The 57,671-nt window shown below is 61.6% G+C and carries 49 protein-coding genes and 1 pseudogene (2 of these 50 cut by a window edge); 8 read left to right on the top strand and 42 right to left on the bottom strand.

Translation table 11 applies throughout. From position 1 onward, the window contains the following. Together Q1A51_RS11455 and Q1A51_RS11450 are read left to right on the top strand one after the other, a co-directional pair. A protein-coding gene (locus Q1A51_RS11455) for an HAD-IC family P-type ATPase (RefSeq protein WP_299605072.1) crosses the window boundary here: on the top strand, positions 1-1,654 show its 3' portion. It extends 953 nt beyond the left edge of the window; 1,654 of the gene's 2,607 nt are visible here — the last part of the coding sequence; the start codon falls outside the window, past its left edge; its stop codon occupies positions 1,652-1,654. A 208-nt stretch (positions 1,655-1,862) separates the two neighbouring features. Then, positions 1,863-2,140: pseudogene (locus Q1A51_RS11450) on the top strand (transposase); the annotation flags it as partial. A 73-nt stretch (positions 2,141-2,213) separates the two neighbouring features. Here the strand turns inward: Q1A51_RS11450 and Q1A51_RS11445 are convergent. From Q1A51_RS11445 to Q1A51_RS11350, 20 genes are read right to left on the bottom strand one after another with little or no spacing between them, the layout of a single operon-like run. Further along, positions 2,214-2,759 (bottom strand): hypothetical protein, encoded by a 546-nt coding sequence (locus Q1A51_RS11445; RefSeq protein ID WP_299605074.1) that lies wholly within the window; start codon positions 2,757-2,759, stop codon positions 2,214-2,216. Positions 2,760-2,775: 16 nt separating this feature from the next. Beyond that, positions 2,776-6,180, bottom strand: coding sequence for a DUF6519 domain-containing protein (locus tag Q1A51_RS11440; RefSeq protein WP_299605077.1), 3,405 nt, complete (start codon positions 6,178-6,180; stop codon positions 2,776-2,778). Positions 6,181-6,198: 18 nt separating this feature from the next. Beyond that, on the bottom strand, positions 6,199-8,334 hold the full coding sequence (locus Q1A51_RS11435; protein ID WP_299605079.1) for a hypothetical protein: 2,136 nt from the start codon (positions 8,332-8,334) through the stop codon (positions 6,199-6,201). Then, positions 8,331-11,144, bottom strand: a complete 2,814-nt coding sequence (locus Q1A51_RS11430; RefSeq protein WP_299605081.1) for a hypothetical protein — start codon at positions 11,142-11,144, stop codon at positions 8,331-8,333. The genes Q1A51_RS11435 and Q1A51_RS11430 overlap by 4 nt, the downstream gene beginning before the upstream one ends. Continuing rightward, on the bottom strand, positions 11,141-13,651 hold the full coding sequence (locus Q1A51_RS11425) for a putative baseplate assembly protein (protein ID WP_299605084.1): 2,511 nt from the start codon (positions 13,649-13,651) through the stop codon (positions 11,141-11,143). The genes Q1A51_RS11430 and Q1A51_RS11425 overlap by 4 nt, the downstream gene beginning before the upstream one ends. Next, positions 13,648-14,013 (bottom strand): GPW/gp25 family protein, encoded by a 366-nt coding sequence (locus Q1A51_RS11420; protein ID WP_299605086.1) that lies wholly within the window; start codon positions 14,011-14,013, stop codon positions 13,648-13,650. The genes Q1A51_RS11425 and Q1A51_RS11420 overlap by 4 nt, the downstream gene beginning before the upstream one ends. Next, complete coding sequence (locus Q1A51_RS11415; RefSeq protein WP_299605088.1) at positions 14,014-14,334, bottom strand: hypothetical protein; 321 nt, start codon at positions 14,332-14,334, stop codon at positions 14,014-14,016. Between the two features lie 23 nt (positions 14,335-14,357). Beyond that, entirely contained in the window at positions 14,358-14,867 is a 510-nt protein-coding gene (locus Q1A51_RS11410) for a phage baseplate assembly protein V (RefSeq protein ID WP_299605090.1), read from the bottom strand. Further along, positions 14,864-15,991, bottom strand: a complete 1,128-nt coding sequence (locus Q1A51_RS11405) for a hypothetical protein (RefSeq protein ID WP_299605092.1) — start codon at positions 15,989-15,991, stop codon at positions 14,864-14,866. The genes Q1A51_RS11410 and Q1A51_RS11405 overlap by 4 nt, the downstream gene beginning before the upstream one ends. Further along, positions 15,988-16,350, bottom strand: coding sequence for a hypothetical protein (locus Q1A51_RS11400; protein ID WP_299605095.1), 363 nt, complete (start codon positions 16,348-16,350; stop codon positions 15,988-15,990). The genes Q1A51_RS11405 and Q1A51_RS11400 overlap by 4 nt, the downstream gene beginning before the upstream one ends. Beyond that, positions 16,347-17,003 carry a hypothetical protein gene (locus Q1A51_RS11395; protein ID WP_299605098.1) on the bottom strand — a complete coding sequence of 219 codons (657 nt, stop codon included), beginning with the start codon at positions 17,001-17,003 and terminating at the stop codon, positions 16,347-16,349. Before Q1A51_RS11395 ends, Q1A51_RS11400 begins: the two co-directional genes overlap by 4 nt. A 10-nt stretch (positions 17,004-17,013) precedes the next feature. Then, entirely contained in the window at positions 17,014-19,107 is a 2,094-nt protein-coding gene (locus Q1A51_RS11390) for a DUF4157 domain-containing protein (protein ID WP_299605101.1), read from the bottom strand. A gap of 33 nt (positions 19,108-19,140) precedes the next feature. Then, positions 19,141-20,487: a DUF4157 domain-containing protein gene (locus Q1A51_RS11385; RefSeq protein WP_299605104.1), complete on the bottom strand. Its 1,347-nt coding sequence runs from the start codon at positions 20,485-20,487 to the stop codon at positions 19,141-19,143. Next, complete coding sequence (locus tag Q1A51_RS11380) at positions 20,484-20,720, bottom strand: hypothetical protein (RefSeq protein WP_299605106.1); 237 nt, start codon at positions 20,718-20,720, stop codon at positions 20,484-20,486. Before Q1A51_RS11380 ends, Q1A51_RS11385 begins: the two co-directional genes overlap by 4 nt. Then, positions 20,717-22,597, bottom strand: a complete 1,881-nt coding sequence (locus Q1A51_RS11375) for an ATP-binding protein (RefSeq protein ID WP_299605108.1) — start codon at positions 22,595-22,597, stop codon at positions 20,717-20,719. The genes Q1A51_RS11380 and Q1A51_RS11375 overlap by 4 nt, the downstream gene beginning before the upstream one ends. Beyond that, positions 22,594-23,931 (bottom strand): DUF4255 domain-containing protein, encoded by a 1,338-nt coding sequence (locus tag Q1A51_RS11370; RefSeq protein WP_299605110.1) that lies wholly within the window; start codon positions 23,929-23,931, stop codon positions 22,594-22,596. Before Q1A51_RS11370 ends, Q1A51_RS11375 begins: the two co-directional genes overlap by 4 nt. Then, entirely contained in the window at positions 23,928-24,665 is a 738-nt protein-coding gene (locus Q1A51_RS11365; RefSeq protein ID WP_299605112.1) for a hypothetical protein, read from the bottom strand. Before Q1A51_RS11365 ends, Q1A51_RS11370 begins: the two co-directional genes overlap by 4 nt. Further along, entirely contained in the window at positions 24,662-25,354 is a 693-nt protein-coding gene (locus Q1A51_RS11360) for a hypothetical protein (protein WP_299605114.1), read from the bottom strand. The genes Q1A51_RS11365 and Q1A51_RS11360 overlap by 4 nt, the downstream gene beginning before the upstream one ends. 17 nt (positions 25,355-25,371) lie before the next feature. Further along, the gene (locus Q1A51_RS11355) at positions 25,372-25,887 is read right to left on the bottom strand and encodes a phage tail protein (protein WP_299210381.1); all 516 of its coding nucleotides are present in this window, start codon (positions 25,885-25,887) and stop codon (positions 25,372-25,374) included. A gap of 18 nt (positions 25,888-25,905) precedes the next feature. Continuing rightward, entirely contained in the window at positions 25,906-28,158 is a 2,253-nt protein-coding gene (locus Q1A51_RS11350; protein ID WP_299605118.1) for a phage tail sheath C-terminal domain-containing protein, read from the bottom strand. 509 nt (positions 28,159-28,667) lie between these two features. On the opposite strand from Q1A51_RS11350, the gene Q1A51_RS11345 reads away from it, so the two are divergent. Next, positions 28,668-30,224: a DUF4157 domain-containing protein gene (locus Q1A51_RS11345; protein ID WP_299605120.1), complete on the top strand. Its 1,557-nt coding sequence runs from the start codon at positions 28,668-28,670 to the stop codon at positions 30,222-30,224. A 359-nt stretch (positions 30,225-30,583) separates the two neighbouring features. Here the strand turns inward: Q1A51_RS11345 and Q1A51_RS11340 are convergent, their stop codons facing one another. From Q1A51_RS11340 to Q1A51_RS11305, 8 genes are all read right to left on the bottom strand, one after another. Beyond that, positions 30,584-31,627 (bottom strand): glycosyltransferase family 4 protein, encoded by a 1,044-nt coding sequence (locus Q1A51_RS11340; protein WP_299605122.1) that lies wholly within the window; start codon positions 31,625-31,627, stop codon positions 30,584-30,586. Continuing rightward, positions 31,624-33,159, bottom strand: coding sequence for an ABC transporter permease subunit (locus Q1A51_RS11335; RefSeq protein ID WP_299605124.1), 1,536 nt, complete (start codon positions 33,157-33,159; stop codon positions 31,624-31,626). The genes Q1A51_RS11340 and Q1A51_RS11335 overlap by 4 nt, the downstream gene beginning before the upstream one ends. Next, a complete protein-coding gene (locus tag Q1A51_RS11330) occupies positions 33,156-33,899 on the bottom strand; it encodes an ABC transporter ATP-binding protein (RefSeq protein ID WP_299605126.1) in 744 nt (247 codons plus the stop codon). Before Q1A51_RS11330 ends, Q1A51_RS11335 begins: the two co-directional genes overlap by 4 nt. Positions 33,900-33,923: 24 nt before the next feature. After that, a complete protein-coding gene (locus Q1A51_RS11325; RefSeq protein WP_299605128.1) occupies positions 33,924-34,913 on the bottom strand; it encodes an ABC transporter substrate-binding protein in 990 nt (329 codons plus the stop codon). Next, on the bottom strand, positions 34,910-35,815 hold the full coding sequence (locus Q1A51_RS11320; protein ID WP_299605130.1) for a lysylphosphatidylglycerol synthase transmembrane domain-containing protein: 906 nt from the start codon (positions 35,813-35,815) through the stop codon (positions 34,910-34,912). The genes Q1A51_RS11325 and Q1A51_RS11320 overlap by 4 nt, the downstream gene beginning before the upstream one ends. Next, positions 35,812-37,425 (bottom strand): sulfatase-like hydrolase/transferase, encoded by a 1,614-nt coding sequence (locus Q1A51_RS11315; RefSeq protein ID WP_299605133.1) that lies wholly within the window; start codon positions 37,423-37,425, stop codon positions 35,812-35,814. The genes Q1A51_RS11320 and Q1A51_RS11315 overlap by 4 nt, the downstream gene beginning before the upstream one ends. Beyond that, the gene (locus Q1A51_RS11310) at positions 37,422-38,144 is read right to left on the bottom strand and encodes a CDP-alcohol phosphatidyltransferase family protein (protein WP_299605135.1); all 723 of its coding nucleotides are present in this window, start codon (positions 38,142-38,144) and stop codon (positions 37,422-37,424) included. Before Q1A51_RS11310 ends, Q1A51_RS11315 begins: the two co-directional genes overlap by 4 nt. A gap of 93 nt (positions 38,145-38,237) precedes the next feature. After that, positions 38,238-38,969: an endonuclease/exonuclease/phosphatase family protein gene (locus tag Q1A51_RS11305; RefSeq protein ID WP_299605137.1), complete on the bottom strand. Its 732-nt coding sequence runs from the start codon at positions 38,967-38,969 to the stop codon at positions 38,238-38,240. Between the two features lie 132 nt (positions 38,970-39,101). Between Q1A51_RS11305 and Q1A51_RS11300 the strand changes: the two genes are divergently transcribed. The 5 genes from Q1A51_RS11300 to Q1A51_RS11280 all read left to right on the top strand — a co-directional run bounded on the left by Q1A51_RS11300 (position 39,102) and on the right by Q1A51_RS11280 (position 41,696). Beyond that, positions 39,102-39,680: a YceI family protein gene (locus Q1A51_RS11300; RefSeq protein WP_299605139.1), complete on the top strand. Its 579-nt coding sequence runs from the start codon at positions 39,102-39,104 to the stop codon at positions 39,678-39,680. A gap of 233 nt (positions 39,681-39,913) precedes the next feature. Beyond that, positions 39,914-40,174 (top strand): hypothetical protein, encoded by a 261-nt coding sequence (locus Q1A51_RS11295; protein WP_299605142.1) that lies wholly within the window; start codon positions 39,914-39,916, stop codon positions 40,172-40,174. A gap of 488 nt (positions 40,175-40,662) precedes the next feature. Beyond that, the gene (locus Q1A51_RS11290) at positions 40,663-41,097 is read left to right on the top strand and encodes a hypothetical protein (RefSeq protein WP_299605145.1); all 435 of its coding nucleotides are present in this window, start codon (positions 40,663-40,665) and stop codon (positions 41,095-41,097) included. A 21-nt stretch (positions 41,098-41,118) separates the two neighbouring features. Next, positions 41,119-41,310: a hypothetical protein gene (locus tag Q1A51_RS11285; RefSeq protein WP_299605148.1), complete on the top strand. Its 192-nt coding sequence runs from the start codon at positions 41,119-41,121 to the stop codon at positions 41,308-41,310. 104 nt (positions 41,311-41,414) lie between these two features. After that, on the top strand, positions 41,415-41,696 hold the full coding sequence (locus Q1A51_RS11280; protein ID WP_299605151.1) for a hypothetical protein: 282 nt from the start codon (positions 41,415-41,417) through the stop codon (positions 41,694-41,696). 678 nt (positions 41,697-42,374) lie between these two features. On the opposite strand, the gene Q1A51_RS11275 is transcribed toward Q1A51_RS11280, so the two are convergent. The 14 genes in view from Q1A51_RS11275 to Q1A51_RS11210 are tightly spaced (at most 24 nt apart) and all read right to left on the bottom strand, a layout consistent with a single transcriptional unit that may run on beyond the window. Continuing rightward, the gene (locus Q1A51_RS11275; protein ID WP_299605153.1) at positions 42,375-43,940 is read right to left on the bottom strand and encodes an isochorismatase family protein; all 1,566 of its coding nucleotides are present in this window, start codon (positions 43,938-43,940) and stop codon (positions 42,375-42,377) included. Between the two features lie 12 nt (positions 43,941-43,952). Beyond that, positions 43,953-44,804, bottom strand: a complete 852-nt coding sequence (locus Q1A51_RS11270) for an N-acyl homoserine lactonase family protein (protein WP_299605154.1) — start codon at positions 44,802-44,804, stop codon at positions 43,953-43,955. A gap of 17 nt (positions 44,805-44,821) precedes the next feature. Further along, on the bottom strand, positions 44,822-45,706 hold the full coding sequence (locus Q1A51_RS11265) for an amidohydrolase family protein (RefSeq protein WP_299605156.1): 885 nt from the start codon (positions 45,704-45,706) through the stop codon (positions 44,822-44,824). Next, positions 45,703-46,800, bottom strand: coding sequence for a VWA domain-containing protein (locus Q1A51_RS11260; protein WP_299605160.1), 1,098 nt, complete (start codon positions 46,798-46,800; stop codon positions 45,703-45,705). The genes Q1A51_RS11265 and Q1A51_RS11260 overlap by 4 nt, the downstream gene beginning before the upstream one ends. After that, positions 46,797-47,678, bottom strand: a complete 882-nt coding sequence (locus Q1A51_RS11255; protein ID WP_299605162.1) for a MoxR family ATPase — start codon at positions 47,676-47,678, stop codon at positions 46,797-46,799. Before Q1A51_RS11255 ends, Q1A51_RS11260 begins: the two co-directional genes overlap by 4 nt. Continuing rightward, entirely contained in the window at positions 47,678-48,700 is a 1,023-nt protein-coding gene (locus Q1A51_RS11250; RefSeq protein WP_299605165.1) for a molybdopterin cofactor-binding domain-containing protein, read from the bottom strand. Before Q1A51_RS11250 ends, Q1A51_RS11255 begins: the two co-directional genes overlap by 1 nt. Further along, positions 48,700-50,400: a molybdopterin cofactor-binding domain-containing protein gene (locus Q1A51_RS11245; RefSeq protein ID WP_299605168.1), complete on the bottom strand. Its 1,701-nt coding sequence runs from the start codon at positions 50,398-50,400 to the stop codon at positions 48,700-48,702. Before Q1A51_RS11245 ends, Q1A51_RS11250 begins: the two co-directional genes overlap by 1 nt. After that, a complete protein-coding gene (locus Q1A51_RS11240) occupies positions 50,397-50,873 on the bottom strand; it encodes a (2Fe-2S)-binding protein (protein ID WP_299605171.1) in 477 nt (158 codons plus the stop codon). Before Q1A51_RS11240 ends, Q1A51_RS11245 begins: the two co-directional genes overlap by 4 nt. Next, positions 50,873-51,673, bottom strand: coding sequence for an FAD binding domain-containing protein (locus Q1A51_RS11235; RefSeq protein WP_299605174.1), 801 nt, complete (start codon positions 51,671-51,673; stop codon positions 50,873-50,875). Before Q1A51_RS11235 ends, Q1A51_RS11240 begins: the two co-directional genes overlap by 1 nt. Next, positions 51,670-52,116 carry an SRPBCC family protein gene (locus Q1A51_RS11230; RefSeq protein ID WP_299605176.1) on the bottom strand — a complete coding sequence of 149 codons (447 nt, stop codon included), beginning with the start codon at positions 52,114-52,116 and terminating at the stop codon, positions 51,670-51,672. Before Q1A51_RS11230 ends, Q1A51_RS11235 begins: the two co-directional genes overlap by 4 nt. Positions 52,117-52,119: 3 nt before the next feature. After that, positions 52,120-52,557: an SRPBCC family protein gene (locus Q1A51_RS11225; RefSeq protein ID WP_299210431.1), complete on the bottom strand. Its 438-nt coding sequence runs from the start codon at positions 52,555-52,557 to the stop codon at positions 52,120-52,122. Beyond that, a complete protein-coding gene (locus tag Q1A51_RS11220) occupies positions 52,558-55,467 on the bottom strand; it encodes a flotillin family protein (protein WP_299605178.1) in 2,910 nt (969 codons plus the stop codon). It lies immediately after the preceding gene. 24 nt (positions 55,468-55,491) lie between these two features. Beyond that, positions 55,492-56,319: a phosphoenolpyruvate hydrolase family protein gene (locus Q1A51_RS11215; protein ID WP_299605180.1), complete on the bottom strand. Its 828-nt coding sequence runs from the start codon at positions 56,317-56,319 to the stop codon at positions 55,492-55,494. Beyond that, positions 56,316-57,671, bottom strand: the 3' portion of a protein-coding gene (locus Q1A51_RS11210) for an ABC transporter permease (protein ID WP_299605182.1). It continues 846 nt past the right edge of the window; the window shows 1,356 of its 2,202 coding nt (coding positions 847-2,202); its start codon lies off the right edge, out of view; it ends in the stop codon at positions 56,316-56,318. The genes Q1A51_RS11215 and Q1A51_RS11210 overlap by 4 nt, the downstream gene beginning before the upstream one ends.

The raw sequence follows: 57,671 nt of genomic DNA, 5'->3' as shown, positions 1-57,671 counted from the left end.
GATGACAGCGACGCAGATCTGGACCCACGACCGCACGTATGATGTCACCGGTGAAGGTTATGATCCCAAGGGTCACATCGAAACCGGTGGAAAATCCGTCCGAGCGAGCGACGACCTGACGCTCGCCCTAATCCTGAAAACGGCGCTGACCTGCACCCACGCGTCTCTCCACCGCGAGGGGGAGCATTGGACGATGATCGGCGCACCCACCGAAGGGGCGCTTGTCACCCTCGCCCACAAGGGGTGGGCGCCCCCGGTGTCGCAAGCCGACCTAATCTCGGAAACGCCCTTCAGCAGCGAACGCAAACGCATGAGCGTGCTGGCAAACGATGCAGGCCGGACCCGCCTCTTCGTCAAGGGCGCGCCCGAAGTCGTGGTTGAGCGATGCGATCGCATCCTGACCCACGGCACACAGCACCCGCTTGACCCATCCACACGACAACGCATTGCGGACGCCTATCAATCCATGGCCGCCCAGGGCCTGCGCGTCCTCGCACTGGCCATACGCGACACTGACGGCAAAGACACATCAGAGACAAACCTCACCTTTTTGGGCCTCGTCGGTATGATTGACCCACCACGGGCAGAGATCGAGTCAGCCCTGCGCCTTGCCGGTAACGCAGGCATCCGGGTGATCATGATCACCGGCGACGGCGCAATCACTGCTGCTGCCGTGGCGGACAAGATCGGATTGGGAACACCTTATCTGATTGAAGGGCATGAAATTGACACCATGGATGACGGTGCACTGGCTGAAAGGCTCCAAGACGATGTGCTTTTTGCCCGCACCCGGCCCGAACACAAACTGCGCATCGTCAAAGCCCTTCAAAGCAAAGATCAGATTGTTGCCATGACGGGCGACGGAGTAAATGATGCGCCCGCCCTGAAGCAAGCAAATATCGGCGTCGCCATGGGCATTCGGGGCACCGAGGTGTCCAAGAGTGCAGCCGATCTGATCCTGCTGGATGATGACTTTTCCACCATTGTGAATGCCGTCGCCGAAGGCCGAAGGCAGTTCGAAAACGTGCGCAAGTTCGTGCGTTACCTCATGTCCTCCAACGCGGGCGAGGTGCTGGCGATCATGGTCAACCTCATTATCGGCGGGCCGCTGATCTTCCTGGCTACACAGATCCTGTGGATGAACCTGATCACCGACAGTATCACCGCCGTGGCCCTGGGGTTGGAGAAGGAAGAACCCGACCAGATGCAGCGCCCGCCACGCGAACCAAGCGAGGCCATTCTCGGGCGGGCAGGCTTTGCACTGATTGCCACCTTCGGACTCTACACGGCCACTGCAAGCCTCTGGATTTTTTACACGTTTTTGCCCTACGGCGTGGATATCGCCCGTACCACGGCCTTTACCGCCATGCTGATCTTCGAAAAGGTCAGTGTGTTCGCATTCCGCTCTCTCACGCGGCCCACGACCACAATTGGATGGTTCTCAAACCCGATCCTTGTGATCGCATTCACCATCAGCGTCAGCTTGCAACTGGCGGCAGTCTACTGGCCACCCCTACAAACGCTTCTGCGCACCGTCCCGCTCGGGATTGAACACTGGTCAATCATCTGCCTGCTTGCCGCCCCGCTCATCATCGTGCCGGAACTCGCCAAAGCAGTGCGCATACACCGCACACCAAAAACAGAAGGTGATTGACCACTACCGGCCGCCGCCGCTGCACAACCACACCCCGACCGAGTCGCACTCCACATTGCCCAAATCATGCGACCATGTCTCGCCCCAGCCGAACTCGGTCCCAACCCTGAAACGAATTTTCATCGCTAGCCCTCCGGTCGCTTTCCCAGAAGGTTACCTCGCGGTCCGGTCAATCCCCACGTTCTTTCCACTCCCCCAAATGAGCGGCTTGCCAGAAGCTGAATGGCTGCTTGCTGATAGAGAATACGACGCTGACTGGTGCCGCGAGGCCTTTATAGACAGGGCACAAAGCCTTGCACTCCAGAGCGCAAGTCGCTCAAGAAAACCGTCAAGTATGATAAGCGCCGCCATAAAAGACGTAACCGGATTGAAAGAATGCTGCGCAGGATCAAGGACTGGAGGTGTGTCACGACGCGGTACGACAGATCCCCAACCGTCTTCCTCTCCGCAATCGCACGCGCTGCAGCTTTCATATTTTGGTTATGAATCCTGAGCCTAGCCGCATGACAAGCAATGTCGTCACGGAAAAACTACGACGCAACCACGCCAGCCGACTAGCTTAGCTGTTCTGCTCCTGCTCGGCCAGATCTTGCAGCGCTTGCACTGCATCCAAAGCCTGCTCGATCCCGGCCTGAAACGCTGCACTGCGCTCCCGGTTCGTGGCCTGTTCCTCCTCCAGCCGTGCATTCGCCGCCTCCGCGAGGGGCAGCGCTTCGGGCAAAGCCTCCTTCACCTCTTGGCGAAACGCTCTGCTGGAAAGCTGTGCCCGCAACGCTTTCGATCGTTGCTCTGAAAGTGCAAAGCGTGATGTGATTACGGCGCTCCCTGTCTGCAATCGCAGCCGCGCTTCCTCCGTCAGTCCGCGCGCATCCGCCCGCGCCATTGATACGGCCTCTGTCGGCCTCAACCCTGCTACAGTTGGCACGACAATAGAGGCGCCAGGGCGAAACCCCGCCTCCGTCGCCAACTGCGGATTGGCCCGCAACAGCGCCATTTCCGCGCGGCGCTGCGCCTCTCCCCGTGGCCGTCCTTCTATATCGAACACCCGCCGCGCGAGCGTCGCGATCCGGCGTTCCCGCCCCAATGTCGCTATTCGTGTCGGCATCGCCTCTCTCCCTTCTCTAAGCTTGCAGATTCAGCGCCGAAAACGGTGCCGGAAGACCGCCACCGTTCAACTGAATGCCCGCAGTCGTGATATTGCCGATCGGCGTCGCCGCGCCCGCGGCCCCTGTGGCCAGCCGCATGGAAAGCGCATCTGTCTGATGCGTCACCGTGTTGGAACCTGCAGAAAGCCGCTGCGAACCGATCAGGACGACCTCAGAAAGTCCACCTCCGCTTTGCAGATCGCACTGGTTCTGGCTGAAATCGAGGCTGCGCGCGCCCGGATCAACAAGCGAGACCAAAGGACCCAGCAATTGCCGGTTGCTCCGCACTTGATTGCCCTTCACCGAAATCTGGCTCGGCAGGTTGCGCGAAGCGACCGTAAATCGCGCCGCCGAGGCGCGAAACATCGTTCCTTCGACAGCCACAAAAGCCAGCGCCTCACGTGCTACCGTTGGCGCGACGGCCACGAACCCCGTGGCAAGCGTCCCGATCTCAGCACCGATATCCGCGTCGAACCGCCCGACTTGGATAGCCCGCCAGTTGACGATGTCGTTCGGCCCCAAATCATCCTCGATCTCGACGATCCGGTTGTCCGAAATCGTCAGACCAAAGAATGGCGACGCAGCAAGTATCCCGAACGTCCGCGGTCCCGGATCGCGTGGCCCGATCTCCGAGATGGAGTTGTGCGCGATGTCCACGCTCCCGCTCCCTTGGATAGCGATCCCGGCGAAGCTCTCTTGGCCAGCACCCGTCTGGCCCACAGCCCGCACCGAATTGCCGATAATCTGGCCGGACGCCGCGGCCGTCAGCAGAATGCCCGCAGCGCCAAACTGTGCACCCGTCCCGCTCACATCTTCGATCATGTTATTGTCGATAGCGACATGTCGGATCTCGGCCTCTGCCGTCGTCGCAATCCCGGCTTCGGCGCACTCTCGGATGATATTGCGCTTGATCAGCAGCGTATCATGCAGCCCGGCGATGCGAATGCCCGCCCCCGAAAGCTCAAAGATCGTGTTGCCGATGATCTGTGCGTCCGTTGTTGCCTCGGGCACAAGATTGGGCAACAGCCTGATACCGTCTCCTGCCTCATCCCCGCCTGAAATCTCGCAATCCTGCACCCGCGTCGTATTGGCACCCAGTACCATTGCCGCAGCATCAGAGACGACGGTGCTTGTCTCTATCGAAAGGCTTGCTGCCGGGATTTCCGCCCAGTTGATCCGCACACCTTCTCCATTAGAGAACACCAGATTGCGCGACAGAAGCGCAGCCGAGATGTTGATCGCCGCCCGGTCGATCTGGATGCCAAAGCGGCCTCCAAAGAGAATGCTGTCAAGCACGCGCAGCTCTGCAAAGGCTGCAAACTGCAGGTCGCCATCCTCGTCGAGCCCGAACGAGGAGCGCGAGCCAAACGCCACTGGCGCAACCACAACGCACTCCTCTACCTTTGCGCCCAACTGGGTGCCGTCAAAAGCGATCCCGTGATCCACTCGCTCTTCCGGGTCGTCGCTGAACACCAGCACCGCCAACCGCCGCAGCGCAACAAGGCCTGCATTGATCGCGGTCACCCCATGTGTGATGGGGATATTGCCCAAGTTGTCTTCCTCTGGCGCCACCAGCAGCGAAAAGCGCTCCAACTGGATGTCGTTGGCCGTGTCGATCTGAATGGCACCGCCCGCCCCCTGATAGACAAGGATCGTACCGATCCCTTGGCCCGTCAGCTTCACTGCGTTGCGGTTGGTTATGACAATGGGATCGCCAAGAAGATAATTGCCAGCCTCAAGGCATACCGTGCCCCCTGCCGCCTCCACCTGATTGATCGCATCCTGAATGGTCAATGAACCAGAATTGTGTTCTTCGGCCGTCACGCAGACGGTGCAAAAGCATCCCTCAACTTCCGTATCGCCCCCCTCGAATTCCGGCGGCCAGAATACTCGGCAGTCGAGCACCAACCCGCCCGCCGCCGCTGTCGGAAAGCGCACGACGGCCAGTCGGCAGTAGTGTCGCTGGATGCCCTCGGGAGGTGCTGTCCGCAGCTCATTGATCTGCGTGCCAGCCGTCCGAGCCTCGAAGCGCCAATAGTCCATCTCGCGAAACCGGCCCGTTGCATCCGCAGTCGAAAACTCCACCGTAATTCCCGATTCCAGCACCAAGACTGTACCCGCAGGCGGCACCGGGATCAGCCCATCGGAACCCGGCGCATCGAGATCGACCCATTCCGCCCCGTCCGTCTCTCGGATCACCCCCCTCTGATCCCAGCGGACCAGCCGCGTGCGGCGCACAGCGACCGTATCATCGCCCGCGCCTGAGGGCACCAAATCCGCATTCTCCACATCCGCGTCGATGGCTGCCTCGAATTCGATCTCTCGCGTTTCGGCATTCACCACCGCAACCCTTAGCATCACGCCGGAACGGTGGGTGAACTCCCTGTGATCGTCTGTCAGCTCCACCCAATCGCCTTCGCGAAACCGCAAGATCTCATCCCGTCCGATCCGATTCAACACGACGCTCTCATTTGTGCTGCCGATGCTCTCGACAGCGCTCACGACCGAGGCGTTCTCCCGACTGAACTTGAACCGCGCATCCTCCTGATCTGGCGGATTCCCGTTTTCATCCACCTCGCCAACAGAGTGCAACTCGACACGGTAAAGCTGGTTCTCGATCCCCGAATACCCCTCGGTCGGCGGCACCAGGCACGGATCCTCAGGATCTTCCACATCCACTGTCCCGGTCGTCAGCCGCGCGGTCGAGGGCGCGATCTCTGCCTCCCACCCGGGGATATCTTCGTCTGGAGTCTGGCAGTTGGTCGCCCGCGGCACATCGAACGTGCGCACCTGCCAGACCGTCTGCCATCGCGTTGTGGTATCGACACCTCCCAGAGCGGGCTCCAATAGATCTGGCCGCTCGATCGGTGTCACCTCCCGCTGCCAGGCCACAACGTAAGCCAGTGCTGTGCCGCCGATGGGCAAGTCTACTGGCGTCGGCCAGTAGGGCTGGTTGAGGTAATTGACGAAATCCCCTTCTTCGGGCGAGATCAACTCGTCCAGCACTCCTTCGGGGTCGCCAAGATCGTCATTGGTCGTGTTGGGCCTGCTTCGATCAAATACAGGATCGGGCGACGCGGGCGCCTCGTCCGTAAAATTCGCAACCCCGTGGCACTCGAGCAGCAGCCCATGCAGATACTTTCGCCCTCGTCCGATTTCCAACCCACCTTCGTCCGTCAGCCGGATCTCGAAACCCGTCATCGTCTCCCGCGGCACCACGGCACGTCCAATGGTATCTACGGTGCCCGCCCGGATCCGCCGCTCGAACATCTCGACCATCTCGTTCCAGTCGCTGTCCAGAACCGCACGACCTTGCTGAAGGAACACCCCGGCATAATCCCGCAGGGCATCGAAACTGTCTCTGCTGTAGTCACCACTCATCGGCGTGTTCCTCCAAAATCAAGTTTCATAGAAAATCCCGGCCTCCAGTCCGAAGCGCAGATATTCGTCAAGACGAATACGCAGGTTCGTTTCGCGCTGTGGAGCAAAGAGAAGATGGTAAACGCCCATCTCACTCTCATCCGAAGCGCCGGTGCGAACCTCCAACGGTGCCGCTTGTCGGAGTTGGCAATAGGCAGGGTGGCTGGCGCTCAGTGCGGTAAAACTTGGCACAAGCCACCGTGTGATCCGCCGGATGATGAGCTGCCGTACCATCTGGCTCACCGGCCCACTCTCCTCGGCCACCGCAATCGCCTGATCGATGCTTAGTTGCGGTTGGCAACGATAGCGCCTTGGCGTGATCGCATCTTGCGGAATCCAGGAAAACCGCATGCATCCCGCTTGTCGCTGGAGCGCGCGGATCGGCGCCCCTGGCCCCGGGCTCCGCGCAAAAAGAATGGAATTCGAAACCAGCGGAAACGCTCGTGCCGTTATTCGTCCGATCACGGTGCTCGCGATGATCGTCAATGCACCGGCTGGTTGGTTTACCCCGCCCGTCCCCCGAATGGCCCGCGCCTCGGCGCTGTCCCCTGAATCGGCGGCAGCGGCATCGACAATACTATCCCGTATCTCCGCATTTGTCGTTTCGTCCATCAGGATCGGCCCGGTGACGCTGTGCGTCAGAAACAGTTCCAGCCCGACCGTGTTCACTGTGAGGCTCGAAGCATTCGGGCTTTGTGGGGCACCCGTATCGGTGAAACGCCGCCCCGGGATCAGCGTGCAATGGCGGAGCGTCACCTCTTTCAGTGACACGTCACCCACTTCCCGAATATTCACCCGTTGCCCTTCGACGACAAGCCCGTCGAGGATCACACGGCCGTCTACCCCGCCCTCAATCTGCATCGGGTTGGCTGGGCGCAGGATCGGGCGGAACCCGTCGGCCGCCCGCAGCACGATCTCCCCGCCGTCTGCCACGGAGATCACAACATTGCCTGTGAACACGTCGTTGGAGGCAATTTCAACGATGCCGCCCGCATCCGTCAGTGCATCGATCGCGGCCTGGATCGTAGCGTGCTGGCTTGGTACTTCGCGCACCTCCGCCTCTGGCAATCCTGCCAGGCCCTCCGCACGATTGTACTCTCCTCCACCGATCCGCGCCGGAAAGCCAGTGTGATAGCTCACCCGCACCTCACCCGCTGGCGCTTCCGGAAAGGCGAGCCGCCCAAGCTCCGGATCCACGCGCACGCCCGCCACCTCACCCTCCGGGGGGTTGGGCGGCACATGGTTCCAGCCAACGCCATCATCCGAAAGATCACAGGCTTCGATCTCCTCCAACGGCACTCCGACGCCATCAACGAAGATCTCGAAAGCTCTCGGATACCATTCGGCAACATCCGCATCCAATGCCCGCCGCGTTAGATCTCCTGGCACGTGCCGCGGCGCGGAGATACTTGCAATCGTATCCTCTGGCGCGGGCCGGTTCACCAACTGCCTCGGCGCTCCTAGCGCATCAAAAAGAAAGCGCATCGCGTCGACTTCCCGCACGGGAGCGCGCGTCAGTTGCATGGGGATCAACCGCCAGAGATGCAGCCCGATGTTTTGCAGATTGTGCGTGCCCCCAATACTCTCCCGCCCCGGCGATTGCTGGATAGAGCGTACATCCACGGTTTGCGAAACCCGATCAAACGCCTTGTTTAATGGCTCAAGATCCAAAGGATCATGCAGATCCGGCCCTAGGTGATGCGCGGGCCGGATATGGTTCGTATGCTGGCACGTCGCGACCACCTGAAAATACTCAACCACATGCGCTGGCCACCCCGTGACATCCCGCGCCAGTTGCTCGAGCACCGCCGCCGTACCCTTCCTGCGCCGGTAGCCGATGGTATTCGCCACCTCCGCCCGGTTGCCGACATCCGTGCCTTCGATCTGGTGAAGCGTCCGGTAGCCAATCGTGCCGCCGATGTAAGGTGAAGCCCAGTCCGCACAGGTCTCGATAAAGAGATTGTCGAGCAACTGCTCGATATTCTCCTCAACCACAGCACCCTCGCGCGCCAGCACTGCCATCAACGCGCGCAGCGGCTCGCCCTGATCCGCATCGCGAAGCCGGTGCACAGCTGGCAGCAGCTCGTACAAAGCTTCTGATGTGATCCGGTTCATGACATCACCTCCAGCTTATCAAGCGCACCTGGCGCAAGTGTCAGGATTTCTGCAGGCAGAAGTTCACCGTCGGTTCCTTGCCGCCCCTGCTGCGAAATCAGCCGGGCATGGGCGATCTGTACTGTCTGAGGCGCCTCCTCCCGGTAGAGCAGATCCACATCAATCGCCGCCACTCCCGGCACCCGATGCGCCGCCACGGCCACTTCGCTCAATGCCAGTAACTGCCCGAAGTCCCGCGCCTCAAAGGAAAACGCCTCGCGCAGCGCAGCCTCGGTGGCAGGCAACACGAGGTCTGCATCATATGCGGTGTCTACGGCGACACGTAGTCCCAGCCGGAAGAACGCAGGCGCGTAAGACAGCAAATCCACTCCCACCAGCGGGTCCCCAAGAGAACGGAACGCCGCCAAGAGATTGGCAAACGTCGTGGAGCCCTCAGGAATTTCCACGCCACCGGGTCCTGCCACAGTCACCACGATCCGCCGCGTCTCTCCCTGCCAAACCCAGCGCGCCTCCGCCTTTGCAATCCCCGGAAAACCGAGCGCAAAGTCGCGATAGTCAGTGAGCGAGACCACACGCCCCAGCGTCAGCGGGTAAATCGGAGCATTCCGCCGCGCATCCTCCTGCCGCTCGGGGTCATCCCCGCCCGTCGCGGGCAGCGGGTTGGTCGTTTCTTTCAATCCCAGGGGTCTGTCCAAAGGCAGTTTCAGCTGCCCGGCACGCACGTTCCCGGCAAGCCCGATCCCCTTGGAGTAATCGGCCACGATATTGTCACGCCCGGCCAGGGGCCGCGCCCCGGAAATCCCGTCACCAAACTCCACAACCGTCTCGCCCGCATCCGTCAGCGATGTCTTGAACACCCGCGCGGACGCGCCCCGCTGGTAAAGATCCGGCACCTCATCCCATTCCGCACCATCCACGCGCAGCGTCAGCGTGCTTTCTATCCCTGTTTCTGTCGGCGCCACCCGATGTGTCACAGGCGCCTCTTTCAGCAGAAACTTCTGAAAGGGTTGCGCAGGATCGCCCGAGCCCAGAATGTCTGTCACCCCTTCTCCATTAGCCGCGCGCGCTATGTTGGCGTGGATGCGCAGGCTCTCCCGGTCGAAGGCCACGGGAAGCGCTTCTTTCAGCGTCAGAACAGTGGGGCCGCCCCCTACCGTCTCGGCACCTTTGAGCACCGCAACGACGGCGGTTTCCGGCGCCGTCTCGTCCGCTGCCACGGTCTCGAGGACCGCATCGACATCTCCGAACACTGTAACGGACCCCTCGTCTCCGGCCTCCGTCCGCACCCGGAAAATCGAGATCGTCACGCCGAAGATGAAGATGGAAATTGGATCGGCCAACAGCGTCAGTAACGCGCCTTTCTCCACCTCCAGCGGGTCGGCATCAGGCCGCGCCACATTCACCGATTGCGTCACAACCCGCAGGCGCGCTGGCTTGCCGCGGAAAATCAGCTTCCGCCCCTCCGGCAGGCCGTCCACCGCATTATTCAGCGTCACGTCGCTACCCGCAACGATGCGCGTCACCGGCGTGTCCGCGAATTGAAGCTCCTCGCTGCCACCGTTCACCGAGAACCGGCGATAGACGGTCTCAAGCCCTACGATTACCGGCAGTAGATCGAACGTTAGCCGGGTCACGTTGCCGCTCAGAGCATATCGCGCTTCCGTATCTGCGCTCGCCGTCTCGATCCGGTGCAGAGTGCTCAAACCTGCGGGCGTCGTGATGACCACCCAGCCACCTTCCACAAAACTCTTGTAAACGAGATCGAGCGAGATCGAGCCGTCTTCAGCGAAGGTAAAAAGCCAATCACCGGACTCCGCATCTGTGCCCGAGATGGTGGAGGGCGAGTTTGGCTGCGGATCATCAGAATAACCGTAGGCATCCCGGTTTCGTTCCCCGATCGAAAGCGGATGCGGCGCGTTGTAGCCGAAGAGTGAAGCCCGGTCGCGTAGCACAAACAAACGCAGACCAGCTGTCGGTCCTGAGGGGCCGGAATTCACACTGTTGAGCGGCCGATCCCAAGTGATCCGCGTGCGGTCGAGCTCCGCAAAGAGCTCCACTCGTACGATGCGCCGTCTGTCCCAAAACGGAGAGTTCGTGCTGAAATCGACAAAATCCTCATCATCGCGTTCCCGGCTGACAAAAAGGATCGTATCGCCCACTTGTAAGGCGGGGCTCCCCGCGAGCCAGGTGGACCTATCCCCGTTCCGTGGCAGCGCCCCCTCGAAAAGCTGCGGCCGCAGCGCATTCCACGCCACCCGCGTCTCAAGGTCTTCGATCGTTTCGAACACCTGTGGCATCTCGCCCGGTCCCGGCTGGCTCTGCACCCGCGTGCCTTCGGGCACGAGAAGCTCTGCCACATCCGCCTCCGCCGCCGGGGGGTCTTCCATCAGGATCACCAGATCGGTCTCAGCAGCAGCACCCGGATGCAGGCGATACCCGATCAACCGCGCCAACTCCCCGATGGAAAGCCGCTCTGTCGCCGTGCCCATATAGGCTTCGTTGGCAAGCCGCTCCTGATAAAAAGTCAGCACATCGCAGGCCGACGCCCAGGCATCAATGAGCGCAATCGAGAAATCGTCATCTTCCCGCGTCCCCAGCCCCCGCAATGCCGGATAGGTGGAAGACGCCAGCCGGGTCAGCATCGACGCCTTGAACTGCCCGTGATCCCCCGCCCGGAATGCTATCGCGGAAAGGTTGGGCCGGTTCTCTGTTGGTCGGAGCGTTGCCAGCTCGGTCCCGTCACAGCAGCCACAAACATCTGGCGCAAAGCCCTCATCCGGGTGGCCAATCCTGATCGGCGCGTCACTCATTTGCCGCCTCCCATCTCGATCTGCAAAGCACCCCGCTCGGGGAAGTTCGGATCATTCTCCAGCTGCGCAATCTCCAGCCGCCCAAACTCCAGCACACCATCCAGCAAAGGCGCCGGGTCGGTCCGCCCCCGCCGCCGGAAATGCAATGCCTCGACAGACTCCACACCCTCGATCTCCATCACCCGTGCGTAGATCGCCGATAGGTAAAGGGGCTGCCCGAAGGTGAAGTTATCGGGATGAAAGAAGCCGATGCTGCCATCGGGTAACCGCTCAGCCGAAAGGGCAGCCAGGACATCGGCGCGGACCTGGGAACGAAAGTGTTCGCGACCGGCACAAACGAAAAGCGCGACCTCAAGGGCCGCAAAACGCGGCGCGTCGATCTCAAGATCGTATCCAGCCATACGAAACCGGTCGAGATAGGTGCGTAACTCCGCCTCGAAATCCGCCGTTACAGGGCGTCCGGCAAAGCGATCCACGGTCACGAACACCGTGTGCCCGTGCCCGTTCCACCGAAATGTTGCCGCCGCCCGCTGCACATCGCGGAACGTCTCGGCCCGCCGCGCGTAATCCTCAGGTGTAACTGCCCGCTCCTGCCGCCGATAGGCGTAGGGCGCAGCCTGCCGCACCTCCTCCATTCCCTCGGGATCGACGCCACCCGTCGCCGGTAGCGGATTCCTCACAACCGTTATGTTCGCCACACCCGTAATCGCGTGGGCTATTGCCTCGGCGCCGACATTGCCCACACGCCCATTCCCAACGCGATATGTCGCTTCGAATGCCGTGCCGGAATTCGGGCGCCGCCCGTTCTGGTCATCCCCGAAGCGCAACCGCGCAACACCGTCGCGCTCCGTCTCCACGACGAAATGCCTGTCTTCCGGGAAGGAACCAAGCAGATCATTCCGCGCGTCCCACTCCACCGTGCCTGTATCAAGCGTCACATCCGGTCGCCGACCCGCCAGCCCCACGGCGGTTGAAGCAAATGCCGAAGGCGCATCTTCGTCAAACTCGGCGATCTGGCTCACCGGCCCCTCCAACAGTACAGGGCGGAAACGGGGTGGCACCGCTTTCGGCTCCGGGTGGTCACACGGATCGTTCGAGCGCTCAAGTACCAGCCGCAAATGGGGTTCGGGCACTTCGCCGAGTTCTTCCGCCACAATGGTCTGCCCGTGATCGGCCAGCAGTATGTTTCCCAAGGCGCGAGACACTCCCACCGCCAGCCCGCCGCCAACAGCATCGTCAAGCCGCGACGAGATACAGAACGGAAAGGGCAGCGCATCCTCTTCTGCCCACCGTATCTCGGTTATGGGCGTGTTCGTCACCAGATCCGTCAGACCCGCCTCGACAGCACACAGCCGCACGGCATGGCGCACCGTCGGGTCCGCATCTGCCTCCAGCCCCGTGCGCGGTCCCACCCGCTCCTCAAAGATCAACACGTCTCCAACGGCGAGGTTTTCGAGATCTCCCTCCAGCGTCGCGCGGGTTGCTCCCTTCGGGAGGCAGCACTCCGCATCCCCCCATTCGTAGAAGTCCATCGTGTTGTGGAGTACGAACAGCTCCTTCTCCGAAAAACTCTGGAACACCAGCGGTCCGGTGTTTAGCGCGTCATCCTCCTCATCGCCGGGGGAGACAACCGGATCAAACCCCGGCACCCGGCTCAAAAATCGCGTGCCGGCCGCAACCGTGGTTCCGTCTGTATCCGTCGCAGCATGAATCCAGACGCGCGCATTCGCCCCGTCATGCATCCGGTAATCGACCAACCGCGCGTGACGCCGGATCGAGGAACGAAGACGCGCCGTCGCCAGATAGCTCTCGGTCCCCACCGCATCTTGCGCATAGCTCAGCCGATCGGCCGTATACGCCAGCGCTTCCACAAGCGTGATCCCCAGATCCGCCGGGTTCCGCTCCTGCCAGTCCGGCATGATCTGCGCCATCCGCCCCAGCATCAGGCGGCGGAAGGTTTGGTAGTCCTTGGCAAGGTAAGACAGCGATGGCTGCTCCGGCGCGTCTTCGGGGCAGACATGGGCTGGCGCGCAATCAAAATCGGTGGGGCATTCTACCTTGAAGGAAAAGTTTACCTCCGAAAGCACACGATCTATGCCCGGCGGCGGCGTCAATGCATTTGGGCCGGCGACAAGGCGCAGCGTATAGCCAGCATAATCTCCGGCGGAATCCGTCCTTAGCACAAGGACGTTCGCAGGCTCCGGCAGCGTTCCAAGATATGTAAGCAATCCGGGCTCGGCCAAGTTCATATCCGGCGCATCGGCGGCCATCACCCACTCGATTGCAACGCCGGTGATCCGTTCCCCGCCGACCAGCTCGAAATTCTGCACTGTCAGTGCTGGCGCCGTTCCCAAAAACCGCAGGAGCAGCGTTTGTTGTGGGGCCACATCATCCGGCGCCTCGTTGTCCAACACCTCAAGAAAATCGATACCATTGATGGCCGCACCGCCATCAATAGCTTCCAGGACAAGCTCCCGCCGCCTGGGATCGCAGCAATGATAGATCATATGCCTTCTCCCAATCGGAACGTCGTCGTGCTCAAGCTGTCGGAGCGCAAAATCCGATACACGATCGTTATCTCAATCGCGGCTTCGACCGCCTCTGCTGTGATCTCCTCAACCGAAATTCGCTGCCCAAGGTACTGCTGCAACGCCCCGCGGATCATGAACTCCGCTGTCGCTGCCGCTTCTGGTGTTGCGGTACCAAACACAAGCTGCAGTACACCTGCGCCAAATTCTGGCCGGTTCACACGCTCGCCCGGATTGGTGAACAGAACCTGCTCAATGAGATCGCGGATATGTTCCTCCTCGGACGTCTCCGCCGTTCGGTCCCGCCCATCGAAGCCATATGGAAACTCAAGCTGCATCATTTAGCTCCCAACCACACGTGTTTGGCTCTGTACCGGGATCAAAGGCGTTCCAGTTGGCGCGCAAACACTGGCACTATCGAGTAGAACCGCAGGTGCGCCTGCAATGAACACCCGTGTCGCTGCCACGACGTAGGTGGCCGTCACACACGGCCCGTTGCCAGCAAGCGGCACAAATCCGCAACCCGCAACCGTCCAAACCGATGTCTGCGCCACAGCGGGCTGACCGGACACCAGCACCCGTGGATTGGGTGCCACAGGAAAAGCCTGCCCACCGTGTGAACATGTCACGGTCGCCCCGAGATGCAGCATTGGTCCTGGCATGATCTCCCTCTCAAATTCCCTGTTTAAATGACTGTCAGCGCTCCATTGTTTACCGTCACTGTTGGCCCTACCAACGTGATCGAGGCCCCGCGCCCGTTCTGGATGTAGATGCCGGTATCATTCACGATCAAAGAAGCCCCGGCGGTGGTTTTCAGCACGATCCCACCCGTGGGTCCCGGCAGGTCCGTCACCGTCACCCCATTCTGCAGGGTCGTCTGCATCGTCAAAGACGACACACCGGGCGGCGTGATGTTCGCAAGTGCAGGCACCTCTGCAGCAGAACCAAAGAAGCCGCCTGTCCAGATGGGATAATCCGGATCGCCTTTCTCGAACTCGATCCACACGCCCGCGCCAATTGGCGGCACCGCTAAACTTCCGGTCTGAATGCCTGCCATTGGAAAACACGGCATCGCCCAGCTGGACAACGCCACGCCCGACACATCCGGCACAATCGCCTGGATCCGGCCCGTCAGCAGGGGATCGACGTTGTTCACGACCGTCCCCCGATACTTTCCGTAGTACGTCTCCGTCATACCGGCACCGACGCACGGGTCGGCAACAGCCCGCTCCTCTTCAGGGTGAAAGACTGCTTGTACGAACCGCGCGAAAGATCGTGGGTCACGCTGTCGACGTAATGCACGCCGTCAAACGCCCGCCCGGCACCCCGCACACCCACAAGGCTCCGTGCCCGCAAGATCCGACCATAGCGCAACACGTCGATCCGCCCGCGCCCGCGCACCGGGTCGCTTCGCTGGGCCGCCGCCGCGAACCCCCGCACCACAGCCTCGTAAGGGTTCAACCGCGCTGTGTTCTTCAAGCGGTTGATCTTGGGTGGGGGCGGTACGATCGCTCCATGCGGCAGATGAAACGGATGCGCGCTCGGAATGGGGATCGGGATAGGCGCTTTGGTATTGCGCTCCTGAATGTAAACCACAGGAACCTCGAACTCATCCTTCCCGAAACTGAAAGAAAGCTCTTCTGTATTGGTCGAAAACCCGCTCTCTGCTGTCAACGCAGGCTGCACGTCGCCCAGTCGGATCTCCGGCCCCCAATAGGCAACCGATGTCGCAGGCGCCGGTCCCGGCTTCAGAAAGAACGTGTATCCAGCCTCCCTCGCCAGGGCGCGAACGTAGGCCAGATCACTGTCCTGATGCCTGGGGATGCGGTCTGTCGGCAGCGGCGGACTCTCCAACGAGGGAATGATCTGAGGGATCACGCCCAGCCAGGCATACTTCGCCAACACCAACCCAACCCGCGCAAAGGGCGGCATAGCGGGATATGGAATGCCGGAGAAATCGAAGTAGTCCATCGCCGCTGTCACATCCTTGCCTTTAACCGAAAGCATCGACGGCTCACTGCCTGATCCGGGTTGCAAATCCGTCTTCTCAACAACGCCGTTGATCAGGCTCACTGCCTGCCCATTGATCGTTGCCAACAAAGCCACCCGCAGGATCGGCAACGCCGCCCCACCTGCCAGCAGGAAGATCGTGTTCAGGGGCGAGTCCTTCTCAAGCGCGAACATCATCTCGAAGCCGCTCGCTGTCTCTCCCGAATTCTCCATCACCTTCACAGATTGCAACGCATCGACGACCGCGCGCGGGGCCGCCACCGGTACACCCGGCCCGAAGAGCACCGAAAGATTGATCCCCTTGATCACAACTCTTCCTCCGCGCCCGGCACGCCCTGGGGCAGCGTCAAACGCACCTCGCGCCCCGGCACCTCAAGTTCCTCGGCAAACACCGCGCCGTTGGCGTCGCACAAATGCCAAAAGCCCTCCGGGTTGCCGATATCGGTGGCGGCGATCTGATCGAGCCGTTCGCCTTGCGTCACCACCCGGTAGGCCTGCGTCGCAAAAGCGTCGGGCTGCGCCACGAACCGGCGCGTCACATACGTGATCACCCGCCCATCAAGGCCCTTGATCGTCTTCGTCGGCAGACCCGAATACCGGCTTTCGGGTGGAAAATCCGTGGCCTCCACGATCCCCGCCTCAAACATCGCCTGAATTGGATTCGTCATGGCAAGCCCCCCACGCCCAAGCCGCTCAGAACACCGCCCCGCGCGCGTCCTGCAAGCTGTTCCTTGTTCTGCAAATAGGCCATGAAAAGGCCGGAGCCGCGATGTGTGAACCCCAGGTCATCCACGGAAAGGACCCGCAAAGAGAGCGAGACCTTCGCGCGGATGGGATTGAGATTTGCGTCGAAGAACTCCTCCGTAATCGACAGAGATGTTACCCGCACTGGCACGATCCGCTTGGCCGACCAGACGAAAAGCGCCAGCGGCGTCTCGGCCGGAGTAATCTCGAACGATCCCGCCGCACCCTGCGCATTCTGCCGCTCCAACTGCGCCGTGGTGGGGTGCAGCATCGTCTCAAGTGCAGAAAGCGCCGGAAAAATTCCGGCTTCCACCGCATCCGGGTTTTCCCGTGGAAACTCCAGCTGATCGGTCGCATCAAGCTCGGCCTCCAGCGTGATAGTCTCCACCGCCGGGCCCGTCAGCCTGAGCGGCTGCGAACGATCCGGCTCGTCCGCGATGCTCTGGACTTCCAGCGAGCGCGAGAGCGTTTCGGACGCATATTGCAAAGTGATGATCCGCTCCACCGCCCCGCTCTCAGGCGAGATCAGCACCAGCCCGGCGCGCGTGAGTTTCGGAGAGCGTGGGAAACCTGTCATTATGAACACCTCATCCCGTCACCACCAGTTTCCACGCTATTGCGGAGTAGGCGTCTGCCATTGTCATCGTTTGATCGGTTGTGAGTTTGTGCCAATCGTCCCCGTGCAGATACTTTTCCCCCTCCTCCTCACGCCCGATAGCCACTTCACCATGCGGCCCTGCCATATGCGCGAATTCGTGCAAGAGAGCATAGGCTCGGCCGTCTCGTGGGCCGGCCGCATACTTGAATCCCGCTGTGCCCCGCAGCCAAGTGCGGCAAAGCCTCACTGTGTTTCCGGCGTTGCGGCTATCCGCGGTTACATAGGCACCGGTTGTGTCGTCACAGTTCTTTGCGCCGCACCGGAAATTCTCGAACGAAACCGAACCCATGCCATTGCGGGCAAGGTTCAATACATCGACAAAGCGTTGAAGTAGCGCCTTGGTCTCGTCGGCATTTCCTTCACCAACTTCATGGTGGGCGATTTCCATCAGCGCGGCGGTAACAGCGTCCGAAGGTCGTTGCGAAGGTTTCAGGCGGGCAATTGCACCATTGGCAACCTCAATGGCTCTTACTAGTGCAGCCTCGATAAGCTTCTGCTGCTCGAGCGTACAGGCTGTCGCAAGATTCTCGATCTCGGCACGATCTGCTTGCCGGAGAGCTTTGCGCGCCTCATCACTCATGGATTGTTGCGCCCGCTTGGCTCCGGCCTTTCTGGCGTTCCTACGGGCGCACCGCAACGCGTCGCGCTGTTCCTTGTTCTTGGCGCGACGCTCTGCCTTCAGCCGTCGCTTGCGGGTGCGAAGCTCGTCCTTCGTCTGGCGGCGCACTTTTCTCCGGGTGCTCTTGGGCAAGTTGCGCGTATCCCCACGCAGGCTGCGCCGCGCTCTCTTTACTCGTTCCAGTTTCGCGTCGAGCGCCAAAGCCTCAGGGTCAATGATATCTACCCGCTCTGGCAGTTTTGACACCATCAGTTGCACCGTCACCGGCTCCGGCAGGTCGGCACCCGTCGCCTGCAATTTGTAGATTGTTTGCTCTGTCTCGCCTTCTGGCCCAGTCAATACTCGCAAGAGAAACGTACCATCTCCACCAACCTCAGCTATCTCGATGCCCGACGTGGCGGATGCCAGCGAAACATCCTCCATCGCCTCAAGGTCTTCGTCTTCAAAAGCCAGTCGGATCGTGTCGCCCACATGGAAGTCGAACTGGGTGAGATCGGCAGCATTCTCCAGAATTTCGGAGTTTACGTCGCCATCTGGATCGTCCGACACCGTTGCCGCAGCGGTGACTGAAGGCTTGAACTCGACATCATCCCCAGTTTGCTCGACGACCGGCTCGCCCTGCTCAGGGCACTCTAGTCTTTGAACACGCGGTTCTGACGCGTTTGCTTGCTGCAACGTATGTACAAGCTCATGCGCCATGAGCCGCCGCCCCTCTGTCGAGGTGCTGTATTCGCCCGGCGCAAAGGCGATGTGATTGTGCAGGGTATAGGCGCGGGCCTTGATATCCCGGGCGGCACTTTGTGCAGAAGCATCCGTGTGAAGTCGCACGCGTGAGAAGTCATAGCCCAATCGCGGCTCGAAGTAGGCCCGGTCCGCAGATGAAAGCGGTTGCCCGCCCGTGGCCACAGCTGCGGCCGCTGCTCCCGTATGCGCGGCAGGTCCCGATACCGCTGGTTTCATCTGGACGCTTTCTTCCTCTTCGTCTTCCATCCGCTGCAGACGATCCGGCTTCATCTGCACTGCTTCCTCTTCATCCTCCTCCGCCATGCGTTGTATCGACTCGGGCTTCATCTGGACCGCCTCGTCCTCCTCCTCGTCCATCCGCTGCAGCGTCTCGGCTTTCATCTGCAACGCGTCATCCTCCTCGGGCTCCGCCTCCATCCGCTGCACCAACGGCGTCGCGGCGATCGGCGCGCCCGTCAGCCCCGCACCCGAGACGACGCGGTCCGCGACCCGATCGGCCTCCTGCTCATACACATCTCCCGGTGCGCCAAGCGTCAGCTTTGGCTGCACTCCGAGTTGCTCGTCAGCCGCACAAGCTGCGCATGCCCCGCCTCCGCCACAGTCGCAGGCCCGCTGCACCACTGCACCGTCGGCAGCTTCAACGGCAACGCTACGCTCCATGGCAGCCTCCCGCTTTATGTGCCCCTGCCCGGATCATGGGCTCGGTGCCGCTGGCCAGTTGGGCAGCCGCCCCCGCAACGCCGTGCGCAGCCCGGCCTTTTGCGCCGTCGTCCAACCCGTCGTCACTGCATCCATCGTCTGGGTCACCATCGTTTCAACCTCGTTGCATTCGCACTTGCAGCCCAAAGCCTGCAGCGATCCGGGAATGCTCTCGCTGTTGGGATCGAAGGTCGCGATGAAATCGATATTCGCATCGAGGCGCTGATGTGCTGGCCCGCTCGGGCTTGTCTCGGCCTCCGCCGCGTCGAAATGCGTGGGAAACTCAGAGGCCAGCGCCACAATCTCGGAAAGCTCGCCCTGCGTTGCGGCATGGGTGCACGTCGCCGTCGTCACTGACGCCGGCCGCGTCAGCCCGCCACTGATCGTATCCTCAAACCGCGCGTGCTCGCTCTCGTGGACCAGCGCCGCAAGCGCCTCTGCGTGCCACGCATCACGTGTTTCGCCGAAAATCCGCCGCGCACCGCGGTTAAACTTCAGAGCCCCTCGATTGAGCTTCCCAGGCACGAAGATGCAGCGCTTCGTGGCGGCGGCGAACCCGTCCGGATCGGTGTCTCCGGTTGGCAGGCTCTCCCGCGCCCAGCGTCCGCAATCGGCCAACATAGCGGAGCTTCCGTCGGCCAAATCAGCATCGATGAAGATGCCATGCACCAGCGCGACGCGAGAGGCATCATGCGCCGTTAGCACCTGTTCAAGCTGCCGCGCCCTTCCCGCATGGCCGCTGCTGCGCGCCCGCGTTGGCGTCATGCCGCGGCGTCGTGTCCGCGGGTCCGCCTCCTCTGCCTCCTGATCCTCACTAAACCCCTCGGCAGAGCCTGCAACGGGTCCGCCCGAGGACGGGTTGCAAATGCTGTTGGCGGTGCAAAGCCGCTGGATCGTCGGCCCGCCCGATGCTTGCGTATGCGCAATCTCATGCGCCAGAACCTGCCGCCCGCGCGGGCTCTGGGGCGCATAGGCACCGGGCGCAAATGCGATATGCTGACCATGCGCGAAAGCCTCGGCTCCGATCCCCGCTGCGGCCGCGTTGGCCCTCACGCCAGTATGCAGGCGCACCGTGGAAAGATCCCGTCCGAAGCGAGGTTCGAAATAGGCGCGCTCGGCGGCACCCAATGCCCGCCCACCAAGCGACGTCGCCTCCGCCGCCTCTGCACGCGCCCCGGATGAAACAGCTGGCGCGTGAGATGCACCAAGGCGAGACGGCACACCACCAAGCGCCGCGTTGGCAGCCGCGTCCGCCCGGCGCTCGTGCGCATCACCCGGACGGCTCACCGAAACAGCACGCTGCGCACCTGCGCCCCGTCGCCGTGTCACCCGCGCCCTCATGACGTCACCGCCTTTAGTGCGGCAGAGGCAACGCGCACCGGCAAGGCATCCGCTGCCCGAGGCATCTGGGCAGAAGCCGTCGCGCGCGCTCCCCCTACAAATGCAGCTGTGCCACGGTCAGCCAAATGCGTCTCGATCGCCGCGCGCAACGCGCTGTCCAGCGCATCCCGCGTCAACCCGGGCTGATCCACCACAACACTGTCGATCCGAAGTGTAATCCGCTGGCTGCTCATCGAAACGCCCCCATCTCTGCCGACGTGAAGGGCTTCTCAAGTTTGGTGTATTCCCGCCGCGCGGCCCGCAGCACATGCCCCATACGCACCGGTTCACCAACGCCGGCCGCCAGATAAGCAGCGTTGAGCGCGATGGAGCGAATGGCACCCCCGGCAATATTCAGCGCCGCAAGCGCGTCCGGCCTGACCCCGTCAAGCGGCGTCTCGTCCGGGAATATCCGCGCCCAGATCTCCGCCCGCGCCGCCGCATCGGGGAATGGGAAATTCAACACGTAACGGAGCCTTCGCAAAAACGCCGTATCCACCGCGCCTTTCTGGTTTGTGGTCAGGATCGCGAGGCCAGAATAGGCTTCCATCCTCTGCAAGAGGTAGCTTACCTCCACATTCGCATAACGGTCATGGCTGTCCTTCACCTCTGACCGCTTGCCAAAGAGCGCATCCGCTTCGTCGAACAGCAGGATCGCCCCGCCATCCTCCGCCGCCTCAAAAATCCGTGACAGGTTCTTTTCTGTCTCACCGATATATTTGGACACAACCTGCGACAGGTCGATCCGGTAGAGATCAAGCGCCAGTTCGCCCGCCAATACCTCTGCCGCCAGCGTCTTACCGGTGCCCGAAGGCCCGGCAAAAAGAGCCGCCGCACCCAGACCGCGCGGACTTTTGCCTTCCCAGCCCCACTCTTGGTTTACCACCCAAGCATCGCGCAGATGTCCGGCAAGATCCTTGAGAACAGAAAGCTGATCTTCCGGCAGCACAAGGTCACGCCAACCTGCCCGGCTTTCGATCCGGTCGGCCAGCCCATCCAGCGCTCGCCGCCCCTGTAGCCGCGCCGCCTGCCAAAGCCGTCCGGTCAGTGCCTCAGGCGCAATGCCCGGCTCCACCTCTGCCGCAGCCGCGCGAATGGCCGATGGCGGCAATGCGAACTGCGCCGCAACGCGATCAAGCAATGCCGCCTCGCCCCGGGGTCCCAACGCCTTTTGCCAAAGATCCCGCCGTTCGCGCCGGTCCGCCCCGGCCAGATCAAGGCGCAGCACGGGCTGACGCTCCGGCAAGTCCGGGTCGTCCGCTGCCAGGATCGTTGGGCCGGAGATCAGATCCGCAAAAGCCCCCGCCGCACCTTCGATGAGCACCGCGGCGGAGGACAGTGCCAACTCCCGGTCCAGAAAGATCGCCAACGCGTACCGTTGCGCCCAGTCGCCCGGAATATCCACCGCCGCAACCCGATAGAGCCCCATGCCCAACCGCGCCGCCGCCGCCGCCGCAAGTGCCCGCTTCGCGGCCGCATCCCGTCCGCCAAGCAGGATCACCGGTGGGCGCGCCACACCTCGCCAAGCCTGCGTCAACCGCTCGGCCAAGTCACGCTCTCGCGCGCTCACGACCCCGTCGGCCCAAACAGGGCGCACCATTCCTTCCAGCCGCTGATCGAGGTACATCGTACCTAGCAAAGCATGAACGATCCGCTCATCTGCGCGCAAACTTCGCTGCCAGAGCGGCCCTGTCCCGCCAAGTTCCAGCAGCCGCCACCGCCGCAGCGGCGCTTCGGGCACAAGCGCATCCCAAATCGCCGGACCCACGAGGCGCTCCGCGACCGACAGATCGCACACGTCGCGCCCGCCAAGCGCCTGCACCACGGCTCCCGTCGCCCCATCGAGTTCAACCGCCACCGCAAGTATCAGCAATTCCTGCTCGACCTCCGTCAGCCGGAAAATCGACGCGAGCCGAAGCAGCGCACTCTCTTTGGATACTGCGAAAGGCGGCGGCGCCGTACCCTCCGCCAATGCCGAAAGCCGCGCCCTGACAGAGCCAATTGTCGCCTCCAGCCCCTCCCGCAGAAGGGCCAATTCCATCTCGGGCGTTGTCTGCATCGTCACCGTCATGGGATCGTCACCGTTTCAAGGCTCGGAGGCTCTGTTGTCAGGTCGATCACTGGGCTGTCGATGCCATCGACACGCAATCGCACCGGCACCTCAACGCCAGAGGTCAGGCCAGCGAAGGTGGCTGACGCTTCATTCACCGGCGTCACCGGCGTGTCCACTGGTATCGCCGACGCCCCAGCGGCAATCGCCACAGTCTGTCCGGGCCTGATCGGCGGCGCACAGGTCAGCGTCAGTTGCACATCCCCCAACACCGCCGCTGCCGCTGCTGTACTCAACGGCGCCAGCGCCAGTGGCAGCGCGTTGGAAACCATCTCGCGCCCGTCAGCATCCCACACCGAAACATCAATGACGTAGGCGCCAACACGCCAACGCGCCGGATCGAACACCCCGCCCGCCTGCGGCGATCCTGGCAAAAGCGGCACCCCTTCGGGCAGCGGCACCACCAACCGGTTCGGGGCCGCTGGCTCAAGCGGCGGCATGGCCAGCACAACACCCGTGCCGGGTTCGGTAAAGCGCACCGTTACCTCTGCGCCGTCCAGCGCAAACCCCTCCAGCACCACGTTCCCGCCCAGCCGCATCACCGGATGCCCGTCTTCCGGCGTGACCGCCGTCAGCGTCGGTACAGTGTTCGCCAGGTCCGGGCGCACAGTCACACCGGGGTCGCGCTCTGTCTCCGGGTCCACCAGCCCGCCCCGCGACAAAACCGGCAAGCTTGGTCGTACCGGCAATTCCCGCTCAATCAGCACGACAGAGACGTCATAGGCCACCGTCGTCCTGTAGCTCGCCTGAAACGCCGTCCAGAGCTTCGACATATCGTCCATCGAAAGCGTCCGCGGCGTGATCTTGATCATCTCCACCTGATCAGCGAGCTCGGAGGCGCGGATCGGGTCGAAATCCTCGGGCGGCAGTATTTGATCGATGATCGCAAGGTTCAGCGCTTCCCGGATCACCTCGCGCGGAAGCATCGCCTGTTCGTGGAAAAGCTGCATCGCGTAGCCCAGCAGTATCTCCGCGTGCAACTCCTCTGCCGAAACCGCCGTCAGGATGTAGTGCAGATCCAGCGCGAGACGCGGCCGGCACACCAAATCACCCGCCCGGTTCCGTGTCGGCATATCCGAGTTCCGCAACGCCGCATTCGGCGAGACGCGGTACAAGAAAAGGTTCAACTGCGTCGCCTGGTCCGCCGAATTCTCCGAAACCACGCGGTTCGGCGGCAATGCCGTCACGGTGAAATCCGAGCCCAGCACCTGGCTGATATTTCCGTTGATCATCGCATCATTGATGAGGTCCTTCATCAACTGCGTCACCGCGGAGATGGCCAGCACATTGCTCACGACGCACTCCCGCCAAGAAAGTCGGACAGTGAGGACAGCTTCAGGTCCCGCTGCGCCCGTTTCCGCGGCACCGCTTTCTCGGTCTCACCGCGTACCTCGATCCGCCCGATATGGATGGAGATTTCAGGCGGTTGCGTGCCCACTGGGTCCCCCGCCGGTGCCCCTCGCTCAGCACGTTTCGGCGGGATCGGCGCCACAGGCAAAGCCTCCACCTCGCGCTCAGCTGGCTCAGTAAACAATAGCGGCTCAGGGGGTGCATCGCCCTTTGGGGGTGTGCTGGTCGCCGCGGCATCCGCTGCCAACCGTTCCTCGGTAACAACACGTTCCGTCACGCGTTCGACAGCCGTCAAAGGAGGTGCGTGCGGAGCTGAAGTTTCGTCAACCTCATGCCGAAGTTCGGCAAAAGGTGGCCCGTCGTTCTGCCGGTCCTCAGGCGCAGTTTCAGCCCGTCGCTTCTGCGCCGTCCGAGGTGTCAACTCAGGCGAAAAACGCGCTTCCCGGGGATCGGCGCGCACTTCCTCGGTGACACTCTCGGTTGCAGGTGCCTCCCTCGCGGGTGCGGCGGAAATCTCCTCCCGTGAGTTGCGAGGTTCTACTGTGACCTCATCCACTCGCTCGGAAAATCCATCCTCCGTCATACCGCCAGCTTCGAACCGCGCCGGTAGACGCGCCTGCAACCCGGGCTTCTCTGTCCCGGCGGCGCGCGCGACCAGCCGCTGCAACACACCGCTCATCCGCCTCTCGCAATCCGCAGGTATGTCTGCCGTCGCACAGCCGAAAGTGCCAGAATATCCCGCTCGGCCCAGCCGAACGCGGCTGCCAATTCTGCAACCTCACCAAAAAGCCGCAGCGCCGTTGCTTCCACCTCGGCCCAGACAAGCGCGACAACGTCCAGCACCTCTGTCCACACGGCAGAGCAGGCTGTGCAGGATAACCGCGTCGTCAGCTCCCCCTCGGCCTCCCGCGCTTCAAGCCGGGCGTCGATCTCTGCCACCAACGTTGGTGGAATAGATTCACCTCCTGTCGCCCGGGCCCGCAAAGCGTCTGGCAGGTCTGCATCCGGCACGGTTACCACGGCGGCCAAATCGCGGCTCGTCAACGGTCGCAGACAAATCTCTTCGTCGCCGACCCCAACAACCTCTTCGGCCATCTCCGGCAACGCGCCTGCCAAAGCCTCTGCATCCAACGCTAGCCCCAACACCTCACCGCAGTCCGGGCAAACCGCTTGCGCCTCCAAGTCGCGCCCAAACGTCGCTGCCCGCAACAGTAACAGTCCGCGATCCCGCTCAGCCAATGGCAACGCTGCCAAATCTCCGGACACACCAGCCGCCCAAAGCAGCGCCAAACCGCGATCCAGTGGGCGGCGGCCCACCCCGGCCTCCCACGCCTGCAGGATGCTGGTGGATGTCAGATGCTGTGCCATCAGACTCTCATTTCAGATCAGGCGAAGGAGGGCTCGGTCGGCTCCTGCACCTCCACATCGCGGATCCAACCTTCGTTCTCCAGCTTGATGGATTGGATGGCGACGGCGTTCGCGTTGCTGTCCAGTTCCGGCAACGCTTGGAATTCCGATACCCAGCAGCGGAACACTTTATAGGCAATCGCCAACTGTCCCGCCTCATTGTACATCTCTAGGATGATGTCCTTGCGAAAGTCGGAGAGCGAAACTTCCGCCCCCAATCCCGCCTCGACGTTCCACACAAGGTTTGCCCAGCGTTCGAAATCCTCGTCATGGGTCACGCCGCGCTCCAGCATAATCGCCTCGAACTTTGTACGTCCCGGCGATTTTCGCCCCGTCGAACTGTCCCCGCCGACGCGATGCTCGACCACCTCGGTGGACCGCTTGAGCGCCCCTACCTTGGAAATCCCCGCCACAAAGCGCCCGTCCCAGCGCACGCGGAACTTGAAGTTCTTGTAGGGATCGAAGCGCTGCGGATTCACACTGAATTCAGCCATAGTCTTTCTCCTTTGCGCTTACTGGCCCTGCCCAGCGATCTGCTGGAGCGAGATGATGACAAACTCGGCTGGCTTCAGCGGCGCGAAACCAACAAGGACGTTCAGGATGCCGAGATCGATATCCGCCTGCGTCGTCGTCGTGCTGTCGCATCGCACGAAATACGCCTCCTGCGGCGTCGATCCCTGGAACGCACCCTGCCGAAAGAGGTTGTTCATAAAGGATCCAACCGAAAGCCGGATCTCAGCCCACAAAGGCTCGTCATTCGGCTCAAAAACGGCGAATTGCGTGCCACGGTAGAGGCTCTCTTCGATGAAAAGCGCCGTGCGCCGCACCGGGATGTACTTCCATTCGCTCGCCCGCGCGTTCGCCCCGACGAGCGTGCGCGCGCCCCAAGCCACCGTGCCATAGACGGGAAAATTCCGGAGGCAGTTCAGCCCCAACGGGTTCAACACGCCATTCTCCGGATCACTGAGCGCATAGTCGAGCTCTTGAACGCCTCGCAGCCCAGCCTCAATGCCAGCCGGGGCCTTCCAGATGCCGCGCGCATTGTCCGTGCGTGCCATAACCCCCGCCATTGCCCCCGAATTCGGGAAAGGTCGCGGCCGGTTCTGTTGCAACGGGTCCGCCATGCGAATGCGAGGGAAATAAGCCATCGCGTTGTTCGAGGGGAAGGGCCCGCCCTCAATCCATGCCCGCGCCTCCTGAAGAGTGTCGATATTGGGATCGATGTCGATGATGATCATCGAACGCCGCTCCTCCGCATAGGCAACCGCCGCTGTCAGCGCAGGCTCATCCTGAATGCCCGGCAGGCACATGATGTTGAATATGTCGGCATCCTCGAGTGCGAATATCCCCGTTTTCTGAATCCGGTCGCCCACGATCTCGGCAGTCAGCGTTGGTGGGTCCCCATCTGCGCCGGTGATGCCCGACACCTGCGCACCTACAGTCGGGCCAACGCCGGGCTGATAAAAGCCAACATTGGCCAGCACATCCACGCCCGACGAGCCGAGCGCATCACCCACCGCATCCGAGATCAGGATGCCCGTAACCGGGTTCGCCGCGCCCGGCACGATCCGCAACGCTCCGTTCACAATCGTCGCTGTCGCACCCGCCAGCGCCGGTGTCACATCCGCCTGCAGCGCCGCCTCGATCGCGGCGCGCACCTCCTCTTCATCGGCTGGCACCACCGCAAACACAACCGTCACATCCGCGAGCGATGTACCCGGATCCGTCAGATCCACCAGATCGAACTGCAACTCGTCATTGGCCTCGATCGCGCCCGTCAGCGCCGCGAAATCCGCAATCGTCGTATGGGGCAGCGCCGGTCGCAACTCTGCTGCGCCGGACACCTCTACACCACCATTGGCAGCCCCAAAGCCCAGATGCGCCGCTGCATTCTGCTGCGACGCGTTGCGGAACACCACGGCCGAGCGCCGGTCGCTCGTGCCCGAGGTAATCACGATCTGGTCGCCCTCGATCACACTCGATACAGCGGCAACCCCTGGCAGCATCGCCCCGATCTGCGCCACGATCCGCGTCTCAATCGCCGCGCGCGTCACAGGCGGCGCGTCTCCTTCGTCAAAAAGCGTGATCTCTGTTGGCAGGCTCCCATCGACGGACACAACCATGCGCCGCCGATCCGCATTAAGATCATCTATCACCGCCTGAGGAATATCCCGGCTCCGCGCAAAACCGGCGCCACCGCCCGCGCTGTCATCCGTCAGCTCCACCAGATCAGACGCGGCATTCACCGTATCAACGGCATAGGTCGCGGCTCTGTCGTTCATCGAAAGATTGCGATGGACCTCCCGCCGCAACTCAACCGGATTCCCGTTCCGCTCCCCCATTTCAACGATTGTGAGGTTGAACGTGTTCAAGGGATCGGAGGTGTCGTGATCCACCGTGATTTGCAGATTGTTGCCCCAAGCGCCTTCCGAGGACGCCTCCACCGTCAGGCTCGGGTTGCCGTCGAAATCCAGCAGCCCCACCGTGGCCGCTTCCGCATTCGCCGCCACCCGCACGATCCATGCCGTGCCGCCGCCGTTGAGAAAGAAGTGGTTCACCGCATAGCTGAGATCGCTATCTGCATCGAACCCTCCGAACTGCCGCTCGAAATCCGCGTAAGAGAAAATCTGGACAGGCTCACTCACCGGGCCGCGCACTGTATAGCCGATGAACGCTGCTATGGAGGTTGGCACGCCGGCAATGGCGCGGGAACCGCTTGGCACCTCCTGAATATAAACTCCGGGATAGGACACGTTGACAGGCATGGACAACTCCCTTGCTTTAACTATGCGGCAGTTAAATCCAATAAAACTTGGCGCTACTTTTGGTTGTATTATCGTATTAAGGACATCAGAGGCACGCGTGGCCTGCAAAGAAATAAAAGCGCAATAAACAAGTTGCTTCGCGAGCAGCAAAGCATGGATTAACTGTAAGTCTGTCCGTAGCCCCCCGGCTGTGCATCGCTGCACCCCTTTAGGAGGCGGAAATTAACGATTCGAGTCAAGTGCCGCTCTCGGGAATCAGTAAGAGCTGTCAACCCAAAGCGTTTTCAAATCTGCGTAATCATCTCTTTTCACACTGTTTTTGACACGCCGCCAGACGGCCCACGAATGGACGCTGCCGCAGGCTTCTTGAGTGCTCTGCAAGATCCGAGCGTTAATGTGCTCTTTAGTTCTGCCTCGCTTTCTGGCCCCCTCAGTGCTACGATCCCAATCAAACGGGGACTTGTCGGCTAGACTTTGAATGACGCCGCTATCGTTAGGAGATTTTTCCTATGACCCGCTTGTACGCCCCGCCAGAACCGGATGTAACGCCTCGCCAGGCAAGTGTTTTTCAGCGCGCGCCCGGGGAAACGGTGGGTCTTTCGGAGAGAGATGGGCTCGTGGGCGGCGAGGCACAGAAGGCACGCGGCATCAGACCGGAGCTTACCCTCAATACACCCGGAGACCGGTACGAACAGGAGGCCGACCGCGTCGCCGATCAGGCAGTCCAGGACGCAATGGCCGCGAATCCTTCAACCCCTGCCCCTGCGGCCGCGCTTCGACGCCAGGTCGTGGATGACAAGGGCAAAGACGCGGAGGAGATCCGGGCAAAACCGTCTGGGGCTGCCCCGTCAAACGCGGGCAACGTCACGCAAGCGGCGGCAGCGATCTCCTCCGGGGGACGTCCCCTCCCGCGATACGAGCGATCGTATTTCGAGCCGCGCCTGGGCCAGGACTTTTCCAAGATACGCATTCATGACGACACCCGCACCGGCACCGCCGCCCATGGCATCAACGCACGTGCCTACACACTTGGAAATCACATCGGCTTCGCGAATGGCGAGTACCGTCCCGACACGCTGACGGGCAAGCGGCTCATTGCCCACGAACTGGTCCATACCGTTCAGCGCACAGCGCCCGGCCTTGTGCAGTGCGCGCCGCCCACCGGCGAGGCAGAAGCCAGCGAGAGTGACCCCGCGCTTAGTTCCATCCAAAAGAAGGTGCTGGCAGACGGGTATGGGAAAACCAGCGAACTATTGGCGGACATCGAGCCACTTTCCGAGACCTCGAAACGAGACCTCGTCGAGGTCTTCACCGTCGACTATCCCGACGCAAAAGTGGGCCGCAGGAATGTCGGTGAACTGATCTGGGAGACTATGTATGATCGGAAGGTCGACCATGAGCCGATTGGCGATGAGGCGCAGCAGCGCGCCGGGGGAACCGGGCGCTGGGTCGATGAAGCACCCGAGGAAGGTGGCCTGAAGCCGTCACACAAGATGAAGCGGGTCTACAAGCGCTGGGACAAGAAAGCCGCCTCGGGCCGCTTGAGCCGTCTGCAGTGCATGAACGCTGGAAACCAAGGGATGAGCGCATTGATTGAGCCCGAGGTCATGGGTCCTGCCAAGGTGGCCAACGCAAGATCCGAAGACGGGGCCAATGTTACTCGGCTGGCTCACCTCCTGCGACGTCACGGTGCGGTGGGGGAACGGTTGGTTTTCTCCTATCAGGCTAAGGCCGGGCGATGGAACCCCGACTTCGAGGACACCCTGCTGGCCGAGACCTCGAAGGATCCCGAACCAGGAGTGTATTTCTTCCTGGTGTCGCTCCATGCGCATCACATGGTGATGATCATGGTGGACCGTAATGACGTCGCCGCGCCCAAGTTTTATTTTCTGGACCAGTTCGGAGGATTCCTCACGTTTAATAAGGACGGTACGGTCAAGGGTGCAAAAAGGCTAAGTGCCGAGCGTGGGATCACCAAGGAGGCCAAGACATTCAAGGGCATACACAACCCAACGATCATGTGGCCGGTGATGCCCAAACTTCCCGAACCATCGTCCGGACCTTGACTCAAACGGAACAGCCTCCGCGTTGCATCGTGCACAAGGCTGACCGGGTTTGAATAAGCTCTACCAAGGAATTTGAAAAACCCGACGTCGCCGTGGCTCTGCTTGGCTCCGGGGTTCCGTGTCATCTCCACTCCTTGGTGGTTACGATGTGCCAGAAACCCTCCCTTATCAAATCGCCCTAAACTGTTCCAATTGCGCTGACGTCAGACAATCACGTGAACCAGATGTGCCAGACCCTCTCTTGGATCAGGCAGCCATCTGTCCCAAAACATCTGACGACGGACACGCCGCGCACGCAAAGTCTGACACACGTTGGCATCTCCGACCGCAAACGACAGCGCTCGTAGTCGGGCTGAAGGTCACGCGGCTTTCGCCTTCGCAATGACGCCTGCGAATATGCGTGCGGTATGCCCCCATCGCGGAAGAGCATCGGATCTTTGGGTGGACAGGCGGGACAACTCTTCGGCTCTCTTGCGGTCTTGCAGTATCAGTTGCGTTGCGTGTGCGAGGGCTTTCGGATCATCGGGCGGAACCAGAACGCCAGCATCCCAAACAGTATCGGGCACAGCACCGACGCGACACGACACCACCGGAAGCCCGAATTGCATCGCCTCGCTCAAAACCATGCCGTAGCCTTCGTAGCGGGTCGCGAGGACGAAGACGGATGCCGCATTGAACAGCGATGACAGAGCGTTTTGGTCGATCTCTCCCGCGAAGTGCACGCGTTCATCGATCCCGAGATCGCGGGACTGACCGCGAAGCGCGGCTGCATAGGCGGGATCATGGGCCTTGCCCACGATGCTGGCCTGCCATGGCATATCACGCAGGTGACTCAGTGCGGTCAGCAGGACGTCGTGGCCCTTGCGCGGGGCGAGCAGTCCGACCGACAGGACAAGCGGTGGATCCGTCGGGCTTCGGTTGACGACGGGCCTGTCGAAGCCGGGTGGTGCAATTGTGACCCTGTTTGCATCGGCATCGAAGTCACGGCAGAGGACGCGGGCGGTTTCCTCACTTGGAACGATGACATGGTCGACGTGACGCAAGGCCGCTGCCTCGTTCTGCAATAGAAAGGCCGCACGCGCAGCAGGCAGCCCGGTTTCGAGCCCGAGCGGATGGTGCGCCATGGCGATGACCGGCGCGCTTACCTTGGCCAAACCGTCCGGGTCGATGGCGCCAAAGACGAGGCCGTCGAGGATGATGGGGTGGTGATCAGGGACGGCGTACAGGGCCGCGAGGGTGGCGACCATATCGGACGGGGTTGGATCCGGGAAGCTGTCGGGCAATTGCAGATGCTGCGTGGCGCAACCGATGTCGTTCAGCTCTTTCAGCACGCGCGCTTCGTAAATGAACCCGCCGGTGCGGCGATCCTTGTCGCCGGGGATGGCGAAAACAGCCTGTGTCATGTCACCTGCTCGCTTGCATAGGTCCGAAGGACGGCGCGTTCCAGTGCGGCAACAAGCGCATAAAACCCCACCGCGACGACCGCCAGCACCGCAACGCAGGCCCACAGCATGTTATAGTTGGACGTGCTGGCCGTCATGGCCATCAGGACACCGATCCCCTTGCCCGTCGCCAGCCACTCCACCGTCGTGACCGCCAGAAGGGCCGCCGGGACGGCCATGCGGGCAGAGGCGAAAAAGGCAGGAAGCATGGCGGGGATCTGGGCCGCACGCAGCAGATGCCAGCGCCCAGCCCCATAGCTCTTGAACAGATCGACGGTCTGACCCGGTGTCTGGCGCAGCCCCTGGAGGCAAGCGACAAACGTAGGGAAGAAGATCATTACTACAACAACAACGATAGTTCCGACCAAACCGCGTCCGAATGCCAACACCAAGAGTGGCGCCGTGGTGATAATCGGCACGGCGCGCAGGGCGACCGCAACGGGCAGGGCCGCGCGGGACAAGGGCGGCCACAGGACCAGTACAGCCGCCAGCCCGGCCCCCAAGACCAGTCCCGCAAGATAGCCCGGCAGTGCAAAGGACAGGGTTTCGGACAGCGCCGCCAGCAGGGTGTCGCGGTTCTGGGGGTCCGTCAGGAATGCCCACACATCGCCGGGCCGTTTTGCGAAGAAGCGGTTGAGGCCGAACGCGTCCATCGACAATTGCCACAGGGCAAGGACCAGGGCCAAGATGAGTGCCACTTCAGCAAAGCGCGCCCAGGGTGGTTTGGGCATGGACGCGGCGGGCGCAGACAAAAGAATGACCGGTTTGTAGCCGACCATCCGTTCGCCCAGTTTTCCGATCAGCGCGTAGGCGGCCAGCGCGATAAGCGCCGCGAGCAGCGCGAGCGTCCACGTCGCGTCGGTATCCAGCCCGCGCATGGCACGCAGCGTCAGCACGCCGAGCCCACGTTCGGCCCCGGTGAACTCCCCGATCATCGCGCCGAGGAAAGCGGCGGGTGCGCTGATCTGAAGTCCGACAAACAGGTAAGGTAGGCTTGCACGGGCGCGCACCCGAACGAGCGTTGAGACCGCACCGTGCCCGTAGACCTGCATGAGGTCAGTCCAATTCTGCGAAACAGCACGCAAACCAACGAGCAGCGCCAGCAGCGTTGTGTAGTACACGGCGAGCGCGGCCAGCGTGATCTGGGGCCCCTGCCCCGGCCCGAACAGCACCCGCAGGATCGGGCCACTGGCAATCAGCGGTACGCAAAAGACCAGCAGGGCCAGCGCGGACAGCGCGCGTTCGCTGCGCGGCACCAACATGATCGCAGCGGCCAGCACCATCGCGCCAAGATTGCCCCAAAGAAAGCCCCACGCCGCGTTGATCGACGTCTCGGCCATGGCACGGGCAAGCAGCGCGGCATTGTCGACCATGTAACGTGCAATCGCTGTTGGACCGCTGACGAGAAAGCCACCTGAACTGATGCGAGCAATACCCTCCCAAATCGCCAGGGCGAGGAGGATTGACGCGGTATGGCGCAGCGCGGCGGTCATGGCTGCTCCAACGCGGAAAAGACTGCGCGGGACAGGGCCAGAAACGCAGGCGTATCGAACAACTCGCTGTCACGTGCGCCCGTTAGGTCGATTGGAATGTCTGCGACGAGCCGCGCAGGCCGTGGCGACAAGACCAGCACACGGTCGGACAACAGGACCGCCTCTTGAACGGAGTGGGTGACCAGCACCACCGTAGCCCCGCGCGACCGCCAGAGCGGCGGGAGCTCTGCGTTCAACCGCCTGCGCGTCATCGCGTCGACCGCGCCAAAGGGTTCATCGAGCAGCAGAACCTCCGGTGTCGAGACGAGGCTGCGCGCAATTGCGGCGCGCTGGCGCATCCCACCTGACAGCTCTGCCGGACGGTGGTTGGCAAATCCCTTCAATCCAACAAGGTCGATCAGCGCATCAATGTCGCCAGCAGGTTTGCGCGCCAGTTCCGCGCCCAATGCAACGTTGGCGCGCACGGTGCGCCAAGGCAAAAGCGTCGGGTCCTGAAAGGCCATTGCCACCCCGCCCCGCCGGGCCACGGCGCGGGGTATTTCCGCGCCGAGCAGGATGGTGCCGGTGTCCGGAGCCTCGAGCCCCGCGATCATCCGCAGGATCGTCGACTTGCCACAGCCCGAAGGGCCCACAAGCGCCGTGGTCTGCCCGGCAGCAAGTGTGACAGAGAATGGCGCGACCGCGGCCGTCGCGCCAAAGCTCTTGCTGACGTCATTGCAATGGATGTCGACGCTGGCCATGCCCGAACAGACCTTGGTTTTCAGTCAGCCGTGCACCTCTTCGAGCAGGGACCGATCCCACAGGTCTGCCGGCACATCCTGCCCCAGTAAGGCCAGCGTCTCGATATTTGAAGCGACGGTGTGGTCGGTAAACCAGCCGAACCCGCTCTCTTCGGTCAGGTCGCTGAACATAAGGGGCACCTGACGCGCGGCCTGTAGCTTTTGCGCTTCGAGATCGAGGCCCGCATCGGGGAACATCTCGACCGTCAGTGCGGCGGCGGCGTCGGTGTCGGTAAGGTAGTCATTCCACCCCGTGACCTCGCCCTTGAGCAGGGCCACGAGATCGGCGCGTCGGTTGGCCAATGTGTCTTCGGTCGTGATGTACGTCTGCGAATGCAGGGCGTAGCCGTGGTCGGCCATCAGCATGGTGGTATTGTCGACGCCCTGCACGGTCATTGCCACGGGCAGGTCCGTCTCCCAGCACAGCAGACAGTCGACCTGACCAATGACAAGTGGGGCCGGGTCATACTGGGTCGGGACAATTTCGATGTCGTTGATGTCCACGTTATTCAGCGTGCACAGCGCCTGTAGTACAGGTGTATTGGCCACGGCCATGCCGATCCGCTTGCCGACCAGATCATCGGGCGTGTTCACCGGATTGCTCGCCAGTGACGCGATGGCGAAGGGGTTCTTCTGCATGGCCACGGCGATGATCTTGAAAGGCGCACCCTGGGCCACCGCTGCAGCGGTGTAGTCGGCAGCCGAGATGCCAACCAGTGCCGCGCCTGAGACCACGGGCGGCTCGACCGGCGCGTTGGGTCCGCCTTGGCTGAGCGAGACATTGAGGCCGAGATCGCTCCAATATCCCTTGTTGGCGGCGATGTAGCTGCCGCCGAATTGGACGGAATGGAGCCACGACAGCTGGAAATTGACGTCACGCGCCGCAAAGGCGGGCACGCCCGCGGCGGCGGTGGCGACGCCTGCGGCACTGGTTTGCAGAAAGAAGCGGCGGGTGAGATGAGCGGGTTGTGTCATGGTAGGTCAGGTTTCCCTTTGGATGAGGCAGTGTCGAGAAGGGGCTGTGCGACGAGTATAACCGCTGCGGGCAGTGCTGCGGCAAGCAGGACAACGCCGTAGGTGATGCCGGTCGCGACACCTGCGCTGGCAGGGGCCCCGATGATCGGAAAAAGAGCGGCGGCCGCCCCTTCACGCCATCCCCAACCGCCGACCGATAGAGGGATCAGCATCGCGCAGAGGATCAGCGGGATCAAGGTTGCCAGTGCTTCGGCTGGCATGATGACGCCGGTTGCGCGCGCGCAGGCGTAAAAGCCAAAGACGAGACAAAGCGTCGTGATCAGGCCATGCAGGATCACCACAGGGCGGCGCGTCAGCTGAAAGGTCATGCGGAGAAATCGGCCGGTTGCGTTTTGCAATCTCGACACCGCTACGGCAACGATGATGCAACCTGCGAGGGCGGTCATCACCACCCACCCCAGTTGGCCAAATTCAAGGCCACCCGTCACCAAAAGCGCCACGGCAAAGCCAACGAACATAAACGCGAGGAACGCAATCTGGCCCAGCAGGCGCTCGGCCATGACCGATTGTGCGGCGCGGTTCAGGTCCGCCGTGTGCCGCACGCGGACGGCTCGCGTGACGTCGCCTGCGACGCCGCCAGGAAGCACCGTGTTGATGAGTTGAGCGAGATAATATTCGCGCACGGCGACCGGATAGGTGATCTGGACGCCGATTTCGCTTGCGGCGATTTTCCAACGGCTTGCCATTGCGAACGTGGACGCCGTGATTGCCAGCAGTCCCAACGTGATCCACATCATGTCGGCGTTTTGCAACCGTTCCACCACCGCTGCAGCATCGGTCCACCACAGCAGCGCGGCAAGGCAGGCTGTGGAGACGGCAAGCTTGAGCCAGCGGACCGTCACCGCGACACGACCTTTGAAACGATATTTCTGGAAAACGCGGAAAGAAAGTCGTTTCTGAAACTGTCCATCCGCCGCACTGGCCCATCCGCTGCGGGGATCAGGCCGTCGGTCCAGTTCCAATCGGCTATGAGGTCCAGAACCGCAGGTGGACCGATCATGTGAACCGCAACGTCCATATTGTCGCTGCCCGCCACAAACCCTGCGGCCTGATGATCGCCCGCGACGATCACGAGTGGCGCGGCTTCGCCAAGACGGGCCACATGCGAAAACGTCGTTTGCAGCACATAGTTGACGGACCGGCGATAGGCGTCGCGCACGGCATCCCGGTCGCGCCACAACTCTTTGGGTGCGGGACCGCGCGCCGCCATGTCGTTGAAGATCGTTCCGTCTCCGATCGCCTCCCACGGCACGATGTCCGGGATCGGGGTCCACGGGGCGTGAGAGGAGATCAGGGCGATCTGAATGAAATCCGGGCCCGGGTCGCCGGGCAAGAGGTCCGGATATGCGGCCAGTGTGAACTGGTCGGGCATCGTCACCCAGCGAAACTTGTCCCCCTTGTAGGGAATGTCGGCTGCGGGAAAGACCTGATCAAACCCCATGACAAGGCTTTCGGGCCACCCCACCGTGATTGCGGGCATGATGGCGGACGTGCGGTAGCCTGCGTCCTGTGCGAAGTGAAAGAGCCACTTGTGACCGCTGGCGAGCATCGCGTTGTAGCGCCCGTTGTCTGACGTCCAGAGCCCGCTGGCGAGTGCACCGTGGGCAAGCCAGCTTTGACCGCCAGACGTGGGCGAGGTCAGCCAGCTGCTTTTCATGGCCATGCCGGTCTGGGCGATTTCGGCCTGTGCCGCGCGCAGCGTTGCAAGATGCGTCGGTGCGTAAAGCGGGTTGTCAAAGCTCGCGCGGCCATAGCTTTCGATCCAGATCAGGATGACATCGCGGCCCTCGAGCCGATCAAGAATCCCGGTTGCATCGGCATAGGCGTCAACGCGCGCGTCTTGCGCAAAGCGGGCCAGTTCGACGGCGGTTTGCTGCACTTCGATCCCGCGTTTAAGGGTGAGACGCGTCGTCCACGCCGTGCCCGGGGGGCTTTTGTCGAACCGCCAATATTCAAGGTGGTGGCCCGCATCCGCCGCCGCCCAACTTGCACCAAAGAGTGCAAGCACCGCCGCCGAAATCCGCAACGGTCGGGCGGGTGACAGACCGGCCCAGATACGCAGGCTTCGTTCGAGCGCGACAAAAAGCAGGATCAGCAACAGGACAACGCCGATCACGGCCAGCACGGTCAGCACGCCACCGACACTGTCCCGCAGCAGCGATAGCCCTGCCCAGATCAGGAATGTGTCGAGGATCGGGTTGAACGTTCTGTTGAAGGCGCTGAACATCGCATAATCGGCGACCTTGATCACAACCGAGACCACGAGAAGCAGTGCCAGAAAATACGTCGCCCCAAAGCGCCGTCCGAAAGCAACCGTCGCCAGCAGCAGGACGGGCAATTCCAGCGGCCAGCGGTTCAGCGCGCTCCACTTCATCGTGCCGGGGTGGTTCGGCAAGACCAGAACGGCGAAGATGACCGCCGCCGCAAGTGCAAGCGCCGCCACCCGTATCATGCAGCACGTCTCGCCAGCCAGAGGATGTCAACGAGGAAGGACCAGCCCAGCAGCAGCACGGCGCACACTGTGACGGGCAGCACAAGCATCTGCGGCGTGAGTGGAAAGATCAAAACGATCAAAGCCGTGATTTGAACCACGCAGATCGCCTTCCGTCGGAACGCGTCGGGCAAAGGGGCTTGGAGCGCCGGCCAGATAAAGCTTGCACCGAGAAATGCGTAGCGCATGAACCCGAGGAGCAGTATCTCGGGGCCCGTCGTGCCGCTCGCGAGCAACCACAGGGAGATGACTGCGCCCAGCCCCGCATCCGTTTCCATGTCAAACCGCGCGCCGAAGTCGGACACAAGGCCCGCGCGGCGCGCCAACCAGCCGTCAATCCCGTCGAGCGCGAAGGCGGCGACGGCCAAACCGAACACCCCCCACACGGACACCCCGGGGACAAGCACGGCGCCAATCAGAAAGGCCACCATCGCAGCCCGCAGCAAAGTGACAACATTGCACAGGCCCAGCACCGGGTGCGGGTAGTTTTGGATCAGACCGTAGGTTGCGATCATGACAATCGCCGCGAAGACCAGAACCGGCCCGGTCAGCGTGCCAAATGTGTAGAACGCCGCCAGCGCCAGCGCCGCGCTGACAAGGGCGGATACGGCAAGGAACGTGCTGACGGGCGCCTGCCCTTCGATCCGCTGCGCAACGATTTGTGGGGTGCTAAGAAACATTTGGTTTTCCATTCTTTCCGCCGCAATACCTAGGTCTTTGGCTGCCGTCTGACAGTTTGAATAACACTTGAGCCGGTGGAATATTCAGCCCTGTCACGGAACTGTGACAACGGCCTCGAGCGGCAGGTGATCCGATGCGGCGGTCATTTCGGCGGATGTCACGGCCCGGATCTGCTGCACCTCGCCCGGGGCTTCGGTCAGGATACGGTCGAGCGGCAAGAGCGGCTGCGCGCTGGGAAAGGTGGGGCGCACTGGACCCCGCAGGCGGGTGCCGACCAGACGACGGTCAAACATCAACCCGCCCCAGGGTCGCCATTCATTGAGATCCCCCAAAAGAAGGGTCTGCATTTGCGGTCGGCGACGCAGGTATTGTCCAATGATGCGCATTTGCACGATCCGCAGCGGCTGGAACAGTGACAGATGCGTGCTCATGATGCGGACTGAACGGCCCTCGAACAAGGTTTCGACCGAAACAGCCCCGCGGTGACAATGACCCGGAAGGTCGATGACATCGGTGTGCGTGGGAGTGAGTGCAGGCGACAGGAATAGGATTGTGCCAAGGAACCCATCGCTCTGCGGTCCCCAGCGCAAGGCGGGCTCGTGAATGTAACTAAGCCCAGTGCTTTTGGCGATTTGATCCACGTGAAAAATGCGCGCGTGTGGGCGGCATTCCTCGTCCGCCTCCTGCAAGGCCAGAACATCGAGACCTCGCGGGGCCAGTTCCCGGTCGATCGCGTTCAGAATACGCGCGGGATCAACTCTGCCGTCACTGCCCTTGCCGCGGTGGACGTTCCATGTCGCGCACCGAAGTTGCCCCGCTCGCATTACATTTACCTGCCTTGCTACATTAACGCCCTATATATCGGATACAATATGTAGACCGCGCAACGCGGGTGGCGAAGCTCTTTCACGTACGACCCGCCCTGCGCCCCAGACAGGATGAACAACCCGATGCGCATGCCCCTCATCGCCGCAACCCTGACAGCGGCCTTTGCCACCACGGCGCACGCCGACATGGCGCGTTATGAACTGGATACCGAACACACCAATGTCTACTTTACCATCGAGCACATTGGCTACGCCCGTACCCTGGGGATTTTCACTGACCTAAGCGGCGCATTCGACTATGATGTCGATATGCAGGAATTGAGTGACGTGGCGGTGACCATCGACGCGAGTTCGGTCAACACGTTCAATGACGCCCGCGACGGGCATGTGCGCAACAAAGACTTCCTGCATGTGTCGGCGCACCCGGCCATCACCTTTGTCGCGAGTGGAGGCACTCCGACCGGGGATACGACGGGCACTGTGACGGGGGATCTCACCATTTTGGGCGTGACTCGACCCGTGACGCTGGACGTGACTCTCAACAAGGTCGCCGACTATCCTTTCGGCCACAAGAGAGAAGTGTTGGGCTTGTCGATGACCACCACGATCCTGCGCAGTGATTTTGGCATGACCTATGGCGTCGACAACGGTCTGGTTGGCGATGAGGTTCGGATCAATATCGAAACCGAAGCGATGAAGATGGAGTGATGTCAGGACCAAAAACGTTCACGCATCCGACATGCGTTGAAGCTGCATCGAAAGAAAATGCAAAAAAAAGAGCATGCTGAAATCCCTACCGATCTGCGTCCGAGGTATCCGCACTGCTCCAGTGATCAGTTTCCGTACGGTTCGCATCCCAATGGGGCTCTCCCATTGGTTTCTGAAACCAGACTTACTATGGCTTTATGCAGGGGGCGTTGCGGCAGTTCCGGACATCGCCAATGGTGTTTGGGGTCCTCGCGTGCGTCCTGATCATCTACCCGATCAACGTGACCCATTTCATCGGGGTGCAGTGCGCCGTAGCCAACGCGATCTCATCCATTGTCACTGATGTAAGTGTACAGTGGTCAGTCGCGATCCACGTCACCGCCGCTGCAGTGATCTGGTTCGGTTTGCCGTTCGCATGGGGGTTCCTTGCCATCAATGCAGAAGAAATGACGCGTTTGTTGATGGTACACTGGCGCGTAACGCAGTTCCTTTGATTGCGGAGGACACAGCCAGAAACAAAGGTTAGAGATCGTGTCCGATGCGGTGCAGTATCTGTAAGACCCATACCCGTGGTGACGAAGGGAACGGCCCGAACCGGACTTTCGACCCAGGTTCAAGATACTATATTGCGGCGGTCTTATCGGTCGTTCGCCAAAAGCACGCGATACCAGCTGTTGCGGAAGTTGGCAGCGCAGAACTTTTATAGTTGGCCCAATTTTTCCATAGCAACTGTTCACCCACACTATGATCACTCAGTTCAGTCCCTAGGCGATTGGGTTCATCGCAATCGCCGTTCTGATCTTTTCCACTCTGCCTAGCAGTTCCGTCTTTTCGGCATCTGTCGCAGAACTGATTAAATCAACAGCCGCCAGCGCCGATCTCCACGCATGTAATTGCCGCGCACGATTGTCACCCTCACCTGCGCCTTGGGGAAGCAATACTGCTTGGCGTCGATCCGATCACAGAGGATCAGATTGGCGGCATGTTTCGAGATGCCTTCACGCTTCTCGCTGAAGTTATCGAGACGGACGCCAAGTCTGTGCGTCCATTCCTCGGCGATACTGATCCTTCCGTTGCAAAAATCTACCTTGTCCCAAACAACTCAGAAACGACGAGGTTGCTTCTTTCCAATGGGCATCAGGACGCGGGTGCGACGGGCCTCAAAATGCCTCCTGGAAATACGCTTATCGGTGCAACAAGCAATCATCTAGTCATTGGCACGAAAGATCCGACGCTCTGTGTTGGATCGGGAATACGGTTTCAGATGATTTATGGCACTTTGATGCGCGCCAGGGCCGCCCCGGATACTCAAACAAATCTACGCAATGACCGGCCGGGGCCAAACGCACACGATGCCTATGGCCAAACAAACACCTGGCATTGGTTTGAACGACCTTGTTCAGACACGCCTTGGTGAAACCAAAGAGGAGATTGCCACGTGGTAAATCTGACAAAAACAAGCGTGTTCAAAGCGCAAGGTCCCAATGTGGAAACACCGTTGGAAAAGACAACCCGCATCGTTCGAAAGATGGTCGAAGAAGAGGCCGAGCAGCGACAAGCCAAGAACGACCGTCTCCGCAACGCGTGCCTCGAACGAGAAGCGAACACACCGACGAAGCCATCAGGGTAGTGCAAAAGACAGGTTTACCCAAAGCCGTCACAAAGCGCTAACACACTCGTTGCCCGTTCTTTTTAAGCTTCAGAGACGTCCCGACAAGCGCGAAGGATTTACTCATGACACACGTAGGCAAGAGCGCAACAAAAGTTCGTTATATCTGTCAGACATATATGGAACAGAAGCCCGGGCGTGACGGGCAAGCAAGCCTAAAAATTGGCAAGCAATTTCAATATTCAACGGCAGCAGAAGCCCAAAATAGAGCTGAACGGGAAGCCCAGTCCCAGGATTGCGCGGGGGCTGATGCTTATGTGATCTGTGAGGACCCAGACAGTGGCGAAGTCGGATCGCCTAGCTTCCTTGTCAGGCTGGGGAATGTCCCGGAATCTGATGACTTTTAGAATTCTGCAGCTAGCCTCAGCTCAGCCCACAAGGCATCTCGCACCCGACACACAATGCAGACCTTTTTGGTGCCTGTAAAAAAGATCGCTCCATAACAATGGGTCGAGTTCGCTAGAAAAGCGGCCACTGGCGCAGCCGCAGCGAAAGCACGCTAGTCCGCCTTGCGGTCATCGGCGCAAGTTACGGCGAGACCTCCTGAGAGCCCATTTTACCGAATGCTGTGCTACAGACGAATGACTGCTTTCGGATGTTTGCGGACCTTCAACTTGGATTGCACACGATTTGCACACCCCCCTGTGGCTACAACCTTGATTCAGGTGGACAGTCTCATTCCTCCATCGGGGCGACGGACAGACAGTCTCGCTGCCTCGGTGGCTGCGATGTTGGGCATTCCTGAAGCTCCTACGGTCCGCGATTTGATATTTCCCAACATGCGGCACACGAATTGGGGCAGTCCAGCCCCCCAAAAGCGAAGCGCAATGGCTGGGTGGGGCTTTGATCAACGTCCCCTGTGCTACACTCAGGAACGACAAAGGGCAGCTCTTGGCAGCACACGTGTTGCTGGCTGAGCCATGTAATACCCGTTTCGCGGCGTTTCTCGATACGTCCAGATCTCGGTGCTTCAGGCCTCGAAGCACCGGGTAAAATTGTCAGCGATCCATGCTCCGTATCTCGGCCTAGCTCAGGGCTGCGATGACCGCGTCGGTGTTTGTCACCAAGGCCACGTTTGTCATCGCGTATTCGATACTTGCCCGATGCCAGTCGGCGTTCATGGTCGAACATCCGTCTTCGGGGATGACCATGACATAGCCTTTGTCGGCCCCTGTGCGGGCTGTGTGTTCGACGGACATGTTGGTCCACGCGCCTGTTTCAATAAGGATGTCGCGACCTTCGGCTTTGAGGATGGTTTCAAGCGAACTGCCTTCCCAGGCGCTCATACGCATCTTTTCGACCACGTGATCGCCGGGCATTGGCTCCAGCCCCTCCACGGGCGCCCCACCCCATGTTCCGCGCACGAGGGCATTTTCATCCAGCGTCGCTTCGAAAAGCGGCGCGTTGAGCGTCAGGCCAGCAGCCCCGGGGCTCACAAGAAAATGCACGTGGATGACCGGCACGCCCAGTGTGCGGCAGTGTGCGGCAAGGCGGGCAGCGTTGGGAATCGCGTTCTGCTCGCGGCAGTGTTGGGGGCTGCCCGAGGCGGCAAAGGCGCCGCCTTCCATCACAACGTCGTTCTGCATGTCCTGAATGATGAGCGCACAGCGCGTTGGGTCGAGCCGCAGCGGCTCATCCCCCGAAGCCGGAGCCGTTTGGGCGCCACTTGCGGGCCGCGCGCGCATGAACGGTTCGTTGCGGGGGCCGATCTTGACCGGGATTTCGTAAACGCTGGTCGAGGCCGCGACATAAAGCGTGCGCCAGTCCACGCTGCCCCAGTGCAAGTTTGCCGCAAGTTCCGGGATCGACACCTTACCGATCAGCTTGCCAGTGGGTGCATAGACCCAAAGGCCACCGGGTGCGGTGACCCAGACATTGCCTTCGGCGTCGCATTTCATGCCATCGGGCACACCCGGCAAAAGGCTGTCACGGATGCCACTGGCAAAAACGCGGCCATTGACCAGCCTGCCGCCACCTTCGACGTCAAACACACGGATATTCGCCTGCTCCGTGTCGTTGATATAGAGTTTTGACTCGTCCGGGCAAAAGCACAGCCCATTGGGCATGGTCAGCAGATAGCGGTCAACCACCAGTTCTGGCTCGGCCCCAGGCGTGTGATCGGGGGGCAGGCGGAAAACGCCTTGCCAACCAAGATCGCGCGGGCGTTCGACCCCGAACCCGGGCATGCGGCCATACCAGGGGTCCGTGAACCAGATCGACCCATCGGATTTGACCACGACGTCATTGGGCGAATTCAACTCGCGCCCTTCGAAATGCGTACAAAGCGTCTCTTTCTGCCCGCTTGGGCGCATCCGCGTAACGCTCGACGTGCTGTGTTCGCAGACCACAAGGTTGAGGTTTGCGTCATAGGTCATGCCATTACCCTTATTGGACGGGCGCAAAACCTCGCGCACACCAGCGGCATCGTAGCGCCGGCGCACGTCCCCGGGCATGTCGGAGAACAGCAGATATTGCTCAGCCGGATGCCAGATCGGGCCTTCGGTAAAGGTGCAGCCTGACGCAATCTGCCTTACGGGTGCGTGTTGGTCGATCAGGCGGTCGAATGCGGGATCAAGAGCGTCATGCGCCATGGAAACGGACCTTTATGCTGGGAACCAGTCGCGGCGTGGCACGGACTGGCTAACCGGGCCGGGCACCACCATGTCAAGACGTCCAACCACCTGACCGTTCTCGACCTTGGCGGGCTTGTCATGGATGGGCAGAAGGAATTTTGCACCTGAATACATCAGCTTGCGGATCGCACCCTTTTCCTGTCGCTTGGTGTTACCGTGGTTGCCGGTGACCTGATATTCTTCGGGTCCGAAAGAGCGGAGGGGATTGATGATCTGGTCGTTGAAGTCATAGATGACGTCGCCGCAAATTGTCGCGCGGCCCTCGTCGGTGTCGACATGCACGTTCATGGACCCTTCGGTGTGTGCGCCCGCGGCCTCAATAAAGACGCCGGGGATGAGTTCCACAGGCCCCGATATCTCAAGGTCTTCGAGCCGCAGCGCACCGGGATGATGCAGACGTTCGACAAGGTGGATGATGTCGGGCTTGGGATACTGCGGATGCATGAGGCCCGAGACCGAGTACTCCAACTCGCGCCGGTTGATGACAACGGTGGTGTTCATCGAAAAGTGATCGTCTTTGCCAGCGTGATCGATGTGCAAATGCGTATGCAGTACATAGCGCACATCGCCGGGTTTGACGCCGTGATTGGCCAGTTGGCGTTCGATCATGTTCTCGTGGAACTGCAATCCGCGCATCCCCAGCGTTTCCATGATGGCGTTGTCACGGTAGCCGGTATCAACGACAATCGGCACCTGCCCGCCGAGGATCAGAAAGCCGTAAACCGGTACTCGCCGCGTGCGCCCGCAATCGCGGCCCAACACGAGAAAACTCGATTCCAGTTCGATATCCCCGTAGTCGAGTATCCTGATTTCCAAACCCATCTGTCATCTCCTCCCGTTCAGGTCAGCCGGTAGACGCGGCATGCTGTTTCGTTGAAAATCGCGTTTTGCTCTGCAGTGCTGAGGCCGCCCGTGGCGGTGCGATGCGCCGCAAAAAGCGATGTGTAATCCGTCCAAAGCTTCTCGATGGGAAAGTTTGATCCCCATAGGCAGCGGTCCGCGCCAAAGAGTGCAACGGTCTCGGTGGTGATCCATGCGATCAGCTCCGGGTCCAGACGGTGCTGAAACGTGCCAAAGCCCGACAGTTTGCTGACCACATTCGGGCATTGCGCGAGCGACGCCATCGACCTGCGCCATGCGCTGCGCCCCATCTCGGACAGGTCCTGAAGCATGCCTGCGTGTTGCAGAACAAAAGTCACGTCCGGGCACGCCTTGGCCAGCGCGCAGGCCCCGGCCATCTGGGCCTCAAACACCTGAAGGTCAAAGACAAGACCATAATCCGCCAGCCGTGCGATGTTGCGTTGCACCACATGGTTGCGGCACAGGTCTGGATCTGTGGCAAAGCGGTAGGTCGGCGTTTCGTGCCAATGAAACTGCTGCCGGATGCCGCGCAGATGTGGAAAACGCATAAGCCGGTCCAGCGCCGGGCGCACGTCGGGCACGGTCATGTCGGCATAAGCGACCAGCCCATGCGGCCAGCCGGTGTCTTTCGCCAGTGTCTCGATCCATGCCGCTTCGTCTTCGGCACGGTGGGTCGGCCAGTTGGCCTGGACGTAGACCGATTTGGTCACGCCACTCGGGGAGACATCGGCAAGGTATTCGGACATTGGATAGTCGCGACGGATGGGCTCGTAAGGGCCGAAAATACGCGGCTGCATGGGGCCGCTCAGCCACGGCAGATCGGCCTGTCGCCAGACGTGAAAATGCGCATCCACCACGTTCATCGTCGCGCCCCCTTTGAGAAGTGAAGGATTTCCGATGCAATCCCAAGCGGCGTACTGGCGTCACCAAGGTGATCGAGCAGTGGTAGTATCGCCTGCATCGCGCCGGTCTCGGGTCGGTAGGTCGGATCGGCCACGAGCGGAGACAACCAGAGCGTTGACCAAGCAAGCGCGTCCATCCGCTCCATCGCCGAGACAAGCGCCTCGGGTCCGCCGCGTTCCAACCCGTCAGACACGATGATGACAAGCGCGCCGCGCGCGTGGGCGGCAAATCGCGGGACGGACAGGAACACTTGCAGCGCTTCGCCCAGACGCGTGCCGCCGTCCCAGTCCGCAACCAGACCGGAGGCCAGCATTAGTGCCTGATCCGCATTGCGGTGGCGCAGCGCGCGGGTGACCCGTGTGAGACGGGTACCAAGGGTAAAGCACTCGACCCGCTCCCCGCCCTGTTGCAGCGCATGGGCCAGTCGCAGAGCGCCATCGGTGCCCTCTTTCATACTTCCCGATACATCGAGCAGCATCAGCACCCGCCGCTGGCGCAACAGGCGGCGACGGGTCGGCAGGCGGATGATCTCTCCGTCCCGGCGCAGCATCTCGCGGAAGGTGCGGCGGGCATCGGCCAGCCGCCCTTTGCCCGGAGCCTGCCTGCGCGATCGTCTGCGCGGCAAGCTTTTCGGCAGCGCCCGCCGGAACGCGCGCAAGGCGGCTCCCTCGTCTCCGGCCGTCACGGCCCGCTGAAAAAGGCGCTCAGCAGCAGTGGCATCGCCGCCAGACGACTCTTCGTCTTCCGGCATGAGCATCTCTTCCACAGCACCCGCGTCGTAGCTTTGCGGCAGGTCTTCTGGATCGCCCATCGCGGGAGCAGCGATGGACCGGCCCAGAAATATGCTGTCGAACACCGCATCAAACATCTGCGCGCGTTCTGGTCCGGGGCCATAGACGGCGTGCGCCGCACGGCGGATGTCGGTCATACCTTTTGGCCCCAGAAGGCCAACTGCGGTGATGAACGTCTCGGTCCGGTCAGGCGACGCCGGATAGCCCACGGCACGCAATGCCTGTGGAAAGGCAAAGAACGGATCAAGCGCGCGCGGGGTCATGCCGCACTTTCCGACAGGATCGCATCCATGCGCCCGCCGATATAGTCAAGGTCGTCCTGATCCTTGAGCACAACCCCAATGGCCCGCGCAAAGGCCGCAGGCCAAGGCGTGCCTTGGCTGTTCAACAGCGTGGCCGCTTCGGCCCATTCAACGGTTTCGGCCACACCCGGAGGTTTCGCCAAAGGCTCGGCCCGCAGCGCATTGACTGCCGCAACAACCCGCCGCGCCGTGTCGGCCATCACGGTCGAGGCGCGCATCGTGACGATCTGCGCCTCAAGAGCGGGGTCAGGGTAGCCAATCCAATGATAGATACAGCGTCTGCGCAACGCTTCATGCAACTCGCGCGTGCGGTTTGAGGTCAGGACAACGACAGGCGGCGTCCCGGCACGCATGGTGCCGCGTTCGGGGATCGACACAGTGAAGTCAGACAAAAACTCCAACAGGAACGCCTCGAACTCGTGATCGGCGCGGTCAATCTCGTCGATCAGCAGAACGCGGTCTTGCGGGGCTTCCAGCGCCTGCAGAATGGGGCGCGAAATGAGGAATTTGTCTTCGTAGAGATTGACGTATTCGTCGCCCGCCTGCCGGATCGCCAACATCTGCGCGGGGAAGTTCCATTCGTACATGGCGGTCGCAGCGTCGATGCCCTCAAAGCATTGCAGCCGCACCAGTTCGCGACCCAGAACCGACGCGAGGGCCTTGGCCGCTTCGGTCTTGCCAACGCCGGGCGCGCCTTCCAGCAGCAAAGGTTTGCCAAGCGCCAAGGCCAGATAGGCCGCCGTGGCAAGACCGTCATCTGCAATATACTGCGCCTGCCCCAATGCATCGGCCAACGGGGCTGGCCCGTCGATCCCCTGTATGGAGGCACGCACCGACATCAGAGCGCCTTGCGGGGCTTTGCGCCCCCATTGGACTGCAACCCGCGCAGCACCTTTTCGGGCGTTACTGGCAGATCATCGATGCGCACACCGACCGCGTCATAAACGGCATTCACCACGGCGGGCAGCACCGGGTTGGCACACATCTCGCCCGGACCCTTGCCGCCATAGGGACCATCGGCGGCAGGGCGTTCGAGCACGCTGATATGGTGCGGCGCAAGGTCCCCGGGGCCGGGCATCAGGTAGCTGTTGAAGTCCTCTGGCCGGTGGTCGCGCTCGGGGTAGTGCGGCTCGGTCGTTTCCCATGCGGCATGGCTCATGCCCATCCACGCACCACCGCGCAGCTGTTGTTCCACCAGCTTGGGGTTGAGCGCACGTCCGACCTCGTAGGCGGATTGCATGTCGGTGACCGTGACCTCTCCGGTCTCGTCATCCACCTCGACCGTGACCAGCATGGCGGCATGGGCGAACGTGGTCACGGGGGACATTTCGCCTGTCTCGGGGCTCACATCCGACAAAGGCACAAGGAAAATGCCGCGTCCTGCGATGGTGCGTCCCTGCTTGAACTGCGCGGCCTGAGACGCGGCCATCGTGGTGATGGACCGGGATGGCGCGCCGCGCACGTGGATGTTGCCTTGCCCATCTGTCACGAGATCGCTCGCGTCGACTTCAAGCTCGTCGGCGGCGGCCTCCAGCATGACCTCGCGCGCCTCTTCAGAGGCCCGGATGACCGCGTTGCCCATGCGGTGCGTGCCCCGGCTGGCGAAAGATCCCATGTCATGCGGGCCGGTGTCGCTGTCGGCGGTGTCGACATAGACGTCCTCGATGGGCACGCCGAGTGTTTCTGCCGCGATTTGACGGGTAACGGATTTCATCCCCTGACCCAGATCAATCGCGGACAAGGCAACAGTGAACTTGCCATCAGGGTTCGAGTGCACCAGCGCCTGTGATGGGTCGCCGCCAAGGTTCATGCCAATCGGATAGTTGATCGCCGCAAAACCGCGGCCCGTGTGAATGGTCATCAGCGTCTCCTGAACCCGGAGAGAGAGGAAAAGCGCATCGCGCCTGAGCGCGCTGGCTTCTTGTCCGCTGCAGCTGGCGGTGTTGGTGACGGCGTAGGTGTCGAGGTCGGCGGGGCGGGCGGTGTTGCGGGTCTCGGCGCAGGTGCAGAGGTTATGGGCTGCGGTGCCGGTGCGCTGGTCGTCGGCGATGGCTGGGGCGCAGAAGATGCCCCGCTTGTGTTGGCGTAACTGGTGGCCTGGAACCCCTCGACCTGACCATCTTCGTCGGTTGCGGTATGCGCAGGCAATGCGCCACGTGCGCCACCGCCACCTGTCACAGACGTGGCCGCTTTCAACTCGGGCGACAGGGTGACGCCTGCCTTTTCCGCCACTACCTGCGCGCATTCGATCAGCGCGCAGTTCTTGGCCTCTCGGCGGTGGGCCTTCATGTCGCCGTCGCGGTAGGCGTTGAGAATGCGCAGCTCGATGGGGTTCATGCCGACCGTCTCGGCCACCTTGTCCATATGCGCCTCGATTGCGAAATCGACACCGGTGATACCAAAGCCGCGCATCGCTGTGGCGGGCGTGCGGTTGGTGTAGACGCAATAGACATTCGCCGAAACATTAGGGATCGTGTACGGCCCTGGCAGGTGACCGACGCCTTTGATGATCGCGTAGGACGACAGCCGCGTGTAGGCCCCGGCGTCGAAATACCCGGTGAACTTGCGCGCGACGATGCGCCCGTCGTTCATCACGCCGTCGGTGACGTACCACCGCTCGGCCCCGCGCGGGGCACCGACCTGCATTTCCTCGGCCCGGTCCCAGGCGTATTTCACAGGACGCCCCGTAAGCATGGCCCCCAGGATCGCCAAAGGCTCGTGAATCGAATCCACTTTGCCGCCAAAGCCTCCCCCCACGGTGCCACCGATAAAGTGCAAGCGGGACGATGGGATGTTCAGCACCTTGGCCGCAGTGCCCAGCGAAAAGAACAGCGCTTGGGTCGAGGTATAACAGACAAACCGGTCATTTTGTTCGGGCGCTGCGATGGCGCCGCAGGTCTCGATCGGTGCCTGCTCAATCGGAGACATCTGGTAGCGGCCTTCGACGATATGGTCAGCCTCGGCCAAGGCGCGGTCTGCATCACCAAAGCGCAGTTTCTGATGGTCGTATTTTCCATGATAGACAAAGAGGTTGTTCGGATAGATGTCGAGTACCGCTGGCGCACCGGGTTTGATCGCCTCTTCCACATCGAGGACATGCGGCAGGACGTCCCACTCGACCACAACCGCAGCAGCGGCCGCGCGCGCCTGTGCTTCGGTCTCGGCGATCACGGCGGCGACCGGCTCGCCCATATAGGCCACTTTGGTGTCGGTCAGGATCGGTTCATCGTCCAGACCGAAATCCAGAAGCGACAAGAGCGTGTTGAGGTTCGTCGGCACGTCCTTTCCAGTGAGCACCCGAACAACGCCGGGCATTCGGTCGGCGGCGGACGTATCAATCCGCCGGATACGGGCATGGTGATGCGGTGAGCGTGTGCACCGCAGGTGCAAGAGCCCGTCAAAGAGGTGATCATCAAAGAACGGAGACCGCCCGGTCACATGCCCCAGAATGTCCTGACGGCGCGTCGGCTTACCGATCTCGTTCAGGTTATCGTCGCGTTCGTCCGCAAACAGGTCCTTGCGAAACTCGATCATCGGACCGGATGTGGTCATATCCTTCATGCGCGCGCCCTCCCTTCAGCGACGGACAGGATGGCGGTGATAATCGGCTCATACCCGGTGCAGCGGCAAAGGTTGCCCGAGATCGCCTCGATCACCTCGTCCCGCGTCGGGCGTGGATTGCGGTCCAAAAGCGTGCGGGCCGACACCAGCATGCCGGGTGTGCAGTATCCGCATTGTGCCGCGAAATGGTCCATGAACGCGTCCTGCAGCGGATCAAGCGTGGCGCCATTGGCAAGGCCAGACGCGGTGCGCACCTCTTTGCCATCGACGGTTTCGGCCAGCACAAGGCAGGACAATTGCGTCTGGCCGTCAATGGTCACGGTGCACGCTCCACAAGTGCCCTGCCCGCAGCCAAATTTTGGCGACAGATCCCCGATCTCGCGCCTCAGGAAATCAAGCAGGTTCTGTCCCGGATCGGCAAATGCCGCGCGCGGGCTGTCGTTGAGCGTCAGATTGACCGGTTTTTTGACCATTATCCGCGCTCCATCTCTGTCAGAAGTCGTTTCAAGTGCACGCCCGCGACCTCGCGCCGATACCATTCCGTTGCGATCTGGTCGGTCGCGGGGCTGAGCCCTTCTGTCGCAGCCGCCGCCGCGCCTTCAGCAGTGGCGGTGTCCAGCATTTGCCCCTCAAGCGCCCGTTCTGCGCCCGAGGACCGCAAAGGCGTTGGCCCCATCGCGCCAAACGCCACCCGCGCGCCGCGGATGCGTCCGCTTTCGCGCGGCAGGTAGGCCGCAATGCACAGGACCGAGACGCCCTTGGGTTTGACCCGGCTGACCTTGCGAAAGCCAAACGACCGCACGTCGCGCGGCCTTGGGATTTCAACCGCAGAGACCAGCCCGGCGCGATCGCGGTCCCGCAGCACCTCGTCGACAGAACGCGCACCGCCCTGCCCCGTAACTGTGACCTGCGCGCCAAGTGCCAAAAGTGCAGTGGCAAAATCTCCGTAAGGATGCTCGGCAAACAGATTGCCAGCGACAGTTGCCATGTTGCGCACCTGCGGTCCGCCGATCTGACGCGCAACGGGGTGAAGAAAGGCCAGATCGCGATGGGCCAACACATCGGCCATCGTGACGCTGGCACCCAGACGGAGGATCTCTCCCACCGTCGAGATATGAGCGAGCCCCGGATCGGTGACCCGGATCAGCCTTGGGGTTGCGACGCCTTCGTTCACAGCGCGCATAACCACAGTGCCGCCACCAAGAAAGGTCGCATCGGCACCCATCGCGCGGGCGGCGTCTTCCATCGTTGGATAGGTTTCAAGCGTTGTCATGCGCCCTCCAGTTCCATATGCGCGCGGATCGCATCAAAGCCGCTCTGGTAAATGCCTTCGGAGACGAGGGTCTTTAGCTCACCTTCCCGTCCCTTCGGCGTGTCAAAGCGGCTTTCCCACGCCCAAAACGTCCGATCGCCGTCCGTCACCGGCGCAAGCCGCACATGTGCGACGTAGTTCAACAGCGGCACGGGCGTCTCAAGCAGGCAATAGCTGAAGGCCATGTCGGCATCCGACAGCGTCAAAAGCTGTTCCCGCAGTTCCGAGCCATCATTCAGGTGAAAGCGCCGCACGCAGCCCACCTTGTCCGACGGCTGGCCACGATCAATCGCGCTGTCGGCAATGGCGGGATGCCACCCGTCATGCCCGTTAAAGTCGCGCAGCACCGCCCACACGTCCTCAACTGGGGCATCCAAAATGGTGCTTTTGACGACCTTGACCATGATTCAGACCGCCAGATTCCGTTGCAGCGCGGAAAACCCCGCCTGAAATACATTTGTGCTGATACCGTCGACCAACTCGTCCGCGACCTCATCTGCGCATTCGAATTCGGCGGTCCATTCGGCAAAGGTCACGTTCCCGTCGGTGACCGGCGTCAGACGCAACGTCGCCACGTAGTCCGTTAGCGGCATGGGGCTTTCGAGGATCGCATAGGTGCAGAACATGTCGTAATCGCTCATCCCCAAAAGCTTCTCGCGAATGCGGTCTCCGTTTTGAAGATTGAAGTCGCGCACGCAGCCCACCTTGTCCGATGGTTCTCCGTTTTCGATCCTGCTGTCGCGAATGCGGGGATGCCAACGCGGAAGCGCGTTGAAATCGCGTATCTTGTCCCAAACCTTGGCAATGGGCGCTTCGATAACCGATGAGACGTAGACGCGGGGCACTTACTTGGACCCCTTGCTGTCATCGGTGGGCGGGGGTGTGTCCTTGTCATCTCCCTTGGCGCCTGCGGCTTTCTGTACAGCGTCGCTGATGCGCTGCATGTCTGATGCCTCGCGGATGAGGCCCCCCTGCTTGGCGATCCCGCCTCCCTCAATGCCGATATCATCGAGAAGCGAGTCGATCAGTGGCGCCTGCACACGGTAGCGCAGGGCCGAATTGATGACCTCATCTGTGGGACTGCCACCCTTGCCGCCACCGGCCCCGCCAGTGACGCCATCAAGTTGCATGATGCGGATGTCGTTGATCTTCTCAAGCGGCTTGACCGAGGCCGTGACGATGCCCTCGACATGCTCCAGGAGTTTGCGACGGAAGAGTGAGGCACGCGCCGGATCGGTAAGCACGTTTTCGGCCTCGTTGATAAGACGCTGCGCCTCGGCCTCGACCACTGCACGGACCTTTTCGGCTTCGGCGTTCAGCTTGGCCTCTTCGGCCTGCTTTTCCGCCATTGTCACGTCGATGGACTTGCGACGGTTCGCCTCTTCGGTTTCGCGAACGGTCTTGACCTTTTCCTCCGCCTCTGCGGCCAGCGCACGGGCGGCGTCCGCCTTGGCCCGCGCCGCACTTTCCTCAAGCGATTTCTGGTAGAGTACGATGGCCTTGTCCATCTGCGCGGTCTCTACGTTTTTCTCGCGGTCCACCTCAAGCTGACGACGTACGGTCTCGTGACTGATGCGTATCTCATCCAAGCCGCGCTCGGACGCCACGCGGGCGCGTTCGACTTCTTCCTGCGAGGCGATCTCGGCCTCACGAAGGGTTTGCACACGGGCAATTTCAAGTTGTTCAAGCGCACGGCGGCGTTCCAGCTTGGCCGCTTCAAGCGCTTTGTCGCGTTCGACCTCGGCCACCTCGATGGCGCGCTGCGCAGTGATCTCGGCCTTGCGGATACTGGCCTCGGCGGAAGATCGTTCGGCCTTGGTCTCGGCCAGTTCGACAATGCGTTTTTCGTCTGCTTGCTCGACCGCGCGGCGGCGTTCGATATCGGTCACCTCGCGGGTTTTCTGGCTGGCGATGCGTTCTTGTTCCAGCGCCAATTCAGAAGCGACACGGGCTTTTTCCACGGCTTCGCGACGCGAAATCTCGGCGGATTCAATCTCGCGCTCTTTTGCAATTTCCTGCGCGCGGACGTCTTGGTCAGCGGCAATCCGTTCCGCCTCAAGCGCACGATGCTGCGCGATGCGCGCCTGTTCGACAGCCTCATCTGCGGCGACGCGCGCCTCGTCGATGGCTTGATTGCGCGCAATCTCGCGCGTGCTGGTCTCGCCATCAGCCTCGATCCGGCTCGCGGCGATCTGCTTTTCGCGGGCGATCCGTGCAGCTTCAATCGCTTCGCTGGCGGCGATCTCGGCAGCATCCACGGCTTGCGTGCGCTCAATCTCAAGCGCGCGAATACGTTTGTCCTCCGCAATCCGCGCCTCGCTGATCTGCGAGTCCTGAAGGATGCGCATCCGTTCAATCGCCTCTTTCGAGCCGATCTCGGCCTCATCCAGCGACTTCTGACGCGCAATCTCGCGCTGGCGAATATCCTCTTCACCTTTGATCCGAGTCTGGGCCAGCAACAGATCCTGCGCCATCCGTCGTTTTTCGTTGGCTTCGTTGGCGGCGATTTCAGCGTCTCGGGTGCTCTTCTGCCGTTCGATTTCAAGCGCTTGGGTTTCGCCTTCCTTGGCGATACGTGCCTCGGCGACGGCCTTTTCCTGCGCAATACGGGCGCGTTCGGTCGCCTCTCGCGCGGTGATCTCGGCCTCTTCGATGCTGCGCTGGCGCTCAATCTCTTTGGCTTGCGTGTCCTGCTCGTTCTGAATGCGGGTCTCGCGCACCTTGCGTTCCTGCAGGATGCGCGCGGTCTCGGTTGCTTCTTGCGCAGCAATTTCTTCGGCGTCGATCTCTTTTTGCCGCGCAATCTCGCGGGCACGTACCGCCCGTTCGGATAATATCCGGGCTTCGGAGACTGCCTGCTCATTGGAGATACGCGCTTTTTCTATCGCCTCGCGGGCGGTGATCTGGGCGGATTCGGCCTCGGTCTCGCGTTCGGCCCGTTCACGGGTCAAGTCTGCGCGCTGCTGCGCACGGCGGGTCTCAACGTCGCGCTCCTGTTCCAGTCGGGCCTCCTCGCTCTCCCGTTCAATGTTGAGCACCTGCTTCTCGGCCTCCAGGTTGCGCGAACGGATCTTGATCATCGAGTCCTGCTCAATGTCATTGCGCAATTTGCGCCGCTCCTCGATGTCCTTGATGAGCGAGGTCAAACCCTCGGCGTCAAAGCGGTTGGAGGGGTTGAAAAATTCAAGTGCGGTCTGGTCGATGTCGATGATCGCGACGCTTTCCAGCTCAAGCCCGTTCTTCTCCAGATCGTCTTGGGACAATTCCTTGACGCGGCTGACATAGGCGTTGCGGTTCTCGTGCATCTCGCCCATCGCCATTTCGGCAGCGACGGCACGCAAGGCGCTTTCGAACTTGCCAGCAAGAAGCCCATGCAGGTTTTCCGCCTCAAGCGTGCGCCGCCCCAGCGTCGAGGCAGCCATCGCAACCGAGGTTTGGTCAGATCGCACACGGACGTAGAACTCGGCTTCGACATCGACACGCATCCGGTCTTTGGTAATCAATGCCTGTTCGCGGGTCCGCCCGACGGCCAAGGGCAGCGTATTCATGTTCACCGGTGTGATGTCATGGATGATGGGCCAGACAAACGCGCCCCCGTCGATCACAACTTTCTCACCAAGAAAACCCGTTCTGACAAAAGCGATTTCCTTGGTCGAGCGCCGATAGAGCCACTGCATCACCCAGTAAATGATCGCAATGACGACCACCGCCACAATCAGCCACAAGATCAACTGTCCGATAAGTTGTCCGGTCATGTCTTATCCTCCCCGCGTTGCGCGTTACTGGCCTTTGATGGCCTTGAAGGCGCGCGTTTGCTCCGTCAGTGCCACCTCGGTCGGCAAACGTTCCATCGAGGACGCACCATAAAACCCATGGCAATTTGACGTGTTCTTCAGGACGAATTCAGCATCGTCCGGCATCGCAACAGGTCCGCCATGGACCAGCACGATGGCGTCCTTGTTCACTGTCAGCGCCGCCTCGGCCCATGCGTCGACAAGTGCTGGGCAGTCTTGCAGCGTGACGGCTGTCTCTGCGCCAATGGCGCCGCCGGTCGTGAGGCCCAAATGGCACACGATGATATCTGCGCCTGCCTTGGCCATCTCGACCGCGCTGTCCTCGTCAAAGACATAGGGCGTCGTGAGCATCCCCTTGGCATGCGCCTTGGCGATCATGTCAACCTCAAGCCCAAAGCCCATGCCCGTCTCTTCGAGGTTTGCACGGAACGAGCCGTCGATCAGCCCGACAGTCGGAAAATTCTGCACGCCGGAAAAGCCGATGTCCTTCAGTTGATCAAGAAACTTGTCCATGAGGCGGAACGGATCGGTCGCACAGACCCCGGCCAGGACCGGCGTGTGTTTGACCACCGGCAGCACTTCGGACGCCATCTCGACCACAATCGCGTTGGCATCGCCGTAGGGCATCAGCCCCGCAAGGCTGCCGCGCCCCGCCATGCGATAACGGCCCGAATTGTAGATCACGATCAGATCAATACCGCCCGCCTCTTCGCATTTTGCCGAAAGCCCGGTACCGGCACCGCCGCCGACAATGGGTTCACCGCGCGCAACCATGTCGCGGAACTTGGCAAGGATGGTATCTCGGTCGATCATCGGCGGGCCTCTTTGCGTCTTGGGGGCCGCCCGCCGTGAAAGTCGCGGAACGCGTCGATCACAAGGGCAGCAAATTCGGGATCGTTGATATTGTGCGGCACCCGGATCAGTTGCCGCGTCGAGGTTTGTCGCACGGTGTCTTCGAGCGCTGTGAACAGGGCATGCCGCGCGGCCGGGTCGTCAAACGGCTGACCCGGCCTGTCGAGTGCTGACACGCCACCTTCAGGCAGGAAGAAGCGCACGGGCGCTTCCATCTCGTTCAGTCTGCCCCCGATCCAACGCCCCATCGCCGTGTTTTCTTCGGGCGTGGTGCGCATCAGCGTGACTTGCGGATTGTGTTCGTAGAACGTGCGAGTCTGGTACTTTTCCGGCACCGTGTCGGGCGCGCCAAAATTGACCATATCCAGCGCCCCGACAGAGCCGATGTAAGGCATTCGCCGCCGGATCACCGCGCCAAAGCGGTCTTCGGTGGCAGGGAACACGCCACCAAACAGCATGTCGCAAACCTCAGTCGTGGTCAGGTCAATGACCCCGTCCACTTTTCCTGAATCGACGAGCTTTTCCATCGACTGCCCGCCGATACCGGTGGCATGGAACACAAGGCAGTCGTAGTCGTCGTCCAACGCGTCGGTCACCTGACTAACGGCGGGGGTTGTGACACCGAACATCGTCAACGCCACCGCCGGTTTCGTTGCCTGCCGCGGGGGGGCGGAACGGCGCGCAGTGACCATGCCGATCATCGCCTGAGCAGCATTCGACAGCACCTCTTCGGTGATGACGTTCAAGCCCTGCACATCGGCGACCGAGTGCATCATCGTGATGTCCGCAGCGCCGACATATTTCGCCACCTCGCCGGAGGCGACAGTCGAGACGATCAGTTTGGGCACACCAACGGGCAAGGTGCGCATCGCGGGGGACACGATCGCCGTGCCGCCAGACCCACCGGCAGAAAGGATGCCCATCACGCCATCTTGTCGCTGCATCCAGCGGGCGAAGGCTTCGGTCATTCCAGCAACGGATTTTCCACGATCACCAGTGAATACGCCCGCAGACCCGCGCGGATGGAATGCAGCGATCTGGTGGGCGGGTATCTCGGCCCCGGAGTGGCCACCGCTGGTCGACAGATCGACCAGCCGTACGGGCAATCCGGCCGCGCGGATCTGGTCGCGCATGAACCGCAACTCGACCCCTTTGGTGTCAAGCGTGCCTGCGACCAACACCACCTGTTCGCCGGGTGCGGCCAGGGGGCGGATCTCGGCCTGGGCTGACGACATGGTTGGTAAGGCAGCGGTCACCACGCGTGCCGCGCGTTCAATCTGCGGGACCGGGACGGGTTTGGCCCACCGCGTCGG

Origin of the sequence: uncultured Tateyamaria sp. (assembly GCF_947496075.1) — a bacterium.
GTDB lineage: Bacteria > Pseudomonadota > Alphaproteobacteria > Rhodobacterales > Rhodobacteraceae > Tateyamaria.
Note: the sequence above shows the minus strand (reverse complement) of the source record. Positions and strands in the feature narration are given on the sequence as shown.

What these genes read in the sequence shown, in the direction of transcription:
- Q1A51_RS11265 (WP_299605156.1), bottom strand. Translation starts at nt 45,706, where the DNA reads ATGAACGTGGTGGATGCGCATTTTCACGTCTGGCGACAGGCCGATCTG.
- Q1A51_RS11335 (WP_299605124.1), bottom strand. Translation starts at nt 33,159, where the DNA reads ATGACCGCCGCGCTGCGCCATACCGCGTCAATCCTCCTCGCCCTGGCG.
- Q1A51_RS11250 (WP_299605165.1), bottom strand. Translation starts at nt 48,700, where the DNA reads ATGACCATTCACACGGGCCGCGGTTTTGCGGCGATCAACTATCCGATT.
- Q1A51_RS11350 (WP_299605118.1), bottom strand. Translation starts at nt 28,158, where the DNA reads ATGCCTGTCAACGTGTCCTATCCCGGAGTTTATATTCAGGAGGTGCCA.
- Q1A51_RS11345 (WP_299605120.1), top strand. Translation starts at nt 28,668, where the DNA reads ATGACCCGCTTGTACGCCCCGCCAGAACCGGATGTAACGCCTCGCCAG.
- Q1A51_RS11440 (WP_299605077.1), bottom strand. Translation starts at nt 6,180, where the DNA reads ATGAGTGGTGACTACAGCAGAGACAGTTTCGATGCCCTGCGGGATTAT.
- Q1A51_RS11445 (WP_299605074.1), bottom strand. Translation starts at nt 2,759, where the DNA reads ATGCCGACACGAATAGCGACATTGGGGCGGGAACGCCGGATCGCGACG.
- Q1A51_RS11290 (WP_299605145.1), top strand. Translation starts at nt 40,663, where the DNA reads ATGTTTCGAGATGCCTTCACGCTTCTCGCTGAAGTTATCGAGACGGAC.
- Q1A51_RS11245 (WP_299605168.1), bottom strand. Translation starts at nt 50,400, where the DNA reads ATGAAGGATATGACCACATCCGGTCCGATGATCGAGTTTCGCAAGGAC.
- Q1A51_RS11340 (WP_299605122.1), bottom strand. Translation starts at nt 31,627, where the DNA reads ATGACACAGGCTGTTTTCGCCATCCCCGGCGACAAGGATCGCCGCACC.
- Q1A51_RS11400 (WP_299605095.1), bottom strand. Translation starts at nt 16,350, where the DNA reads ATGACGAATCCAATTCAGGCGATGTTTGAGGCGGGGATCGTGGAGGCC.
- Q1A51_RS11295 (WP_299605142.1), top strand. Translation starts at nt 39,914, where the DNA reads ATGGTGTTTGGGGTCCTCGCGTGCGTCCTGATCATCTACCCGATCAAC.
- Q1A51_RS11360 (WP_299605114.1), bottom strand. Translation starts at nt 25,354, where the DNA reads ATGGCACAGCATCTGACATCCACCAGCATCCTGCAGGCGTGGGAGGCC.
- Q1A51_RS11415 (WP_299605088.1), bottom strand. Translation starts at nt 14,334, where the DNA reads ATGCCAGGACCAATGCTGCATCTCGGGGCGACCGTGACATGTTCACAC.
- Q1A51_RS11385 (WP_299605104.1), bottom strand. Translation starts at nt 20,487, where the DNA reads ATGAGGGCGCGGGTGACACGGCGACGGGGCGCAGGTGCGCAGCGTGCT.
- Q1A51_RS11390 (WP_299605101.1), bottom strand. Translation starts at nt 19,107, where the DNA reads ATGGAGCGTAGCGTTGCCGTTGAAGCTGCCGACGGTGCAGTGGTGCAG.
- Q1A51_RS11330 (WP_299605126.1), bottom strand. Translation starts at nt 33,899, where the DNA reads ATGGCCAGCGTCGACATCCATTGCAATGACGTCAGCAAGAGCTTTGGC.
- Q1A51_RS11410 (WP_299605090.1), bottom strand. Translation starts at nt 14,867, where the DNA reads ATGACGGAGACGTACTACGGAAAGTATCGGGGGACGGTCGTGAACAAC.
- Q1A51_RS11420 (WP_299605086.1), bottom strand. Translation starts at nt 14,013, where the DNA reads ATGATGCAGCTTGAGTTTCCATATGGCTTCGATGGGCGGGACCGAACG.
- Q1A51_RS11240 (WP_299605171.1), bottom strand. Translation starts at nt 50,873, where the DNA reads ATGGTCAAAAAACCGGTCAATCTGACGCTCAACGACAGCCCGCGCGCG.
- Q1A51_RS11305 (WP_299605137.1), bottom strand. Translation starts at nt 38,969, where the DNA reads ATGCGAGCGGGGCAACTTCGGTGCGCGACATGGAACGTCCACCGCGGC.
- Q1A51_RS11395 (WP_299605098.1), bottom strand. Translation starts at nt 17,003, where the DNA reads ATGACAGGTTTCCCACGCTCTCCGAAACTCACGCGCGCCGGGCTGGTG.
- Q1A51_RS11435 (WP_299605079.1), bottom strand. Translation starts at nt 8,334, where the DNA reads ATGAACCGGATCACATCAGAAGCTTTGTACGAGCTGCTGCCAGCTGTG.
- Q1A51_RS11325 (WP_299605128.1), bottom strand. Translation starts at nt 34,913, where the DNA reads ATGACACAACCCGCTCATCTCACCCGCCGCTTCTTTCTGCAAACCAGT.
- Q1A51_RS11230 (WP_299605176.1), bottom strand. Translation starts at nt 52,116, where the DNA reads ATGGTCAAGGTCGTCAAAAGCACCATTTTGGATGCCCCAGTTGAGGAC.
- Q1A51_RS11275 (WP_299605153.1), bottom strand. Translation starts at nt 43,940, where the DNA reads ATGGCGCATGACGCTCTTGATCCCGCATTCGACCGCCTGATCGACCAA.
- Q1A51_RS11430 (WP_299605081.1), bottom strand. Translation starts at nt 11,144, where the DNA reads ATGAGTGACGCGCCGATCAGGATTGGCCACCCGGATGAGGGCTTTGCG.
- Q1A51_RS11270 (WP_299605154.1), bottom strand. Translation starts at nt 44,804, where the DNA reads ATGGGTTTGGAAATCAGGATACTCGACTACGGGGATATCGAACTGGAA.
- Q1A51_RS11355 (WP_299210381.1), bottom strand. Translation starts at nt 25,887, where the DNA reads ATGGCTGAATTCAGTGTGAATCCGCAGCGCTTCGATCCCTACAAGAAC.
- Q1A51_RS11380 (WP_299605106.1), bottom strand. Translation starts at nt 20,720, where the DNA reads ATGAGCAGCCAGCGGATTACACTTCGGATCGACAGTGTTGTGGTGGAT.
- Q1A51_RS11255 (WP_299605162.1), bottom strand. Translation starts at nt 47,678, where the DNA reads ATGTCGGTGCGTGCCTCCATACAGGGGATCGACGGGCCAGCCCCGTTG.
- Q1A51_RS11315 (WP_299605133.1), bottom strand. Translation starts at nt 37,425, where the DNA reads ATGATACGGGTGGCGGCGCTTGCACTTGCGGCGGCGGTCATCTTCGCC.
- Q1A51_RS11220 (WP_299605178.1), bottom strand. Translation starts at nt 55,467, where the DNA reads ATGACCGGACAACTTATCGGACAGTTGATCTTGTGGCTGATTGTGGCG.
- Q1A51_RS11280 (WP_299605151.1), top strand. Translation starts at nt 41,415, where the DNA reads ATGACACACGTAGGCAAGAGCGCAACAAAAGTTCGTTATATCTGTCAG.
- Q1A51_RS11375 (WP_299605108.1), bottom strand. Translation starts at nt 22,597, where the DNA reads ATGACGGTGACGATGCAGACAACGCCCGAGATGGAATTGGCCCTTCTG.
- Q1A51_RS11310 (WP_299605135.1), bottom strand. Translation starts at nt 38,144, where the DNA reads ATGTTTCTTAGCACCCCACAAATCGTTGCGCAGCGGATCGAAGGGCAG.
- Q1A51_RS11260 (WP_299605160.1), bottom strand. Translation starts at nt 46,800, where the DNA reads ATGACCCCGCGCGCGCTTGATCCGTTCTTTGCCTTTCCACAGGCATTG.
- Q1A51_RS11425 (WP_299605084.1), bottom strand. Translation starts at nt 13,651, where the DNA reads ATGATCTATCATTGCTGCGATCCCAGGCGGCGGGAGCTTGTCCTGGAA.
- Q1A51_RS11365 (WP_299605112.1), bottom strand. Translation starts at nt 24,665, where the DNA reads ATGAGCGGTGTGTTGCAGCGGCTGGTCGCGCGCGCCGCCGGGACAGAG.
- Q1A51_RS11300 (WP_299605139.1), top strand. Translation starts at nt 39,102, where the DNA reads ATGCCCCTCATCGCCGCAACCCTGACAGCGGCCTTTGCCACCACGGCG.
- Q1A51_RS11235 (WP_299605174.1), bottom strand. Translation starts at nt 51,673, where the DNA reads ATGACAACGCTTGAAACCTATCCAACGATGGAAGACGCCGCCCGCGCG.
- Q1A51_RS11215 (WP_299605180.1), bottom strand. Translation starts at nt 56,319, where the DNA reads ATGATCGACCGAGATACCATCCTTGCCAAGTTCCGCGACATGGTTGCG.